This window comes from Enterovibrio qingdaonensis (assembly GCF_028683135.1).
GTDB lineage: Bacteria > Pseudomonadota > Gammaproteobacteria > Enterobacterales > Vibrionaceae > Enterovibrio > Enterovibrio qingdaonensis.
This window is the reverse complement of record NZ_JAJUBB010000006.1, coordinates 230,686-272,292: the sequence shown is the minus strand read 5'-3', so window position 1 is coordinate 272,292 and position 41,607 is coordinate 230,686. Positions and strand designations below refer to the sequence as shown.

40 protein-coding genes and 1 tRNA gene (1 of these 41 only partly in view) are annotated in these 41,607 nt (G+C 47.8%); 27 read left to right on the top strand and 14 right to left on the bottom strand.

Annotated features, from left to right (window positions below; genetic code table 11):
- Positions 1-1,092: 1,092 nt before the first annotated feature.
- From LRP49_RS11075 to LRP49_RS11010, 14 genes are all read left to right on the top strand, one after another.
- The gene (locus LRP49_RS11075; protein WP_274142212.1) at positions 1,093-1,296 is read left to right on the top strand and encodes a Flp family type IVb pilin; all 204 of its coding nucleotides are present in this window, start codon (positions 1,093-1,095) and stop codon (positions 1,294-1,296) included.
- Between the two features lie 25 nt (positions 1,297-1,321).
- Positions 1,322-1,753, top strand: coding sequence for an A24 family peptidase (locus LRP49_RS11070; protein ID WP_274142211.1), 432 nt, complete (start codon positions 1,322-1,324; stop codon positions 1,751-1,753).
- A gap of 38 nt (positions 1,754-1,791) precedes the next feature.
- Entirely contained in the window at positions 1,792-2,571 is a 780-nt protein-coding gene (gene cpaB, locus LRP49_RS11065; protein ID WP_274142210.1) for a Flp pilus assembly protein CpaB, read from the top strand.
- Positions 2,572-2,581: 10 nt separating this feature from the next.
- Positions 2,582-3,937 (top strand): type II and III secretion system protein family protein, encoded by a 1,356-nt coding sequence (locus tag LRP49_RS11060; RefSeq protein ID WP_274142208.1) that lies wholly within the window; start codon positions 2,582-2,584, stop codon positions 3,935-3,937.
- The gene (locus tag LRP49_RS11055) at positions 3,934-4,473 is read left to right on the top strand and encodes a hypothetical protein (protein ID WP_274142206.1); all 540 of its coding nucleotides are present in this window, start codon (positions 3,934-3,936) and stop codon (positions 4,471-4,473) included. Before LRP49_RS11060 ends, LRP49_RS11055 begins: the two co-directional genes overlap by 4 nt.
- A 10-nt stretch (positions 4,474-4,483) precedes the next feature.
- Positions 4,484-5,743 (top strand): CpaE/TadZ family protein, encoded by a 1,260-nt coding sequence (locus tag LRP49_RS11050; protein ID WP_274142204.1) that lies wholly within the window; start codon positions 4,484-4,486, stop codon positions 5,741-5,743.
- Between the two features lie 3 nt (positions 5,744-5,746).
- Positions 5,747-7,024: a TadA family conjugal transfer-associated ATPase gene (locus LRP49_RS11045; protein ID WP_274142203.1), complete on the top strand. Its 1,278-nt coding sequence runs from the start codon at positions 5,747-5,749 to the stop codon at positions 7,022-7,024.
- Entirely contained in the window at positions 7,021-7,947 is a 927-nt protein-coding gene (locus LRP49_RS11040; RefSeq protein WP_274142201.1) for a type II secretion system F family protein, read from the top strand. The genes LRP49_RS11045 and LRP49_RS11040 overlap by 4 nt, the downstream gene beginning before the upstream one ends.
- A gap of 20 nt (positions 7,948-7,967) precedes the next feature.
- Entirely contained in the window at positions 7,968-8,822 is an 855-nt protein-coding gene (locus LRP49_RS11035) for a type II secretion system F family protein (protein WP_274142199.1), read from the top strand.
- Positions 8,819-10,273, top strand: a complete 1,455-nt coding sequence (locus LRP49_RS11030; RefSeq protein ID WP_274142197.1) for an AMIN domain-containing protein — start codon at positions 8,819-8,821, stop codon at positions 10,271-10,273. The genes LRP49_RS11035 and LRP49_RS11030 overlap by 4 nt, the downstream gene beginning before the upstream one ends.
- 79 nt (positions 10,274-10,352) lie before the next feature.
- A complete protein-coding gene (locus LRP49_RS11025) occupies positions 10,353-10,787 on the top strand; it encodes a pilus assembly protein (RefSeq protein WP_274142195.1) in 435 nt (144 codons plus the stop codon).
- Positions 10,768-11,322, top strand: coding sequence for a tight adherence pilus pseudopilin TadF (tadF, locus tag LRP49_RS11020; protein WP_274142194.1), 555 nt, complete (start codon positions 10,768-10,770; stop codon positions 11,320-11,322). Before LRP49_RS11025 ends, tadF begins: the two co-directional genes overlap by 20 nt.
- Positions 11,323-11,340: 18 nt before the next feature.
- A complete protein-coding gene (locus tag LRP49_RS11015) occupies positions 11,341-12,699 on the top strand; it encodes a TadE/TadG family type IV pilus assembly protein (protein ID WP_274142229.1) in 1,359 nt (452 codons plus the stop codon).
- 18 nt (positions 12,700-12,717) lie between these two features.
- A complete protein-coding gene (locus tag LRP49_RS11010) occupies positions 12,718-13,392 on the top strand; it encodes an OmpA family protein (protein ID WP_274142192.1) in 675 nt (224 codons plus the stop codon).
- 116 nt (positions 13,393-13,508) lie between these two features.
- Here LRP49_RS11010 and LRP49_RS11005 read toward each other — a convergent pair.
- Positions 13,509-13,594: transfer RNA gene (locus tag LRP49_RS11005), tRNA-Leu, on the bottom strand.
- Between the two features lie 183 nt (positions 13,595-13,777).
- On the opposite strand from LRP49_RS11005, the gene LRP49_RS11000 reads away from it, so the two are divergent.
- Positions 13,778-14,254, top strand: coding sequence for an RDD family protein (locus LRP49_RS11000; protein ID WP_274142190.1), 477 nt, complete (start codon positions 13,778-13,780; stop codon positions 14,252-14,254).
- Positions 14,255-14,322: 68 nt separating this feature from the next.
- Here LRP49_RS11000 and lptG read toward each other — a convergent pair whose 3' ends face one another.
- Positions 14,323-15,396 (bottom strand): LPS export ABC transporter permease LptG, encoded by a 1,074-nt coding sequence (gene lptG, locus LRP49_RS10995; protein WP_274142189.1) that lies wholly within the window; start codon positions 15,394-15,396, stop codon positions 14,323-14,325.
- Positions 15,396-16,496, bottom strand: a complete 1,101-nt coding sequence (lptF, locus tag LRP49_RS10990) for an LPS export ABC transporter permease LptF (protein ID WP_274142187.1) — start codon at positions 16,494-16,496, stop codon at positions 15,396-15,398. Before lptF ends, lptG begins: the two co-directional genes overlap by 1 nt.
- A gap of 194 nt (positions 16,497-16,690) precedes the next feature.
- Here lptF and pepA point away from each other — a divergent pair, with 194 nt between their 5' ends.
- The 4 genes from pepA (at position 16,691) to LRP49_RS10970 (ending at position 22,231) form a co-directional block, all read left to right on the top strand.
- Positions 16,691-18,199 carry a leucyl aminopeptidase gene (gene pepA, locus LRP49_RS10985; protein ID WP_274142186.1) on the top strand — a complete coding sequence of 503 codons (1,509 nt, stop codon included), beginning with the start codon at positions 16,691-16,693 and terminating at the stop codon, positions 18,197-18,199.
- A 127-nt stretch (positions 18,200-18,326) separates the two neighbouring features.
- A complete protein-coding gene (locus tag LRP49_RS10980; protein ID WP_274142185.1) occupies positions 18,327-18,782 on the top strand; it encodes a DNA polymerase III subunit chi in 456 nt (151 codons plus the stop codon).
- Between the two features lie 15 nt (positions 18,783-18,797).
- Positions 18,798-21,656, top strand: a complete 2,859-nt coding sequence (locus LRP49_RS10975; RefSeq protein WP_274142184.1) for a valine--tRNA ligase — start codon at positions 18,798-18,800, stop codon at positions 21,654-21,656.
- Positions 21,657-21,826: 170 nt separating this feature from the next.
- Positions 21,827-22,231, top strand: coding sequence for a DUF2061 domain-containing protein (locus tag LRP49_RS10970; protein WP_274142183.1), 405 nt, complete (start codon positions 21,827-21,829; stop codon positions 22,229-22,231).
- Between the two features lie 52 nt (positions 22,232-22,283).
- Here the strand turns inward: LRP49_RS10970 and LRP49_RS10965 are convergent, their stop codons facing one another.
- Both LRP49_RS10965 and LRP49_RS10960 read right to left on the bottom strand, forming a co-directional pair.
- On the bottom strand, positions 22,284-23,288 hold the full coding sequence (locus LRP49_RS10965; RefSeq protein WP_274142181.1) for a M48 family metallopeptidase: 1,005 nt from the start codon (positions 23,286-23,288) through the stop codon (positions 22,284-22,286).
- The gene (locus LRP49_RS10960; RefSeq protein ID WP_274142180.1) at positions 23,288-24,466 is read right to left on the bottom strand and encodes a YjgN family protein; all 1,179 of its coding nucleotides are present in this window, start codon (positions 24,464-24,466) and stop codon (positions 23,288-23,290) included. The genes LRP49_RS10965 and LRP49_RS10960 overlap by 1 nt, the downstream gene beginning before the upstream one ends.
- A 176-nt stretch (positions 24,467-24,642) precedes the next feature.
- Between LRP49_RS10960 and LRP49_RS10955 the strand changes: the two genes are divergently transcribed.
- Complete coding sequence (locus LRP49_RS10955) at positions 24,643-25,551, top strand: bifunctional helix-turn-helix transcriptional regulator/GNAT family N-acetyltransferase (protein WP_274142179.1); 909 nt, start codon at positions 24,643-24,645, stop codon at positions 25,549-25,551.
- A gap of 43 nt (positions 25,552-25,594) precedes the next feature.
- Here the strand turns inward: LRP49_RS10955 and rraB are convergent, their stop codons facing one another.
- Positions 25,595-25,999 carry a ribonuclease E inhibitor RraB gene (gene rraB, locus LRP49_RS10950; protein ID WP_274142178.1) on the bottom strand — a complete coding sequence of 135 codons (405 nt, stop codon included), beginning with the start codon at positions 25,997-25,999 and terminating at the stop codon, positions 25,595-25,597.
- A gap of 557 nt (positions 26,000-26,556) precedes the next feature.
- Between rraB and arcA the strand changes: the two genes are divergently transcribed.
- The 6 genes from arcA (at position 26,557) to LRP49_RS10920 (ending at position 32,079) form a co-directional block, all read left to right on the top strand.
- Positions 26,557-27,777, top strand: coding sequence for an arginine deiminase (arcA, locus tag LRP49_RS10945; RefSeq protein ID WP_274142177.1), 1,221 nt, complete (start codon positions 26,557-26,559; stop codon positions 27,775-27,777).
- Between the two features lie 208 nt (positions 27,778-27,985).
- The gene (argF, locus tag LRP49_RS10940; protein WP_274142176.1) at positions 27,986-28,990 is read left to right on the top strand and encodes an ornithine carbamoyltransferase; all 1,005 of its coding nucleotides are present in this window, start codon (positions 27,986-27,988) and stop codon (positions 28,988-28,990) included.
- A gap of 302 nt (positions 28,991-29,292) precedes the next feature.
- Positions 29,293-30,222, top strand: a complete 930-nt coding sequence (gene pyrB / locus LRP49_RS10935; RefSeq protein ID WP_274142174.1) for an aspartate carbamoyltransferase — start codon at positions 29,293-29,295, stop codon at positions 30,220-30,222.
- Between the two features lie 17 nt (positions 30,223-30,239).
- Positions 30,240-30,707, top strand: a complete 468-nt coding sequence (pyrI, locus tag LRP49_RS10930) for an aspartate carbamoyltransferase regulatory subunit (protein ID WP_274142172.1) — start codon at positions 30,240-30,242, stop codon at positions 30,705-30,707.
- 206 nt (positions 30,708-30,913) lie between these two features.
- Positions 30,914-31,303, top strand: coding sequence for a Rid family detoxifying hydrolase (locus tag LRP49_RS10925; RefSeq protein WP_274142170.1), 390 nt, complete (start codon positions 30,914-30,916; stop codon positions 31,301-31,303).
- Between the two features lie 77 nt (positions 31,304-31,380).
- Positions 31,381-32,079 (top strand): Dph6-related ATP pyrophosphatase, encoded by a 699-nt coding sequence (locus LRP49_RS10920; protein WP_274142169.1) that lies wholly within the window; start codon positions 31,381-31,383, stop codon positions 32,077-32,079.
- Positions 32,080-32,153: 74 nt separating this feature from the next.
- Here LRP49_RS10920 and idi read toward each other — a convergent pair whose 3' ends face one another.
- From idi to nudF, 8 genes are all read right to left on the bottom strand, one after another.
- On the bottom strand, positions 32,154-32,690 hold the full coding sequence (idi, locus tag LRP49_RS10915) for an isopentenyl-diphosphate Delta-isomerase (RefSeq protein ID WP_274142168.1): 537 nt from the start codon (positions 32,688-32,690) through the stop codon (positions 32,154-32,156).
- 87 nt (positions 32,691-32,777) lie between these two features.
- Entirely contained in the window at positions 32,778-33,503 is a 726-nt protein-coding gene (locus LRP49_RS10910) for a 1-acylglycerol-3-phosphate O-acyltransferase (protein WP_274142167.1), read from the bottom strand.
- Positions 33,504-33,760: 257 nt separating this feature from the next.
- Complete coding sequence (gene parC, locus LRP49_RS10905; protein WP_274142166.1) at positions 33,761-36,034, bottom strand: DNA topoisomerase IV subunit A; 2,274 nt, start codon at positions 36,032-36,034, stop codon at positions 33,761-33,763.
- A gap of 28 nt (positions 36,035-36,062) precedes the next feature.
- Positions 36,063-37,955: a DNA topoisomerase IV subunit B gene (gene parE, locus LRP49_RS10900; protein ID WP_274142165.1), complete on the bottom strand. Its 1,893-nt coding sequence runs from the start codon at positions 37,953-37,955 to the stop codon at positions 36,063-36,065.
- 97 nt (positions 37,956-38,052) lie between these two features.
- Entirely contained in the window at positions 38,053-38,631 is a 579-nt protein-coding gene (yqiA, locus tag LRP49_RS10895) for an esterase YqiA (RefSeq protein WP_274142164.1), read from the bottom strand.
- Positions 38,632-38,633: 2 nt separating this feature from the next.
- On the bottom strand, positions 38,634-39,458 hold the full coding sequence (gene cpdA / locus LRP49_RS10890; RefSeq protein ID WP_274142163.1) for a 3',5'-cyclic-AMP phosphodiesterase: 825 nt from the start codon (positions 39,456-39,458) through the stop codon (positions 38,634-38,636).
- 50 nt (positions 39,459-39,508) lie between these two features.
- Positions 39,509-39,937, bottom strand: a complete 429-nt coding sequence (locus LRP49_RS10885) for a DUF1249 family protein (protein ID WP_274142162.1) — start codon at positions 39,935-39,937, stop codon at positions 39,509-39,511.
- 16 nt (positions 39,938-39,953) lie between these two features.
- Complete coding sequence (gene nudF / locus LRP49_RS10880) at positions 39,954-40,583, bottom strand: ADP-ribose diphosphatase (protein WP_274142161.1); 630 nt, start codon at positions 40,581-40,583, stop codon at positions 39,954-39,956.
- Between the two features lie 302 nt (positions 40,584-40,885).
- Between nudF and tolC the strand changes: the two genes are divergently transcribed.
- Positions 40,886-41,607 carry the 5' portion of an outer membrane channel protein TolC gene (tolC, locus tag LRP49_RS10875; RefSeq protein ID WP_274142160.1) on the top strand. 601 nt of this gene lie beyond the right edge of the window, so only the first 722 of its 1,323 coding nucleotides appear in the window; its start codon is at positions 40,886-40,888; its stop codon lies off the right edge, out of view.

Sequence of the window (41,607 nt, the reverse complement as noted above, 5' to 3'; positions counted from 1 at the left end):
TTGTCTATCAAGTACGAGTGCCCACACAGATTGCATAGGTCAAATTGTTAAAGAACGTTGACTCCGTTGCTGGCTTAACTCGCCGTGCCCCGTGTCGATGTGGCGCAGTATAGGGACTTCAGAAAATGTCGCAAGTGCTTTTTTGAAAAAAGTCACACTTTTACGCTCAAGCGATTAAATATCGAACGAAACGTCCATTTTGGTACATATTTTAATCTCAAACTTACGTATAAAGGCCCCTTTTCATACCTGAAGCACGCCCAACGCCCTCACTCAATGCCGAGAATAAGCTATAAGAGAAAAACAGCCTCTCTATATAAAGGTACTATAAAGGTACTTTTTGCTCGTTTGTGCTTAGTCAGTAAGATTTCCTCTATAGCTATAGAAGGAGCGATTGAAGCTGCACCTATCGTTACCAAGATATCTCTGCCTACCCACACACTACCTAGTCGCCTCAATCTAATCTCATCAACGTATCTCTTAACATTTAGCATTGCATTTCCACACTCTATATATAGATATAAATAAATCCGTAACCTCAAAACAAAACCTCGAACAGATAACCAGAGCAAATCGACGCCGTGCACCTCAAACATTAGAGCTTGCATTGAATTACTATAAGCACTTACGCGTGCCCATAAAGCAATACTCAAGATACAGATAAATAGACTAACCGTATTCATAAACAATGAATGCGAGGACAAAAAACAACCAGTGTAAAATAAATTTCAAGAAAAATATTTGTGACAAATTTCAAAATATCAGAAAGACTATTTAAATTCTCATGTAAATTATAATTTCGACGAGAAAACTAGGTTCATATACATATACGTGACACACATCAAATTATAACCCAATTCATATTCAACCAAGCAATTATAAACATCCACAAGTATAAACCAAAAATGACTCAAATTTAATTATCTGTCTCATGTCTAATAATCGAGTTTGTTGTGCAAGCAGTGGATTAATTGAATTATGAGTTATATCTTAATTAACAACTTTGGTTTTCAAGTGTATTTTTTATTTTAAATAAGCTTTAGAAAAATCCTGAGTTAAGCATTCACAAACAATATAAAACGGAGTTTCTCTATGATGCTTTCAAACTTTGTTAAGGCATTCGTCCGTGACGAACGTGGCGTGACAGCAATTGAATACGCAATCATCGGCGTCGCAATTTCTGCCATTTTAATGGCCGTGTTTGCAAATAACGGTACGTTAGGAGGCGCATTAGACGGTGCGATGACATTTATATCAACCCAGATCACCAGTGCTCAAACCGGTCCTGGTACCTAAGAGAACGTTTCCGCTACGTAAACACATGTTTGTCGTAGAGACACTACTCGCAACCAGTTCGGCCGCAGTATTAATATCTGATGTTTGCACGAGAAAGATAAGTAACAAGTTAAGTGCATTAGTACTGATTTCTTGCTTACTTCTAAGTTTTACAAATGAAAACATCTCTCTTCATTTTGCACAAAGTGCAATGGTATTTGCAGTCGGACTGGTGCTTTTTAGTGCAGGCATTATTGGTGCCGGGGATATCAAGGTTCTGTGTTGCTACTCGTTAATAATCGACAACCAATACTGGCTACTATCAATCGTCATTATTGGTTTTCTAGGTGGCATAACGGCTTTGGTCATATTAATTAAAATTAAGATCATTGATAGCTATAAAAATGAAGGAGTGCCATACGGTTTGCCCATCGTCATAACAAGCCTGTTTTTCATACATCTAAGCACAATTATTTAGATATGTTGTTTTAAGAAAAGAGTGCATTAAGCAAACAGATGAGCCAGAGACTATTTTTTTTCATTGCTGTATTAACAATCATTATTGGTCTACTCGGGTTAACCGGCGTATTCACATTCAATCAAACTACGGTTGAAGATACATCTACTCCTACCTTTCAGGTTGCTCAGCTACAATCCCCCATGAAAAAAGGCGAATTGCTCAAAAGAAATAATGTCCGGTATTTTAATGTCAGCGAACAAGAAGCCTTGGAAAAAGGCATCACTCACAATACCACACTAAAAATTGTATCCGGCACAATTGCGACTCAAGATCTCTCAAATACGGTGTTTTTGTCTCAGAGCGATTTTATCACCCCGAACGACAAGGGCTACATTGAAGCCGCGATAAAAACAGGCATGACACCCTATTCATTTCGCTTAAAAAGCCGAGACTTTCTTGGCTCTGGTGTTGCCGTTGGCGATTACATTGATGTGCTTGTTTTAACGTCAGACGAACAGAATATCGGCGAGACGGGTCGCGTAAGTGCTATCCAATCTTTTCGAACATTATCCGTTTCCCCATTACTTCACAGAGTAAAGATCCTTGCCATAGAAGAGGAAGATGACTCTCGTGATTTGAGCCTCCCCATCACCATAGAGCTCGCGCGCGAACAGATTGGCAAAATGGTCATAGCTCGGCGTATCGGCGTCATCGAAGTCATCAAATCTCTAAACCAATCTGAGACAGGTGCTGGTTTAAATGCTGATACCCATGATGTTCTCCCTAACTTCAAATCTGTGACTGAAATTCGTGGTCAGAACAAGGCTTATAACTAGGGAGTAAGGAATGCAGACTATTCGGATTTATCCCATCATTTTCATCATATTGCTAATTACTAGTTCATTGCCCGTTCTAGCCGCCAGCATTTTGAACCTAGGAACTGGTGATGCACGCTCTCTGCACTTCGACACCACCATTGGCACGATTTTCATTGCCGACCCTGAAATCGCCGACTATCAAGTCATTGATAACAATCGCTTGGTGGTTTTTGGGCGCAATATAGGCACCACCACACTGATTGTGTTTAGTGAAAACAGCCAAACTCTCATTGAGAAAAAAATAGTGGTAAACAAAAGCCTGATCAGCGTTGAACAATTGATTTCTTCCCAATATCCCGATGCTGACGTGTCCGTGCTCAATCTTGGCGATCGTGTCGTGCTGGCAGGAACGGTCCCGACACAAAAAGAAAAAGACGAAATCTACGCCATTGCCGGGGAATTACTGAGTAAAGAGCAGAATGAAAAAGCCACCACTCTGGTATCTCTTAATACCAACACGCCAGATAAAACCATCGGCTTTCTCGCGCATAAAACGTTTGAGGGCCTGGTTAATAACTTAGAAGTGGCAATCACAAAGCAAGTAAATGTAAAACTCACCATTGCCGAAGTGAACAGCTCTCTTGTCAATGAGCTTGGTATCCAATGGGGAACCGTTTTTGAAAATAGCTTCAACAATGGGCAATTCTTCCGCGCAATAACAGGGTTAAACGGAAGTGCAACTAACGTCGCAACCTACCTGTCAGCCATCAACGACGATCGTATCGGTCAGGTACTTTCTGAGCCTAACCTTTCGGTCATTTCTGGCGAGACCGCGAGTTTTCTCGTTGGTGGTGAAGTCCCCATTTCTTACTTAACTGACGATGGCTATGTCATTGAGTACAAAACATTCGGGATTGGCTTGGAGCTCGCAGCTAAAGTACAGCGAGATGACAAAATCATGTTGACCCTGTTTCCATCCGTTAGCTCTGTCGATGAACAGTTTGGAGATACAGCCCTTGATGTCCCCGCATTTCGCGTACGTCGAGCGCAAACGACCATTGAACTCGGTGATGGCGATAGCTTTGTCTTAGCCGGACTTCTTAGTACCGAAGATCAAGAATCGCTGTCCAAAATCCCCTTTATTGCTGACGTCCCTATCTTGGGAGCCCTATTTCGTCACTCTTCCACCATACGCAGAAAAACCGAATTGGTCATTGTCGCTACGGTATCGTTGGTTGCCCCAATTACATCAGCAAATATCACCTTGCCCAGCATACGGCGCACATCCACGTTATCGCGTTTCTTCGGTGTCGACTTAGATGCTTCCCCTGATATGGCGCAGTGGCAAACGGAAATTTTGTCGACAGGAGGGTTTAAGAAATGAAGCGAATAAAAGGAACTCAAGGAGTGTTACTCCTTTCCCTCATGTTGTTGTTTGGGTGCGAAAGTGCAAACCATGCAACGGCGGTGCAGGGAGGAGATCTTACTGTAACACCTGTTTCTTATACCTTCTCCGTCACAATGAAGAACAAAACATACAGCATCGCGAAGAAAGAGCTATTCGCCTACTTGGAAGCAAACAAAGACACGCTTCTTGTTTATGGAGCTGAGATTGCTTGGTCAGGCAAAAAGGGACAGGTTTTAGCCCAAAATGCCTCGAAATGGCTAATAAGTGCGGGTTCCCCGCGTGGACTAGTGACGAAGGACGTCAATCCATCGCTAATCGGCAATGCAGTTTCAATTACGACGACCGTTTATCAAGTCCAAACTCGCCCTTGTAACCTGCGAGTTCTTGGTAACTATCACTCTGGCGATGATGGGTGTTATTCCGACAACATCCGTTGGCAAGCCATGCTACACCCGAACAGAAAGCTATCAGGGCAAGTGAAAACCACTCTTTTGACTCCGCAAGAGCAATAAAGGCTGCACCATGATTTTTGATGAATTACTGAAAAAAGAATCGACACATGAAAGCAGTAACCTCGGTAATCAGACCGGTATCAAGGTGATTCAGTTCTATCAAACAGACCAACATAAATCATTGGTTGAAGAAACGTTTCGATTTATTGGCGAGAGTGCCCCCTCTGCGGAGAAATACACATTCAGCGACGTAGCAAAGCAAGTGGAGGCACTTCGCGCGCAAGTGGCCATCATTGAACTGACCCATTGTGAGGACACGCTAGAAGAGTGTCGTCGGTTATCAGAAAGACTCCCCAACACCTTATCAGTACTTATTCTGGGCAGTACAGATTCGATCTCTTTGGTACGCGAACTGAAAGCCTTTGGTTTCTATTACCTGTTATGGCCGATAACAAAAGTGGAACTCGGAGAGTTCATTGAAGGGGTTTTCGAACAACATGAAGCCGCTAACTTCAAACACCGTCGCCGCGCAAAACGGATAGGCGTAATCGGATCGCGCGGTGGTATAGGTGTCTCCATGATCACCGCCGAATTGGGTTGGCAATTAGCCAATGATAAGCAAGCGAGTTGTGTCGTTGTCGACAATAACTACTTATCCGGAAACCTCGATATATTCTTGGGTGTCAAAAACCGCGAAAAACGCAAACTAAATGCCGCAGAGTCTGGTGGGCAAATAGACGAGTCTGCCGCCAAAGCTTTGGTGACGAGAATCAATCACAGACTAGAGTATCTTGCTCTGGGGCTAACCACTGAAACCTCAACCGACTTTTATGACATCAATAATGCCGTTGTAAATAACCTCTGTCGTGACGCGAACTTCATTGTTGATGATCTCTCGGCATCAATTAGCTTTGATCTCAGACCCAGCGTATTAATGAAGCAACTGGATGTTGCTGTTGTGGTGATGGACCCCACCATTTCTTGCTTGCGCGAAACAGCGGCATTGCTAAATAGCATCAAAAAGCACATTGAAGAAAATGAGCTGCGTAAAACTGTGCGAGTGGTATTGGTACTGAACAAACACAGAATGTCCCGATTTCAAAGCGTCACCGAAGCTGAAATAACCAAGTACCTTAACGCCCCTATTGATGTCGTTTTACCTTATGAAATCACGGCAGAAGAAGCACTGGTCAGCGGTAACATGCTCAGCAGTGGAAAAACCAAACTTGGTGGTCAGTTACGTAGCCTTTGCTCACTGATTGTCGGTGAAGTCGTAACCCCGAACCGCGTGAAGAGCTTTCTTCCTTTTTTGCGTAAGAAGGACGTGTAACTCATGCATCCATCTCGCGAGCTATATCTTTCATTCAGAACCCGCATTTTTGACGCAATTGATGCAGAGGCGGTCTCTTCGCTCAACAAAGAAGAGCTCAAAAGCCAGCTGTCTCAAGCCATCGCTTTGTTGATAGAGCAAGACAAAGCTGCGGTTTCCGTCTCTCTTCGCAATGAGTTCGTCAACATGCTGTATGACGAACTACGTGGGCTCGGCCCCATTCAGAGCTTAATGGAAGATGATGCCATCTCCGACATCATGGTCAATGGACCAAATAACGTTTTTATTGAACGACAAGGGCTAGTTGAAAAATCTCACATCACCTTCATGGATGAATTGCAGTTAATCAATGTCGCCAAGCGCATCGCGTCACGCGTTGGTCGACGGGTTGATGATTCGATTCCTTTGTGTGATGCCCGATTGGAAGACGGCAGTCGCGTAAACATTGTTTTACCCCCCATCGCCATAGACGGCGCATCGATCTCTATTCGTAAATTTAAAAAACAAAGCATCAATTTTGGCGATCTGATTGAGTTTGGGGCTGTCAGTCCAGAGGTCGCCAAACTCATGATCATCGCGTCACGATGCCGCCTAAATGTGGTGATCTCTGGCGGTACCGGGTCGGGTAAAACCACCATGATGAATGCGCTCTCGCAATACATCTCTGAGAATGAACGCATAGTGACAATTGAAGATGCGGCAGAACTTAGGCTTCAACAGCCCCACGTCGTCAGACTTGAAACGCGGACCGCGGGTATTGAAGGCACCGGTGAGGTAAACCAACGGCAATTGGTTATCAACGCACTGCGTATGCGTCCAGACCGCATCATTATCGGCGAGTGTCGTGGGGCAGAAACGTTTGAAATGCTTCAAGCAATGAACACTGGGCACGATGGTTCAATGACCACCCTCCACGCGAATAGCCCTCGAGATGCCATCTCACGTATCGAAAGCATGGTCATGATGGCCACATCCTCACTGCCGCTGGAGGCCATTCGTCGCACGGTTGTCAGTGCTGTCGACATCATCATCCAAATCAGCCGACTACACGATGGTAGCCGTAAGGTGATGAGCATTTGCGAAATAGTCGGCATGGAAGGTGAAGGGGTTGTCATGGAAGAGATTTTCCGCTTTGAGCACCAAGGGTTTTCCAGTAAAGGACGCATCCTTGGCCAGTTCATTACCTCAGGCTTAATGGATCGCTCCGCGTTGTTTGAAAAAGCACGCTACTTTGGCTTAGAAAACGAATTGAAGAGTATCTTTAGCGGGATTAGATCATGATTGAGAAGCTGTTTTTTATCGCCCTCATCGTTGTCGGCTTGTACATCATGAGAAGACAAGCCGTACTGGCTGAGCGGCGTGAAAGTATGCTCAGGGAAAACAACCCGCTGCCTGAAACCAAACTCATCGAAAACCGAGCGGTTGACATGGAAGCCCTGTCAAAAACCACGCTCTCACAACGTTTGTCTCGATTACTTCGCAATATTTACTATGATCTTGGCGAATACGCGATTATCAAAGTGCTTGCGTTCTATACCGTGTCTACCTTCATTGGCGAATTTGTTTTCGTCACGGTTTTAGGCTTTAGCTCTCAAGTTTCGCTTCTACTGACATTCCCAATATTTACCTTCATGGGTATCCGCTACCTCGACTATCGCACACAAAAAACGTTTGAAGATAACTTCCCGGACGCGCTTAACATGATCGCAAGTTCGGTTTCCGCGGGTGAAAGTCTACTTCACGCCATTCAATATGTGGGGAAGTCACTGAATAACATCGTTGGACGCGAATTTAAATCCATGGGCGAGCGACTCAATCTTGGAGAAACAACCGAGTCAGTGTTCGCTCGCGCCTGCCAACGTTTTCCAACCCCCACATTCCAGTTCTTCGTTATCGCCATGCGTGTCAACGTGAACCGTGGAGGCCAATTACGCCGAGTCATCACCAATCTGAACCGAGTGCTGTTTGATGCGCGCAGTATTGAAATGAAGAAAAAGGCACTGACCGCTGAAGCGCGTCTTTCTTCTTACATCATCTGTGCCATTCCCTTTTTCTTCCTTTTTGTCGTGCTCCGTTTTATCGCGCCGGACAATTACGACTTCGTCATGCACGACCCCCGTGGTCGGTACCTGCTTTATTACACGCTGGCCAGTGAGGCCATTGGTATCGGTATCGTCACTGGCTTGATGAAGAGTGTGAAATAATGGTGGGCGTGTATACCTTCATGTTTATTATTTTAATCGCGTTAGGGGCGGCATCCTTACTGACGATCATTTTTGGAAACCTGAAGCGTAAAAACAGCATTGAACAAGCACTGAGCATTACACAGGAAGAACGCCCTTCCCCTTTTGCAGAGTTGTCTCGGGTGATCGCCTCTATTTTTGCCGCCAGCAGCAATGACATTGAAGAGAAGTTTATAGGCGCGGGCTTTTACAACACCTCAATGGCTCCGTACTTTTTCCTTATTAAGTACACCTGCTTTTTTGTTGGTGCAGCCATTATCTTGCTGACCGGTGATTTGCCCTTTACCGAAGCCATATTGAGTAAAATTGTCTGGCTCGCAGGCTTAGCACTGGTGGTTGTTATTGGTCCCGACCTCTACCTTGAAATGCGCCGACGCGCATTAGCCATCAAAATAACGCGTAAGCTTCCCTATCTTCTGGATTTGATGGCCACTTGTGTTCAAACAGGTATGACTATCGAATCTACCCTGTTTTATCTCACCTCTGAAATGGCCTCATTCGATCATCATCTCGCTTATATGCTTAGGCGGCTCAGCCATCGTGCAAAAACCGTCGGCCTCGATCAGGCGCTGCAAGACCTATACGAACGTGTGCCTGCACCTGAAATGCACAGCTTTGTCATGACGCTAAGCCAGAGCATGCAACACGGCACGTCGGTTTACGACATTTTAACCACACTCTCGAACGACATTCGAAAAATCCAGCTCCTCGCACTGGAAGAAAAAGCGGGAAAGCTTTCATCAAAGATGTCGGTACCCATGATTGTTTTCATCATGCTGCCCGTTGTCGTGCTTATCGTCGCCCCCGGAGTAATGAGGATGCTTGATAACTTATGAAATCGTTATTTACCGCCACACTTATGCTGGCACTCAGCGCATGCTCCTCCTCCGGCGTAATCGAAGAATACGCGGGCGAAAAGGGCGATCAACTTCTTATCCAGACTGGCAACTATGCCGCATTGGTTAAACGCTACAAGGAACAGGTAAATAAAGACCCGTCACCTGAACGGCGATTTAAGCTCGCCAACGCGATTTATCTGTCAGGCGATCCGGAGTCAGCGCAATTCCAGTTAGCCCTCATTCCTATAAATGCACTTAAAAACGCGGATTTAGAGATGCTGCGGGCAAATGTGCTTTTCGATCTTGATAAGCTCAATTCTGCAGAGCAACACGTCAACGCAACGCTTCGCTTGAATGATGAATATGCTGAAGCATACAACTTAAAAGGTATGCTACTCGCGCAGCGTGGTGAGCTAAAACAAGCCAAGGCCGCGTTCCAACAGGCAAGGTTGAATGGCTTTGACGACGATGTGGTAAAAAATAATTTGGCGATGATTGCCATGCTGCAAGGTGATTTTGACTTGGCCGCTGACATACTGCTTCCTCTCGTCCAAAACGGACGGGCTGACAGCACGGTGGAAGCCAACCTTCTTCTCGCACTGGCAAAATCCGGGCGCTCGCGAGCATTCAGTCAACTTCTTGGAGGGCAAAGCCAAGACACTTTAAGAAGCAAATACATCAGCCTGAATAACGTTGAGGCCAATAGCCACTTTTCTCAGACTGTGCCTAATGTGTCGAACAATACGCAAAGCCAGCAAAAAGCCATCGCCAAAATTGACGCCATTCTTTCTCGTGTGCCTGCGAAAAGTGAAACCAAGCCTACCCCAACCAGCAAGCCTGAAGTATTGGCAAGTACTACAGACCAACAACCGTTAATAGAAGAAAAAGCACCAGAAATAGCCGTCGTCAAAGAGGCAAAAGAAACCCAAGAACTAACCAACGCAAAACCGCCGTTGAGCACTGACAACAACACAGAAAAAACACCCATTGTCACAGACCCCATTACACTTGCTCGCCAACGCGTGCAAGCCGCGAAAGAGGCCAAAGCCAAGCAACAGCTCGCGTTAAAAGACGCGAAAGAAGCAAAGCAAAAAGCGAAACAAGCGGCCAAGCCTGCGAAGAAAAAACGCTCCCGTTACCTGATCACAGACATGCGCTATCAACCTACCGATGGTGCGAATGAGTACGTTGCAACCTCTGATTTCAAGCTCGGTCACGTGCGCACAGAGTATTTGGAAAAAAGAAAAAAGTGGGTATTTGATATCAAAGGCGCGAAAGACTTTACCACCAAGCGTAAGCGTTATTTGCAAACGGGGCCGGCGAAGGCCATCGAACTCGGAGAGCATAAAAACTTTGTCAGAATCGTCTTAGAAATGCGGGAAAACACGACGCAAAAACCGGACATACAGGTTGATGGCAACACATTAACGATTCGATGGGGGGCATAGCATCGCCATGTTTCGCTTACGCCCTTTTCAAAGAAGAAATAACACGCCATCAAGACAGGCTCCACATCGCGAAAGTGGCATGGTCACACTCGAGTTTGCGTTCGGCTTTATCGTGATGTTCTATTCCCTTATGTTTTGGGTAGAGCTTTGCATCATCGGCTTTCTATCCTCTGTCGTGGACTATGCCATCTCTGAATCTTCCCGCGCTGCTCGGTCGTCGTCAAACGCCAACTATTCCACGATTTTCTATACCGCGATAAATAACAGCAGTGACTTTTGGACCAAAGTTATCGACCCAAGCAGGTTCTCAGTTTCCGTTGAGTACTACAGCTCCTTCGCTGATGCAGGCTCGCCCCCTGGTTCTGCCGTTGGCGTCGATAAACCGATTGCGCTTTACCAAGTTAGCTACCAGTACGACCCTATGTTCACACTGTTTTTCGATCGCGATACGTTAGATTTATCTCGCGAAGTCTTTGCCATTCAGGAATTTGAACGTGACCAATTTAGCCAATAAACAGCGTGGGGTTTTTAGTATTGAGCTCGCCATGATTTTGGTTGGCTTTAGTCTCATTATCGTCTTCACCATGGACGTTGTGACTAAACAATCGGTCAAAGGAAAACTCGATCGTCTCTCCTATTCGGTCGTCAGCCTATTGAAGGAACGCACGCAGCTTTTCGACGGGGAAGAGAGGATGACAAATGGTGAAGCTGCCGCCGCCTTGGCCTTGGTATCAAACTCGCTTACCGCCACCATGAATAGCTTTGAAGCAAGCCGTGTTGGAATTCTTATCGAACAGCAACGATTTAACAGCGAGCAACAAGCTATTCCTTCTGTGAACGGGGTAAACATCTATAAAGTCGGTGAATACGATTGTGAGCCGGTGGCGCGCTTAAGCACCAAAGCCGAGCTTTCACCCGTCACCAATTTTGGCAATAGGCTCTCCCTCTACCAAGTCACCTTGTGCTATCAAACTGACAACCTGTTTGGCTCATTGATTGGCAAATCTTGGGAGCTTGCACGCTCCACATCCATTTCAATTGGCCGATAGGAGCAAATCACCGTGGCAATGAATTACTCCAAACAACGCGGCGTCGCTAGCATCATATTTGTACTGGTTTTCCCTCTCCTGTTCAGTGTGTTTGCCATCGCAATTGAATCAACGCGATACCTTCAAACACATGCCCGCATCGGAGATGGTGTAGAAATGGCGTCACTCGCTGTCGCCGCAAATGCCTCAACCTCAACCTATGAAAACCAACTGCTGGCAAAGCGCTTTGTCGATAACTATGCCCCCGACGGTGACATCGACCCCTCTGATATTCAGATTGAGCGAAAAAGCTGTGATGAAATCTACGAAGAGCAATGTGGTGAAGCTGGCGTCTATGACCGGGATGGCTTGATCTTCACCCAGTACAAAGTCACGCTAAGCTCAGATTTTACGAGCTGGTTCCCTGAAGATGGCTACCATCTTGGGTACGACGAAACCATGACGCTCGGTGGCGATGCCACTGCACGTAAATATCAAGGGTTCACTGTGGATGTCGCCTTTGTCGCCGACTTCTCCGGGTCAATGGCTGCCCGATGGATTGAGAATGATAACAACGACGATAACGATGAATTTGCCAACGTAAACGCCAAATATGAAGGCGTGATTGAGGTCATTAAACGCGTCACAGAAAGGCTTGAAGACTACAACAATTCAACCGAGCAAGAAGTGGGGGGCGAAGCACTCGCTAACCGTGCGGCATTTATCGGTTACAACATGTACCCGCATGATGACAATTCCTTTTACAGTAACGTGGCCTATTACAACAACGCCGCTTCTAGAACGTGGGAGTGGTACTACAATATCCCCAACATCAATTTTGCCTCAACGGCCAGCAATCCGCTCACGACACCGGTCACCCAAATTACAGGCAGGTACTATTACCGTGGTTACAGTGACGACTCTTACTTTCGTACCTTGCCATTGACCGACAACTTCGCGACATTTCGATCCACGATTGACAATTTTGTTCCAGACTACGGTACTGCGTCTTATGAGGGGATCATTGAAGCGGCCAAAATCGTGTCGCAAGGACAGAATGTCCGTAAGCTCATCATTGTATTGTCAGACGGTGTCGACTCTCGAAATCGCAATAACCCAAGCGATAACCGCTATCCAGGCTATGCCGCAGAGCAGCTCTATAACCGCGGCCTCTGCGAAAACATCATTACTGCATTAGAAAATCAGACGGTTAATGGTCGAAATGTTGAAGCGCGACTCTTTGTCATCGGCTTTGACTACAACATCGACGACAACCCTGGGCTTAAAACCTGTGCAGGTGCAGAAAACATTCAATCAGCCAGTTCGTACTCAGATATCTACGAAACCGTTCTTGAGCTTATCAGTGAAGAAGTCGGGCGACTGTACTTTGGCAGCTAACGATTTATTGGAGACCTTATGAAACCGACACGTTCACTTTGTGCATTGTTCATACCGCTATGTTTAGCAAGTGCACCAACCATCGCAGGCACCATTTCAACGGTTGCCTTTGAAGATATCTGTGCCGACAAGAACACGGAAGTGGTTTTCCGTGTAGACGTTGGGCAATCTACAGAGGTATTTTTCCACAAATCACAATACATCCAACTTGAACGCCCTTTGGATACGCACCCCACGACTCCCCTATTTATAGATGCTCTCGTCAATGCAGGTCTAAGTAAAAACTGCGCCGAATTACTGGTGCGAGAAACACCTTCCGTCGATATGAGAAAAGACCGGCTTTTGGCCAGCGTACATTTTGGTTTTGATAAATCCTCATTAACCCCAACGGGCAAGAAAATCCTATCCGGTATCATTGATGCGATAAAACGCGGTTCAGCACCACTCTCTCTTTCTGGTCATACCGACAGCGTCGGAAGCCACACCTATAACCTGACACTCGGTCTTCAACGCGCAGAAGCGGTTAAGGCCTATTTGGTGGAAGCGGGCTCAGGAGACACAAAGATAAACACGGTATCGCGGGGAGAAACCAACCCTGTAGCAACCAATAAAACAGCGGCAGGTCGTGCAGAAAATCGAAGAGTTGAAGTGGCCAATAAACCCACAGCCGCGAAACTTAAGATAACGCCGTGATATTGGGTAAGGTCTATTTGCTGTTATTGCAACTAGATATGCAGATAGTGATGGATTTTACTGACACGCAGATACAACAAAGCCCCAATCTTTCGATTGAGGCTTTGTCATGAAATTGGTGCCCGGGGCCGGACTTGAACCGGCACAGTTATTCACCGGCGGATTTTGAATCCGCTGCGTCTACCAATTTCGCCACCCGGGCAAGTGAGGCTGATTATACGCAAGCCGAACTACAGCGCAAGCCTATAATTCACAAAAAGTGTTTAACCGTTTCTTTTTTCACCAACTCGATGCGATAACACGCAATTTGCAGCACTTTTCCCCATACATAAAGCCAGACAACACTGGTAGACTAGACACATTACTCATTATTAGGACAAAAATAATGTCTCAAACTTCAGCCCAATTCAGTGTCCCAAAGGGAGCAGGATTCCTCCGCCGCATGGGTGCTTGGCTTTATGACTTTATGGTGCTGGTCGCCGTCGAGATGCTTGCTATCGGTTTGGTCGTGGGTGGCTTTGCCATCGCCATTCAATTTGGCTTTTCTATCGAAGGCTATGCGGATGTCAGCCAATACCTCACCAGTAACCCAACAGTAAGCCCTATCTTTACGGTTTATGTGTTTGCTATCGCTGCAGGCTTTTATGCTTACTTCTGGACACGTGCGGGCCAAACCGTCGGTATGAAGGCATGGAAACTCAAGTTGGTCAGCGAATTTGGTGGTAACGTGACCTATACGCAATCACTGATCCGCATGGCGACATCTTGTTTAGGTCTTGGCAACCTTCTGGCGTTGTTTGATAGAAACAACCGCGCCTTTCAAGATCACTTCTCAAACAGCCAAGTCGTTAAAATAGACTGAACCGAATAACAAAGAAGGGAGCCGATAGGCTCCCTTCTTTTTATTAATACTTGCCATTTTAGACGCTATTACAACTTCCGGTTTAGCAGGTAAAGCGTGATCCCGATAAAGGCCAAACTCGGTGCGATGGCCCCAAAGAACGGGGGCAGTTGGTATACCAAGGTGATCGGCCCGAACACTTCGTTCGAAATGTAAAAGCCAAAACCAAATATCACACCAGACAACACGCGCGCACCCATGGTTACTGAGCGCAGCGGCCCGAACACGAAGCTCAAAGCCAACAGCATCATGACACCTATAGAAAGCGGTTGAAGTACTTTACGCCACAACGCCAACTCGTAACGCGACGCGTCTTGCTCCGAGGCTTTCAAGTACTCGACGTAACTGTATACCCCCGTTAACGAGAGTTCTTCAGGTTTCACCGTGACGATGGAAAGCTTCTCTGGCGTTAACGTGGATTGCCAAGCAAGCTCAGGCTCCTTGGTTTCAGTAATTTTCACTGGCCCGTCAAAGTGTGTGACAGTAACGTCTTTCAGCATCCAGCTATCTTTATTTAGATACTCGCCTTTCTCTGCGAATACCATGGCTTCAAGCTCTTGCTTATCATCAAACTTCCAGATGTTTACGCCTGTCAGAGACTCTTGCTGATCGGTGCGCGCAATATAGATGAAATCGTTGCCGTCTTTCGCCCAAACGCCCCGGCGCACAGACATGACGCTACCGCCAGATTTCGCATAAGCACGAAGCTCTCTTGCTTCACGCTGAGCATCGGGCGCGCCCCATTGTCCCAACGCCAACACAATCAGCATCAGCGGCATCGCTGTTTTCAGAACCGACAATCCGATATCTAACTTGGAAAAGCCTGCCGCCTGCATAACCACAAGTTCAGAACTTGACGCAAGCGTTCCCAGACCAATCAACGCACCTAGCAACACCGCCATTGGGAAGAACATTTCGATATCACGCGGCATGCTCAGCAATACATATTGCAGTGCAGTGACCATGGTGAATGTGCCCTCGCCCACAGAGCGAAGCTGTTCAACAAACTTGATGATGGCAGACAAGCCCACCAGAGTTGCTAAACACAGGGTCGTCGTGGCGATGATGGTCCGCCCAATGTATAAATCGAGAATTTTAAACATTAGGCCGTTCCCCGCAGTCGGTATCGGAATTTACGTACAGGCATGCTATCCCAACTCAGAAGGCCAACCGCCAACAGCAACGCTGCAACGTTCACACTCCAAAGGCCAATTTCTGGCGGCAGTGTGCCCTCCTCGACGGCAGACTTAGCGGCACTAATAGCCAAGAAGTACGCCAGATAGATGAGTACTGCCGGAAACAACTTAGCAAATCGCCCTTGGCGAGGATTAACCGAAGACAGAGGGACGACAATCATGGTCATCAACGGAATACACAATACCAATGCAATACGCCATTGAAGCTCAGCCTGCGCTTGTGGTGCTGTTTGACCAATCAAGTCTGGCGTAGGCATTGCGTCCCAGTCACGGGTCTTCTGACGGACCTCGCGCTGTCCAATCAGCACCTGATAATTTTCATACTCTGTAATGGTGTAATCTAACCGCGTCGGTATACCCTCGTAACGCGTGCCTTCATTCAAATCCAACACTTGTCGGCCATCTGGCAGTTCGGACACATAGCCTTTTTCTGCAACCACCACATTCGGACGCATGGTGCCACGAGGAACAGGTTGCGCGATAAAGACTTTATGCAAGTCTTTCCCATCACCCGTAATATTGTTGATGTACACCACCGCCTGACCATCCGGTGTGGTTTGGATTTGGCCTTGCATCAACAGTTCAAGCCCGGTATCGGCCTCCAACTGCTCCATGACTTTAATTTCTTTATTATTTGCCCACGGCGTCAACCACAGCGAGTTGAATGCAGCAACAGCACCAGTGATCAATGCAAGATAGAGTGCAGCCCTTATCAGGAACTTGTTCCCGATACCTGTTGCATTCATGACGGTGATTTCACTTTCGGCATACAAACGGCCAAAAGTGATCAATATGCCAATGTACAAACTCAATGGCAGCATCAGCATTGCCATCGATGGCATATACAAACCAACCAGTGTTAACACATCACTGCCCGGAATTGAGCCATCTGTTGCACTGGTTAGCACGCGAATGAATTTTTGGCTAAAAAAGACCAGAAATAGAACAAACAGCACCGCAAGTTGCGTTTTGACTGTTTCTCGGATCAAATACCGAACAATAATCACGGCGTTTTACCTTTAGAAAACTTGTTTTTTTACTCGAATCGCTATAGTTTTTCGGTAAATCAGTTGTTTTTTTATCTTTCGGCCAAGTGTTGACCTGCTTCTATTCGATTTACGTCGAACACGGTTTCGAGTTCCAATAAAGCGGGCATTATCTAACATTTAGCCTCACTTGTCTTTAGGATGTAGGAGTACGCATGGAGTTCAGTGTAAAAAGCGGGAGTCCCGAGAAGCAACGCAGTGCATGTATCGTCGTTGGCGTGTTTGAACCACGCCGCCTGTCTCCGGTAGCGGAACAGCTCGATAAAATCAGTGACGGCTACATCAGTAGCTTACTGCGTCGTGGTGACCTCGAAGGCAAACCTGGCCAGATGCTGCTATTGCATCACGTACCTAATGTACTGTCTGAGCGCGTACTGCTTGTCGGCTGCGGCAAGGAACGTGAACTTGGCGAACGCCAGTATAAAGAAATCATCAAAAATACCATCAATACCCTGAACGAAACCGGTTCAATGGAAGCTGTTTGCTTCCTGACAGAGCTTCACGTTAAAGGCCGCGATACCTACTGGAAGGTTCGTCAGGCTGTTGAAAGCACCAAAGATACCCTCTATACCTTCAACCAGTTCAAGAGCGTAAAACCAGAAACGCGCCGTCCACTGCGCAAATTGGTATTTAACGTACCGACACGCCGTGAGCTGAACTTGGGTGAGCGTGCGATCGCACACGGTCTGGCAGTGGCATCAGGCGTTCGTGCCTGTAAAGACCTTGGCAATATGCCGCCAAACGTGGCAAACCCAGCCTACCTAGCTTCTCAAGCACGCCGTCTGGCGGATGACTTTGAGCGAGTCAGCACCAAGATCATTGGTGAACAAGAGATGAAAGAGCTGGGCATGACCTCGTATCTTGCGGTCGGTCAGGGTTCGAAAAACGAATCCTTTATGTCCATCATGGAATACAAAGGTCACCCAGATCCGAACGCGAAGCCTATCGTACTGGTTGGTAAAGGTCTGACGTTTGATGCTGGCGGTATCTCACTGAAACCTGCAGCTAACATGGACGAAATGAAGTACGACATGTGTGGTGCAGCGTCAGTATTTGGTGCAATGAAAGCACTGGCGAAGCTGGACTTACCAATCAATGTTGTCGGCGTACTGGCTGGCTGTGAAAACATGCCTGATGGCAACGCATACCGTCCAGGTGACATCGTGACCACCATGTCAGGCCAAACTGTTGAAGTACTGAATACTGATGCAGAAGGCCGTCTGGTTCTGTGTGATGCACTGACTTACGTTGAACGTTACGAACCTGAGTGCGTTATCGACGTAGCTACCCTGACTGGCGCATGTATTGTGGCACTGAGCCACCACATCAGCGGCCTGCTGTCTAACCACAACCCACTGGCACACGAGATCGTGAATGCGTCAGAGCAAGCCGGTGACCGTGCTTGGCGTCTGCCAATGACTGAAGAGTACCAAGAGCAGCTTAAGAGCCCGTTTGCTGATATGGCAAACATCGGTGGCCCTGGCGGCGGTACCATTACTGCAGGTTGTTTCCTGTCTCGCTTTGCTAAGAAGTACAACTGGGCACACCTTGATGTGGCAGGTACCTCTTTCCAAGGCGGTGCAAACAAAGGGGCAACCGGTCGTCCCGTCCCATTGCTGGTCCAGTTCTTATTGAACCGTTCTGGCCTTGAGGTTGCAGAGTAAAACCTGCATAAGAAGAAAGGAGGCCAAGGCCTCCTTTTTTTATCTCTGGCTTATAAAAAGCAGTAGCTTTTAGCAACAACACAACGCACACTGAGCCGGTTAAATTATCATCTTTTCGGAAACTACCATGGCACTGGCCACCTTCTACATTCTGGATGAAAAGCACGCCGAACCTCAGCAGCAAATGCTGGAAAAGGTTTGCTCGCTTGCAGACCAGTATTGTCAGCAAGGCATGAAAGTGTTTATTACCGCTGACAGCAAATCACAGGCAGAAGCCATTGATGAGCAACTTTGGCAACGTTCACCCGACCATTTTGTTCCGCACAATCTTATTGGTGAAGGGCCGCGTGGTGGTACCCAAGTGGAAATTGGTTGGCCAGGTGTTCGTCCTGCTGGACACCGAAATGTACTAATTAACTTGGCTGAGGAAGCAGCAATTTTTGCGCCTTCCTTTGCACAAGTGGTAGACTTCGTGCCTTGCGAAGAAACTCTCAAGCAACAGGCTCGAGAACGCTACAAAATTTACCGCATGGCGGGGCGCCAAATGCGCACCCTTGCCGTTGAAGAATCATCCGTTATTTGATCCATCAAGAGCGCTATGGAAAAGACATACAACCCAACATCAATTGAAAAGGCGCTGTACCAGCGCTGGGAAGAGGCTGGTTACTTCAAGCCTCACGGTGACACATCTAAAGATGCGTACAGCATCATGATTCCACCACCCAACGTCACCGGTAGCCTGCACATGGGCCATGCGTTCCAAGACACCATCATGGATACCCTGATCCGTTGCGAACGCATGAAAGGCAAAAACACCTTGTGGCAGGTTGGTACTGACCACGCAGGTATCGCAACGCAAATGGTTGTTGAGCGCAAGATCGCGGCTGAAGAAGGCAAAACCAAGCACGATTACGGCCGTGAAGCATTCATCGACAAAATCTGGGAATGGAAAGGCGAATCAGGTGGCACCATCACCAAACAGCTTCGCCGCCTAGGTGCATCTGTTGACTGGGATCGTGAGCGCTTCACCATGGACGACGGCTTCTACGCTGCAGTTCAAGAAGTGTTTGTTCGCCTTTATGAAGACGACCTGATCTATCGCGGTAAGCGTCTGGTTAACTGGGATCCGAAACTGCACACTGCAATTTCTGATCTGGAAGTTGAAAACAAAGACACCAAAGGCCACATGTGGCATTTCCGCTACCCATTAGCGGATGGCATGAAAACCGCTGACGGTAAAGATTACATTGTTGTTGCAACCACGCGTCCTGAAACCATGCTGGGCGATACCGGTGTTGCAGTAAACCCAGAAGATCCACGCTATAAAGATCTGATCGGTAAAGACATCATCCTGCCAATCGTTGACCGTCGCATTCCAATCGTAGGCGACGAACACGCAGACATGGAGAAAGGCACAGGTTGTGTGAAGATCACCCCTGCGCACGACTTCAACGACTACGAAGTTGGTAAGCGTCACCAGCTACCTATGATCAACATCCTGACCTTCAATGCTGACATCCGTGATGCGGCAGAAGTGTTCACCACTAACGGTGAAGCAAGCGATGTATACAGCAGCGACCTGCCAGAAAAATACCATGGCATGGAGCGTTTTGCTGCGCGTAAAGCGATCGTAGCTGAGTTCGAAGAACTGGGTCTGCTGGACGAAATCAAAGACCACGACCTGACCGTTCCTTACGGCGACCGTGGCGGTGTGGTTATCGAGCCAATGCTGACTGACCAATGGTATGTTCGCACTGCAACACTGGCACAGCCTGCGGTTGAAGCAGTAGAAAACGGCGACATCCAATTCGTACCTAAGCAATACGAAAACATGTACTTCTCTTGGATGCGTGACATTCAAGACTGGTGTATCTCTCGTCAGCTGTGGTGGGGTCACCGCATCCCTGCATGGTACGACAACGACGGCAACGTATACGTTGGTCGTAACGAAGACGAAGTACGTGAGAAGAACGGTCTGGCTCCTGTTGTTGTTCTTCGTCAGGACGACGACGTACTGGATACTTGGTTCTCTTCAGCACTGTGGACCTTCGGTACACTGGGATGGCCACAAGAAACACCAGAACTGAAAACCTTCCACCCGACTGATGTGTTGGTGACAGGTTTCGACATCATCTTCTTCTGGGTTGCTCGCATGATCATGATGACCATGCACTTCTGTAAAGATGAAAACGGTAAGGCACAAGTACCGTTCAAGACTGTTTACGTTACTGGCCTTATCCGCGACGAAAACGGCGACAAGATGTCGAAGTCTAAAGGTAACGTCCTTGACCCAATCGACATGATCGACGGTATCGATCTAGAGTCACTCGTTGAGAAGCGTTGTGGCAACATGATGCAGCCTCAATTGGCCGCGAAGATCGAGAAAAATACGCGCAAGACCTTCGAAAACGGCATTGATGCATACGGCACAGACGCACTGCGTTTCACTCTGGCTGCGATGGCATCCACTGGTCGTGACATCAACTGGGACATGAAGCGTCTTGAGGGTTACCGTAACTTCTGTAACAAGCTATGGAACGCAAGCCGTTACGTGCTGATGAACGCAGAAGATCAAGATTGTGGTATGAACGGCGGCGAGATGGAATTCTCTCTGGCTGATAAGTGGATCGAATCTCAGTTCCAACTGGCAGCAAAAGAGTTCAACGCGCACATCGACAACTACCGTCTGGATATGGCTTCGAACACCCTGTACGAGTTCATCTGGAACCAATTCTGTGACTGGTACCTAGAGCTGACAAAACCTGTTCTGTGGAAAGGCACTGAAGCACAACAGCGCGCGACACGTCACACACTGATCACTGTGCTTGAGAAGACACTGCGTCTTGCTCACCCAGTACTGCCATACATCACCGAATCTATCTGGCAGAGCGTGAAGCCGCTAGTAGCAGGTGTAGAAGGCGATACCATCATGCTGCAAGCATTGCCACAGTACGACGAAGCACAGTTCGATGAAGGTGCGTTAGCGGATATCGAGTGGGTGAAATCATTCATCACTTCTATCCGTAACTTGCGTGCAGAATACGACATCGCGCCAAGCAAGCCGATGGACGTGATGCTGAAAGCAGCTGACAAGAATGACGCTGCACGTGTTGAAGCGAGCAAGCAAGTGCTGATGTCTCTGGCGAAACTGGAAGGCATTCGCATTCTGAAATCAGGCGAAGAAACCCCAGCGTGCGCAACCGCACTAGTGGGCAAATCTACGCTGATGATCCCGATGGCAGGTCTAATCGACAAAGATGCTGAACTGGCACGTCTGGACAAAGAAATCGCTAAAAACCAAGGCGAAATCAAGCGTATCGAAGGCAAACTGAACAACCAAGGCTTTGTTGCGAAAGCACCTGAAGCGGTTGTTGCTGCAGAGCGCGCGAAGCTAGACGGCTACGCAGAAGCACTGACCAAGCTGGAAGAACAAAAAGCGACAATCGCTGCACTGTAATTCCTGCTAAGTAACATCAAAGAAAAGGCTGACGAGAAATCGTCGGCCTTTTTCTTTTGCCTGCCCCAAACCCACTCAATTAGTTTTACCTATCAAATTAATAACAACAATCGAATTCAGCAATTGATAATCATTCGCAATAATATGCTTATCCAATAGAGGGACATATTATGAAAAAGACCATGAGTTTTGCTGTGATTCACTTTACCGTTGCATTTACTGTCGCATACGCACTTACTGGCGACATTCTGCTGGGTAGCCTGATCGCCATGGTAGAACCCATGGTTAATACGGTCGCGTTTTACTTCCATGAGAAAGCATGGGACAGCAAGTTGCTGAAGCGCACCACTAGCATGAACCCGGCACGTAAAACTGCAAGTTTCGCCGTCGTTCACTTCAGCGTTGCATTTGGTGTCGCGTATCTGCTGACGGGTGATATCTTGATTGGTAGCGTAATGGCAATGATTGAGCCTTGTATCAACACCATGGCTTACTACTTCCATGAGCGTGTATGGCAGAAAAAAGAAGACTTCAGCATCATGGCATGCAACCACAACCACGCTGTAGCCGCATAACGTTGAAAAGAAAAAGGGCAGCCTAGGCTACCCTTTTTAATGGTCTAAAAACCTACTCTGGTTGATACTGCGCTGCTGCCTCTATACGACGATCGGTATCTGGGTGTGAGCTTAACCACTCCACGATCCCAACACGGGCACTTTCTGACTGCATTAAGCGAAACATTTCCGCTTGTGATTCTGTCGTGCCATATTGCTCATACAGGTATTTAGCTGCAAACGCATCAGACTCTTCTTCCGCTTCTCTCGAATACCCCGAAGACACTAAGAGCACGCCAAAGCCCGTCAGCAAATCTATCACTCCAGTGCTCTCTCCGGTAACCAACGCCACGGTCACTGACAGCATGGTAGAACGGACAAGTGCCGTCATGACATGTTGGTGATACACATGTCCAAGCTCATGAAGAATAATACTTTCCAATTGCTCATCGGTTTCTGCCAACTCGACCAATGGGTCAAGCAGCACCACAGTGCCATCACTGAATGCAAATGCATTGGGTCCTTTGGGCCAATTTCGGAACTTTAGCTTGGGCGCAATCGGCATTGGCGGCATACGCGCAACCACGCGCTCAAACTGGTTCGTGATACTTGCCTTTCGATCTTCTGGCAACTCTGATGCCGTAAACATGCCATTGTCCAGCTGTTCCAGCACATGTTCTCCTACCATCTCAGGCACCTGCTGGGGTAGCGAGGTCGCGATCCCTTGGCTGATAGCTGGAATACCCACCCAGATAAACAAGGCAACAATAAGTACAGAAGCGGCTACACTGCTCAGTATCACGCTAAGATTGGTTTCGAGCTTAGTTAGCCAACTCTTCGACGGCACATAGAAACAATAGGGAAGCTCTGTTTCTTTGTGAGGAATGAATAACTCTCCAGTTGGAAAGCGCAGTTGTAACGGCAACCGTCCAATCCTGTCGGATAAAGAAACGTCGTCAATACTGGCCTCAATCGATTGATCCCCCACATGCAGCACTGCCTTGCTCTCACCCACGATGGAAAGGGTTGCTGCATGTTTTGCGGAATCTCCAGCCAGATACGCAATACCCTCTGTCATCAGCCTAACCCAATATCCAGATCGAAGGCTTGAGACACTTCATCACCGATCGCTGATTTCATGCTGTCATCATCATCAAATGCACGTAATGCATCAAGATCGCCATAAACCGTTGTCACTGAGAGTAAATATTTCGCTGTTCTCACTTTCACCCAAGGTCTGGCAAACCCAAGCGTAAAGACCTGCATCAGAAAGTTCGTCACTATCAGCATGGTGTAAGAGGCCGTATTCATGGTCGACCCTAAACGGTAATCACCAGACTCCCCCACCATCATTAGCCCAAAAACATAATTCCGCACTCGACACGCAATAAAGGAGCTGACGATTAAGATCGCAACAAAGAACATGCCATAGATGAAGAGAAAAAAGGTCACCATTCCAAAGAGGCTTGCCAGATGCTCAAAGCTTATCGTGTCGAGGGATAAAGAATTTAAAAGCTCGAGTTTTGTAGGGTCCATAAATGACTCGGCGAGCCCAATCATCAGAAACATTATTGCCACAAAACCTACCATGCAGAGCACATATATCAGGATTGCCCAAAGATAGGTGCGAACAAAGTAGCCGATTCTCAGCGCAGCACTGAACGTCAATTTTCCGTAGCCATGCCCATTGGCAAAGTAGCTCGAGATCCCCATCATCATCCAGCAAAAAAGCAGAAAGACCACTATCGCGCCACCAAGGCCAATCACAAACCCTGCACCACCAATACCAGGTGCCGACGAGAGCATCACGCTGGTGACGATGGCAAGAAATACCAGAAGTCCCCTGCCTAGCATGACACCATAAGCACCCAGTAGCGTCCCTGTGAAGTTCAACCGAACATTGCGATAGCTGCTCATTTTCGCGTTAAATCGCGCATTGTTCCGAACCACCCAAGGCATTAGCAGTAAACCAATCACAAAAAGAACAGAAGAGAAAAGTGGATAGAAGTGACCGACTGCAAACCAGATGACAAACGCCGTTACTGCGATGATACGGCCGATTAGAATTTGTTTTGGGGTGGCATGGTATTCAAAGCGGTCACCCGCAAGCTCCGTATTGCCATAAAAATACTTTTTAGTCCGCACTTTTGCCCACGCGGAATAAATGCCAAGTGTTAGTATGCTCAGCACGACATTGACAATCCAAATACCAAAATACTCACGGCCTGAGCCATGAAAAATCATTTTGTTTTCCATTACCTTCCCTCTGCCAACCTTGTTTCGGCTTCCTTTCGCCCATATTATCTTTTTTAGTGCTCTCACACAGTTCAGCAATACACAACTGCGAAGTGCCCCTCCATTCACAACGTATCTCTTTCAGGTAGGTTGTAGTGACACATTCTCAATACACTGGATGTAAAAAGGACTAAACAATGGCAGCAGGCCCAGTCGAAATTCGCCAACTCGTTAGACAGCTACTCCGTCATAGAGGGCTACTCGACAACATCTATGGCACGACAAACCTAACCACCGTCCAATGCCATGTGCTGATTGAATTGGAGCACGCTCCCCTGTCAGCATCCGAGCTTGCTACTCGTCTTAATATTGACGTTGCCAACGCCAACCGGACGCTCGCTATTTTGATTAATAACGACAACGTGCAGTCACACGCCTCACCAGAAAGTGCCCAACCCACCTACGCGCTTTCCGATACTGGCCGAACACGTTTACGTGAACACCACCAAGGCATTAACCAGCAAATCGCTCGTTATTTGGAGCAACTCGATAGCGATGAGATAGAAACCCTGTCTCGTTCATTGCACCGCTACAACCGCGCTATGTCTCAAAGTGAGCTGCAAAACGGATACACCGTGAGACCTCTTGAACCCGCAGACAACGCCGCTATTGCAACGGTCATCCGTAAGGTATCTGCTGAGTATGGTTTGACGGCAGATAAAGGCTACAGCGTGTCCGACCCAACGCTCGATGTATTAAGTGAAAGCTACAAAGCCGACAATGCCGCCTATTGGGTGATTGAGAAAGACGGAAAAATCTGGGGAGGCGGAGGTATCGCACCTCTCGCAGGAGAGGACAACGTATGCGAATTGCAAAAGATGTATATCCGACCTGAACTGCGTGGCAAAGGGTTTGCACGAAGACTCGCAGCAACAGCAATGAAATTCGCCCGAGAGAAAGGGTACACAGCCTGCTATTTAGAAACCACAGCCTGCTTGAAAGAAGCCATCTCCTTGTATGAATCGATCGGTTTTCAGCACCTCGACGCCCCGCTGGGCGATACCGGTCACTGTGATTGCGAAGTCACCATGTTAAAACGCTTTTAACACAGGCACAAAAAAGCCGGCAACTGCCGGCTTTTTCACGAAATTAGTCTTCGCCTTCTTCGTCGAAGTCACCTTCTTCTTCGTCGTCATCTTCATCTGACTCGAAGTACGTGCCCCAACCGTCGTAATCGATTTTGTGTTTTTCAGCCAGTGCTACCAGCTTCTCCACTTGCTCATCGATACGCTCAGCTTCCAATGCTGACTCCATGACTGCGTCAAAACAAATAACGGTGCTGCCATCTTCCAGCTCCAGCTCTTCTGCTTCCAGCACTTCGAAGCCTAGCTTAAACGCTTCAACAGCTGCGCCTTCCAGTTCCTCAAAGCTGTCTGCAGACAGGTGATGCTCAATGGTGTAAAGCGCATCAGGATCACTACCATCATCCAGCAATGCAGCAATGATTTCGCGGGTATCCGCTTTTTGTTCTTCAATAATGTCAGCGTAAGACATTGGAAAACTCCAGACCGAATTAAGACGGGGGCACTATCGCACGGATCTGCGTGTATTACCACGCCGAATTCACGCAAAAAACACCCATTCTCAGCATTCTGGCATCAGCAAGAAGACACACAGAATCCATGTTAAACAAAAGTAAAATTGACCTTCCCTTACAAGGTTGTCATTATTTGAGAACAGGGCGATAACAATACAAGATTCTGGAAAATGCGCATTTTCACCAAATCTTGCGCCATTAAAGTCCTGGTTTTTGGAATAGTGTGAAAGCTCACTGCATAGCTACGCACTCAATACGCAAAAAACCTTTTTCCGCCATTCGTCGCAGCCAAACGCCGCGACGCACTTAATGTAAAAAGGTTTATTGAGGTAAATGGATTTACGACACGTATTCAGGCGTTTTCGCTGAGTAACGCCCTTCTTACAGAATTCTGTCGCTCTATATTCCTTTTCCCATCGTGTTTGGCAATCCGTTTGCACACCTTTAGTTTTCATGTGCATACGCCTTATACCAAACGCTTGGAGATTAATAATTATTCAAGAGAGAAATAGTCATGAGTCAGTTATATGTCGGTTCTGAAGTTGGTCAACTTAAGCGAGTCATGCTGCACCGTCCTGAGCGTGCATTGAACCACCTTACGCCTTCAAACTATAAAGACCTATTATTTGATGACGTGCTTGCCGTTGAACGTGCAGGTGAAGAACACGACCAATTCGCGCAAACACTGCGTGATCAAAACGTCGAGGTGCTCCTTCTTCATGATCTCCTCGCTCAGACCCTCGCTAATCCTGAAGCGAAAGCCTGGTTGCTCGACGTACAGGTTGGCGACTACCGCCTCGGTCACCAATTTTCTGAAGATGTACGCACCTATTTAGGCACGCTTAGCGACGACGAGTTGTCCCATATTCTGCTGGGAGGTCTGAGCTATATCGACTTTCCTCGCCAGTCGTCTTCGATGATGCAAGCCATGCACGAGCGAACAGACTTCATTATCGATCCGCTACCCAATCATTTGTTTACCCGAGATACGTCTTGTTGGGTGTATGGCGGCGTCTCCCTTAACCCGATGGCGATGCCTGCACGTCAGCGCGAAACCAATCATTTACGTGCAATTTATCGATGGCACCCCTTGTTTGCAGGCCAAGATTTCATTACCTACCTTGGTGCAGAGCAACGCGACTATGACAACGCCATGGTTGAAGGTGGTGACGTACTGGTAATTGGCAACGGCACGGTCTTAGTCGGCATGTCAGAGCGCACCACGCCGCAAGGTGTTGAAGCGTTAGCTCGCAGTCTGTTCCAACATGGTCAGGCAAAAGAGGTTATTGCCATTAATCTCCCAAAACACCGCTCTTGTATGCACCTTGATACCGTGATGACACACATGGACATTGATACCTTCTCTGTCTACCCACAAGTGATGCGTAAAGATCTGCAATGTTGGCGTTTGGTGGATAAAGGCAACGGCGATGTGGACGCGAAGGAAGTCGACTACTTCCTGCATGCCATCGAAAAAGCACTTAACATTCCACACCTCAATATCATCACGACGGGCGGTGACAGCTTCGAGGCCGAGCGAGAGCAATGGAATGATGCCAACAACGTACTTACTGTGCGTCCTGGCGTTGTTATTGGCTACGAAGGCAATGTCTACACCAATGAGAAATATGACAAAGCGGGCATCACCGTTTTACCGATTCCCGGCGACCAATTAGGACGTGGACGAGGCGGCGCAAGATGCATGAGCTGCCCCATTGAGCGCGAAGGTCTCTAGCGCAACTTAACCGCTAAATGATAAAGGCTTCAGTTCGCTGAAGCCTTTTTCTTTCATCGATAAAAATCGAATATCAACGCAATAAAAATAATTAATTATTCATCGGGGTTGCGTTTTGATGCGTAAATCAGTAAGAATTGTGATTATTATCATAGATAACACTGTCTTCATCATTCGGACGCTCAAGGATTTTTGAAAGGGAACTCATATGGCATTTAATTTGCGCAACCGGAATTTTCTCAAATTGCTCGATTTTACACCGCGCGAGATTGAGCATCTGTTGTCATTGTCTGCCGAGCTGAAAAAAGCCAAATATGCAGGATGCGAACAGCCACGCCTCAAAGGCAAAAATATTGCACTGATTTTTGAAAAGGCTTCAACGCGAACCCGATGTGCATTTGAGATTGCGGCCTTCGATCAAGGCGCGCAGGTCTCTTACATTGGCCCGTCAGGCTCTCAGATTGGCCATAAAGAGTCGATGAAAGACACGGCACGTGTGCTTGGTCGCATGTATGACGGCATTCAATACCGTGGCTTTGGCCAAGCGATTGTTGAAGAGCTAGGCCAATATGCAGGTGTCCCTGTTTGGAATGGCTTGACCGATGAATTCCACCCGACCCAAATTCTGGCTGATCTTTTGACGATGCAAGAACACGGTCGCGGCAAGCAATTACATGAAATGGCATTTGCGTATCTAGGTGATGCACGAAATAACATGGGCAACTCACTCATGGTCGGTGCGGCGAAAATGGGCATGGATATCCGGCTCGTTGCACCAAAACAATTCTGGCCTGACGAAGCATTAGTGGCCGAATGCAAAGCCATTGCTGACACTACAGGTGCGCAAATCACGCTCACCGAAGACGTAGCAGAAGGCGTTAAAGGCTGTGATTTCCTCTACACCGACGTATGGGTGTCGATGGGCGAATCTAAAGAAGCGTGGGATGAACGCGTCGCCTTAATGACACCGTATCAAGTGAACATGGGCGTCATCAAAGCGACGGGAAATCCGCACGTGAAGTTTATGCACTGCCTCCCTGCTTTCCACAATGATGAAACCACCATCGGAGCAGAAGTGGCGGCGAAATACGGCATGAACGGATTAGAAGTCACAGAAGATGTGTTCGAATCTGACTATTCGATCGTATTTGATGAGGCTGAAAATCGTATGCACACCATTAAAGCAGTCATGGTGGCCACACTCGGCAGTTAACTCACTGATATATTCTAGAAGCCGTCTCTAGTGGGCGGTTTTTTTATGCTTTTCCAAAACATACATTGATTAACCGCTCAACGACTCCTTCTTGCAAGGCGGGCAAATGGGCGTATAATCCTTCGCAATTTGTCAAAAAAACGAACCGGAATGCCACATTTAGTCTCTCATTCAGTCGCTAAAGCCTGCCGAATCTCGGCAATGGCCGCCGTTTTCGTTTTTAATGTATTTATAAATTAAGCCTCCAGATCTGGAGGCTTTTTTTTGTCCAAAATCTACCATCCATTGAGGGAAGAGAAGACATGGCGACCTCGCTGTACAACAAGCACATTATCTCCATCCCGGAGTTGTCCCGCGAAGAATTGGAACTTATCGTCGAAACTGCCGGTAAGATAAAGGCTGAGCCGAAACCTACGCTGCTAAAAAACAAAGTCGTTGCGAGCTGCTTCTTTGAAGCCTCGACACGTACTCGTCTGTCATTTGAAACCGCGGTTCAGCGCCTTGGCGGAACCGTCATTGGTTTCCCTGACGGTGGCAATACATCATCAGGCAAAAAAGGCGAGACCCTGTCTGATACCGTACAGGTTATCTCTTCCTACGTGGATGCGTTCGTGATGCGTCACCCGAAAGAAGGGGCTGCGCGCCTGGCGTCTGAGTTTTCAAAAGGTGTCCCCGTGATCAACGGTGGTGATGGCGCGAACCAGCACCCGTCACAGACCCTGCTTGATCTGTTCAGTATCTATGAAACTCAAGGCCGTCTGGATAACCTCAGCATCGCTATGGTTGGTGATCTGAAATACGGCCGCACTGTTCACTCTCTCACTCAAGCCCTGTCGAAGTTTAATAACAACCGCTTCTACTTTATCGCGCCGGATGCGCTGGCCATGCCAGACTACATTTTGGAAGATTTGGATGAAGCAGGTATTCCTTACAGCCTGCACAGCACAATCGAAGAAGTGGTGCCAGAGCTTGATATTCTCTACATGACCCGTGTACAGAAAGAGCGCTTTGACGAATCTGAATATGCGCACATCAAATCCGCGTTCATCTTGGACACACCACAGCTAGAAAAAGCACGCGATAACCTGAAAGTGCTTCACCCGCTGCCACGCGTTGATGAAATCACCGTTGCAGTCGACAAGACGCCACATGCGTATTACTTCCAGCAAGCAGAAAATGGCGTCTACGCGCGCCAGGCACTGCTGGCACTGGTTATTAACGGCAACATCTAAGGCGGGAGTAAAACAAGATGGTAAAAGAACATAAACTACAGGTTGAAGCGATCAAGAACGGTACCGTTATCGACCATATCCCTGCCAATGTCGGCTTTAAAGTGATGAAGCTGTTCAAACTTCATAAAACCAATCAACGTGTCACGGTTGGCCTGAACTTGCCATCATCGGCACTGGGCGCGAAAGATCTCATTAAGATCGAGAACATTTTCGTGTCTAAAGAACAGGCACAGCAACTGGCACTGTACGCACCGAATGCGACGGTCAATCAGATTGAAAACTACGAAGTCGTTGCCAAGCTTCCTTTGACTTTGCCTGACAGTATTCTGGGGGTATACCGCTGTCCAAACACGAATTGCATCACTCACGACGAAAAAGCCGTCGAGAGCAGCTTCAACGTGATTGAAAAAGCTGACGATGTGCAGCTTAAGTGTAAATACTGCGAGAAGGTATTCTCGCGCGAAATCATGACCGAAAGTCACTGATCGTCGAAATACCTAAAAAACCGGTGTGAACACCGGTTTTTTTATTACTGTTAAGGCACTCACAACCCCAGAAACCGCGTTAAAATGTGATGTTCTGGGTTTACGTAAGTGCTGGCAAGATGCAGACTAAGTGCTTATACCCAAGTTACCTGAAGAAGCTTGGTATACCCTGTTTCCGTGAAATATTAAAAAGTAAGGATAGGTAAATGACTAAAGTGCTTCACACTGAACACGCACCAGCCGCGATTGGCCCATACATTCAAGGCGTTGACCTAGGCAGCATGGTTCTGACCTCTGGCCAAATCCCTGTAAACCCTGTGACTGGTGAAATTTCTCCAGATATCGCAGCACAAGCGCGTCAGTCTCTGGAAAACGTGAAAGCGGTGGTTGAGTCATCTGGCCTGAAAGTTGGCGATATCGTCAAAATGACTGTTTTCGTGAAAGATCTAAACGATTTTGGCACAGTTAACGACGTTTACGGCAAATTCTTCGACGAACACGGCGTTGAGCATTACCCAGCACGTTCTTGCGTAGAAGTTGCCCGCCTTCCTAAAGACGTTGGTATCGAAATCGAAGCTATTGCTGTACGTAAGTAATCGTATTCGATAAAAAAGGCGCTGCCCACTCGGTAGCGTTTTTTTTCGTCTCTATCCTCACCGAAGTGAATCATTCCATGACCATCCTGAACGCCTATTTTAACTGGAGCAGTGGTAAAGACAGCACCATGGCCCTTTACTATGCGCTGCGTGACCCTAGCATTAATGTCAAAACCCTGCTGACCTCAGCCAATGAAGCGCATCAACGTGTGTCTATGCATGGCGTCCATGTTTCACTGCTTGAGAAACAAGCAGAGTCTCTCGGCTTACCGTTAAAAACAGTATGGCTGCCTGAGACCGTCACCATGGAGCAGTATGAAAATATCATGTCGAATGCAGTCGCAGAGCTCAAAGCCTTAGACTGCACCCATGCGATATTTGGTGACATCTATTTAGAGGATCTACGTGCCAGCCGTGAAGCGCAATTGGCAACAGTTAACGTAAAAGCCCTGTTTCCACTATGGAAAAAAGACACGAGAGCCTTGATGCAAACCTTGTTTGAACTGGGCATTAAAGCCGTTGTGGTCGCGGTTGACGGAAGCAAATTAAGCCAGGATTTTGTGGGAAGAGAGCTAGATCAGGACTTCCTCGACAGCTTGCCAGACGACGTTGACCCATGCGGTGAAAATGGCGAGTTCCATACCTTTGTTTACGATGGTCCTGACTTCAAACACCCCGTCGCCTTCACCAAAGGCGACGTCGTCACCAAAAAATATGCAGGAAACAATAACCCAGACCATCCCGGTTATTACTTTCAAGAGCTTATTCCTGCCTAAGTTCTGCTTAAAACAAAGACAAAAAAGCACCGCTCTCGGTGCTTTTTGTTTTTATGCGTCGACGTATTCACCCATTAATGTTGTAGCTGGGTTTCGACCTTCTCAACCACTTGCGTAAACCAGGCGGTAAAGCATTCTGGTGACACCTGCATGGCAGAGGCGAGCTCTTGCTGTGGCCACCAACGCCAGCCCATCACTTCGTCTGGGTTTGGATTTAACGGCACATCGTCAACTTTACACAGAATGATTTGGTCCAATTCATGTTCGGTCAGGTTATTATCGAGTTCCGCGCGATAACAAAACATTTCGCCCATTGCGAACTCAAGCGGTACCTCAATACCTAACTCTTCAAACAAACGACGCTTCGCGGCTACCTCAAACGCCTCACCTTGCATTGGGTGAGAGCAGCAAGTATTCGTCCACAGTCCGCCACTGTGATATTTGCTGAGCGCACGCTGTTGCAATAAGTATTCTCGGCCTTCGGTCGTATCTCGGTAAATCATCACCGAAAACGCCAGGTGCAATAATCCTTCTTGATGAGCCGCCATTTTTTCTGCTAACCCAACTGGCTCGCCTTTCTCGGTTACTAGAACTACCTGATTTTTCAGCATATCTGTCTTACTTCTTTTACAGTGCCTGAAAATACAAAAGGATACGCATGAGCGTATCCTTTCTGTTCGTTTTGTAGATGAAGTGTATTACTTCTTATTCAACTCAGCCACTTCCGCGTCCAATTCTGCAAGTTTCGCCACCATCAAGTCATGGCAATGCTTCGAGAGCTCCCTAACCTGATCTTTGGTGTAGCCTTCTGTTGAAATAGGATCCATCACTTCCACAATGATATGACCGTTATTGCGGCGAGATACTTCCAAGTGACCAGTCGAGCTACACACGATTGGTACGATTGGTACGCCTGCACCAATCGCTGCATGGAAAGCACCTGTTTTGAATGGCAGCATACCGCGACCACGTGAACGAGTACCTTCAGGGAACAGCCAAACAGACACGTTATTGTCTTTGATTTGGTCCACCACCTGTCCGATGGTGCCCATGGCTTTGCTACGGTTATTACGGTCAATCAGGATGTTACCGGTTAGCCAGTACAAGGTGCCAAAGATAGGAATGTAAGCCAGGCTTTTCTTGCCCACGGTTACTGCACCAGGACGCACTGCGTTAGATACAGTGACCAAATCCCAGTTACTTTGGTGGTTAGCGATATACACGCAGGTACCGACTTGCTTAGAGGCTTCTGATTGGCGAAGCTCCAACTTGATACCAAAAAGGGAAGAAAGCTTGCCGAACATACGGCCAAAAGTATAAACGTGCTTTGGATTTCTCGGGCTGAACAGGCAATAACCACAACCGAATACAAGCATGAAAATCGCAAACAACGCGACAGCCAACAGTCGCAGTATAAAGTACATTCTTTTCTCCTAGGGTCTGTTGACCTTTACGCCAGTTAACCGCTGGAAAGGTTTGGGAATTGCTACCTGAGAATCGCTTTACGTTTTAAGCGTACAGGTGTGCGCTAAAAATTTCTGGCCCTAGTATACGTGTCCGAAAATAAAATTCATCACTCTTTGTCGAAACATTTTTGACGGACATATCCAATTATCCAGAACACGTTCTATTTCAGGCCGAATTGGGATAAAAAAACCCTCCAGAGCGGAGGGTTTTAGGATTATGCTTCCGGCGTATCTACCGTGTCTTGCGGCGTTGAAATTTCAATCGCAGTAACACGCTGAAGACCTCGAGGCAGCATCGAACCACGTCGGCCTCGCTCACCACGGAAGTTATCAACGTCCGTCGGTTTCAATGACAACTTGCGCTTACCAGCATGCAACGTCACTGTTGCACCCTGTGGGACCACGAACAACTGAGAAAGGAGTTCTTCACGCGCTTTGGCACGGGCGGCAGGAATATTGATGATCTTATTCCCCTTCCCTTTGCCCAATTGCGGCAGCTCTTTCACTGGGAAGACCAGCATGCGCCCTTCGTTGGTGATCGCGATGATGTCATCACTGTCGATATCACCCACTTTTTGCGGTGGCATCACTTCAGACGCCTGAGGCAAGCTCAGCAGAGCCTTACCGCTGCGGTTTTTCGACAACAAATCGTCGTGTTTACAAACGAAACCATAGCCCGCATCTGACGCCATCAGCATCAAGTTGGCGTTGTCACCCATCAGAACGTGACGAATAGACGTGCCAGCCGTGATATTCAAGCGACCTGTAATTGGTTCACCCTGACTGCGTGCCGACGGCAGACTGTGCGACTCAAGCGCATAGCTGCGCCCATCGGTACCGATAAATACCGCAGGCTGGTTACTCTTACCGCGCGCTGCGGCCATGTAGCCATCACCGGATTTGTAGCTCAAGGTTGAAGGGTCAACATCGTGCCCTTTCGCATGGCGGATCCAACCTTTTTCTGACAGCACAACGGTGATCGGTTCACTCGGCACCAAATCACGCTCTGTCAGTGCTTTCGCTTCTGCACGCTCAACCAATGGCGAGCGACGCTCATCACCGTATTTCTCTGCATCAGCAATAATTTCTTTTTTCAGCAAGGTGTTCATACGACGCTCTGAGCCCAGCAGTTTCTCCAACTGTTCGCGCTCTTTGTTGAGTTCGTCTTGCTCACCACGGATCTTGATCTCTTCCAACTTCGCCAATTGACGAAGTTTGATCTCAAGGATCGCTTCTGCTTGTTTTTCACTGAGGCCAAAACGGCTCATCAGTTCTTTTTTCGGCTCGTCTTCGGTGCGGATGATCTCAATCACTTCATCAATGTTGAGATACGCCGCCAACAGGCCTTCAAGAATATGCAAACGCGCCAGCACTTTGTCTAAGCGGTATTGCAAGCGACGACGCACGGTCTCGCGACGGAACTCCAACCATTCGGTCAGAATACGCAGCAAGCCTTTCACCTGAGGACGACCGTCAAGGCCAATCATGTTCAGGTTTACGCGGTAGCTTCTTTCTAAATCGGTCGAGGCAAACAGGTGATTCATCAGCTGATCACAATCGATACGGTTAGAGCGCGGCACAATCACGATACGCGTTGGGTTTTCGTGATCAGACTCGTCACGAAGATCGTCAACCATCGGCAGCTTTTTCGCGCGCATTTGATTAGCAATCTGCTCGAGCAACTTCGCGCCAGACACTTGATGCGGCAGTGCGGTGATAACGATATCGCCGTTTTCTTTATGCCAACAGGCACGCATTCTGACCGAACCACGGCCTTCACGGTACAGCTTTTTCAGCTCAACACGCGGCGTGATGATTTCAGCTTCTGTCGGGTAGTCAGGACCTTTTACGTGCTCAAGAACACCGTCCAAATCCATCTTAGGTTCGTCAATCAATGCCACCAGCGCATTCGCCATTTCGCGCGCGTTATGCGGTGGAATATCGGTCGCCATACCTACGGCAATACCGGTAACGCCGTTCAGAAGAATATGCGGCAAGCGTGCAGGCAATGTCTTCGGCTCTTTCATCGTGCCGTCGAAGTTTGGCTGCCAATCTACTGTGCCCTGCCCCAATTCGCTCAGTAACACCTCTGAGAAGCGAGACAGGCGCGATTCGGTATAACGCATTGCTGCGAAGGATTTCGGGTCATCCGGTGCACCCCAGTTACCCTGACCGTCTACCAATGGGTAGCGATAAGAGAACGGCTGTGCCATCAATACCATGGCTTCGTAACAGGCAGAGTCACCGTGCGGGTGATATTTACCCAACACGTCACCCACGGTACGCGCAGATTTTTTGTATTTCGCCGTTGCCGACAAACCCAGCTCAGACATCGCATAGATAATACGACGCTGTACAGGCTTCAGACCGTCGCCGATAAACGGCAATGCGCGGTCCATGATGACGTACATCGAATAGTTGAGGTATGCATCCTCGGTAAACTTCCTTAGCGGAAGCTGTTCGACACCGTCATAAGTGATATCAGTCATTGAAAACGTCCGATTCTAAAATGCTTTCTTAAATTTCTGTCAGCTCAGCCATGTCGCCTTTGTCTTGCAACCAGTGGCGACGATCTTCTGCGCGCTTCTTACCGAGAAGCATGTCCATCATGCGATCCGTTTCTTCTTGGTCGTCAATGGTAAGTTGCACCAAACGACGGGTATTCGGATCCATGGTGGTTTCACGCAGCTGAAGTGGGTTCATCTCACCCAGACCTTTAAAGCGTTGTACGTCGATCTTCGCGCGCTTCTTGCTCAGACGCTCAAGCACACCGGCTTTTTCTTCGTCATCGAGCGCGTAATACACTTCTTTGCCACAGTCGATACGGTACAGGGGTGGCATCGCCACGTAGACATGTCCCGCTTTAACCAGTGCATGGAAATGCTTCACAAACAACGCGCACAACAAGGTCGCAATGTGCAGACCATCCGAGTCCGCATCGGCGAGGATGCAAACCTTACCGTAGCGCAAACCTGACAAGTCTTCGCTATCTGGGTCAATACCTAACGCGACAGAAATATCATGAACTTCTTGAGATGCCAGAACCTGATCGGCTGACACTTCCCACGTGTTCAGAATTTTACCACGCAGCGGCATGATGGCTTGGAATTCACGGTCACGTGCCTGTTTGGCTGAGCCACCTGCCGAGTCACCTTCCACAAGGAAGAGTTCAGTACGAGCCAGATCTTGCATTGAACAGTCTGTCAGCTTGCCAGGCAGTGCTGGGCCAGACGCCACTTTCTTACGCACAACCTTTTTCGCTGCACGCATTCGGCGGTGCGCGTTCGCAATACAGACTTCAGCTAGCTGTTCTGCCAGTTGCGGGCGCTCATTCAGCCACAAGCTGAACGAGTCTTTCACCACGCCTGAAACAAATGCGGCACATTGACGAGAAGACAAACGTTCTTTGGTCTGTCCGGCAAACTGAGGGTCCTGCATTTTCACAGACAAGACATACGCACAGCGTTCCCAGATATCGTCAGCGGTTAGTTTCACGCCACGAGGCAGGAGGTTACGGAATTCACAGAACTCACGCATTGCATCCAGTAAGCCCTGACGCAAACCGTTAACGTGCGTACCACCTTGTGCCGTCGGGATAAGGTTCACGTAACTTTCCGTGACCAGTTCGCCACCTTCAGGCAACCAAATCACCGCCCAATCTGCCGCTTCGTGCGGTGCGTTGAAGTCACCCACAAACGGTTCAGCTGGTAGCAGCTCGTAACCCTTAACACCTTCAGCCAAGTAATCTTTCAGGCCGCTTTCATAGCACCAGGTGATGGTTTCATTGGTGTTCTTATCGGTGAAGACAATTTCAAGGCCAGGGCACAGTACCGCTTTGGCTTTCAAATTGTTTTTCAGGCGAGAAACAGAGAATTTAGGGGAGTCAAAGTAGCTCGCATCCGGCCAGAAATGCACGCGTGTGCCTTTTGCACGGCGTCCACAAGTTCCAACGACTGTCAGCTCCTGCACTTTTTCACCGTGTTCAAACGCGATTTCGTAAACTTGACCGTCACGCTTAACCGAGACTTCAACCCGATTAGACAGGGCGTTTACAACCGAAATACCTACCCCGTGCAAACCGCCACTGAACTGGTAGTTCTTGTTCGAGAACTTACCACCAGCGTGAAGCTTACAAAGGATCAGTTCGACACCTGACACCCCTTCTTCAGGGTGGATGTCGACAGGCATACCACGGCCGTCATCAATAACTTCCAGTGACTGATCTGCGTGGAGAATGACTTCCACTTTACGTGCATGTCCAGCCAACGCCTCATCGACACTGTTATCAATGACTTCTTGACCGAGGTGATTTGGACGGGTCGTGTCTGTATACATCCCGGGACGACGACGCACCGGTTCCAGGCCATTGAGAACTTCAATGGAGCCCGCGTTATAAACTTGCTCTGTCATAGATGAATGGTTTTCTAAAGTTTGTCACATGGTCAGTGATGCCCCGCCAACTTGTCAAATAAAGACACTTCTGGCGAGGTTATTCTGTGAGTTACCCTCACAGACCAAGGAATTGGATGATTTTAGCGGGGTATCTGTCGAAGCCAACAAAAGCGTGATCGCCTCCCGCTTCTATTGTTTGCTTGCATCCTTGATACATCTCGACTGCCTGACGATAGTCCAGCACTTCGTCGCCTTCTTGTTGCAGCAACCAAATCGTATCAGGATGCGAAATCGACTTGGTATCTAATGCGTGAAGTTCATCCATATGATGAATGTCGAGGACGTATTGCTCCCCCGTATACGGGTTCTGCTGGGGACCTAAATAATCAACAAGAAGTTCGTAAGGTCTCACCGCTGGGTTGACCAGCACAGCAGGAAAGCCAAATTGTGCATTGAGCCACGTCGACAGATAACCGCCTAAAGAACTACCGACCAAACCGATACGATAGTCACCCTGATATGTGCTCACCAGTGCTTTTAGCTGATCAGCGGCCTCGGCAGGGTAACAGGCGAGGCGGGGAACTTCCAGCTTTATGTCTGGGCGGTGTGTTTCGCACCAATCCCGCATCTGCTGGGCTTTTGCTGACAAAGGAGAGCTATTAAACCCATGAATATAAATCAATAACGGTGGCATTTTTAGTACCCAGAAGAGTTCATATCGGGCTGGAATTCATTGCCAGCCAAACGACCCACCGTGGTCGAAATCGTCCCATCAGCGTGAAGAGAAATTTCACGCCAGCCTGGATTGGTCAAATCTAACGCAAAATCATCTGAATCTGGTTTGAATTGAATACAGGTCGAAGGTGCTGCCATCACGCGGCAATCTAAGTGCTGTGTATCCAAAGCCTGATGGATATGCCCACACACCACGCCTTTTACCGTGTCATATTTTGCAACAACCGCCCAAAACTCGTCTTGATTGTGCAGTTTGTGTTGATCAAGCCAAGCACTGCCCGCCGGCAAAGGGTGATGGTGCAACAGCACGAGAGTATTGCGTTCTGGGTTGTCACGTAATGTGGATTCTAACAACGCCAATTGCGCGTCAGAAAGTCGACCGTGCGGCACGCCTGCGACCTGGCTGTCTAGCATGACCAATTGCCAATGCTCGCCAACATACACGTGATCACAACGCTCTAGAGTAGATTGCTCCAGTACTGTATTCATTTCTTGCTGGTAATCGTGATTTCCTGGCAGCCAGTAGCATGGCTGATCCCAATGCGCGATACCATCGACAAAACGCTGATAAGACTCGGCGGTATGATCTTGTGAAAGATCGCCCGTAGCAATAATCGCGTCAAACTCTACGCCTTTGCGGGAAATTTCACTCACAACAGCATTAAAGCTCGCAGACGTATTCACGCCGAGTAAACTACCCGCATGATCTGCAAAGAGGTGTGTATCTGTAATCTGCAACAACCTAACGGTTTGGCTGTGTTGCTTGGGTAGATGGCAAATCCGCAACGTCTTGAAAACCCTGATCTAAAATATGCGTTATATCTTTAACGCTTATACTAATAAATTATGTTGTGTTTTGTTATACCGTTTTTCAGGCACAGTGCCAGCCAATCCGAAAGAAATGCATTTATCTGACGCTTTTCGTCACGTTGATGCATACGCGGATTTGGGTAATCATAGCGCGGCTGAATTCGGGAAATCTGCTGACTGGTACACACTTCAGCGACTCGTGCATCATGATACAGTCGAACTGTCAGTCTCGGTCGCAAATAACTTGGCACTTCACCTCGCTGCCAAATATCAATCAGTGTTGTGTATCGCGTGGATTCAACAATGTCCAGTTGAAACTCTTGGCCTTGGATTTCGTAAACACAGTATTCACCCACGTCATCTTGACGTGGCATCAGCCTTACCAGCTTGGCGTAATTTGTTTCATACATTCGCATCAAGGCACTTAAATCGACCTGATACTCTCGTCTCAACATATAACGTCCCGTGAACCTACTTTCCTGACGTTACACCGAGATGATCTCGATTCAGCGTCAGCCATTGTAATGCGATAATTGAGGCAGCGTTTTCAATTTTACCATTCGCTACCCATTCCATTGCAGTTGATCTATCAACCACATGTACCAAAATGTCTTCACCTTCATCAGGAAGTCCGTGAACCCCTTTCGCAGTCGACGCGTCGACCATACCCAAATACAAATGGATACGCTCTGAGCACCCGCCTGAACTCGACAAATAACTTGTCATGGGATGTAACGACTGAACCTGCAGTCCCGCTTCTTCTTCCGCCTCACGAATCGCAACGGCATCCGGCGTTTCGTCTTTGTCGATAATCCCAGCAACGATTTCCAATTGCCAGGGTGAATCACTCGCGACCATAGCACCAATTCGTATCTGCTCGACCAATACAACTTCGTCAGTGACAGGGTCATAAGGCAGCATGGCAACCGCATGTCCTCGTTCAAAAAGTTCTCTGTCGAGCACATCACTCCAGCCGCCAGCAAACAATCGGTGACGAAAGCGATATTTCACCATCTTAAAGTAACCATTATAGACAACGTCGGTATTTTCAATTTCAACGTCATCCTTTCCAAACTGGTCAGGCTGTGTGTTCAGTGGCACGGAAGTACCCCTTTCTTTGAAGGATGGAGGCAAATAATAGTGTCGTTGCGCAAGAGGCTGCAATCTAAAACCTTTACTTTTTTGGTATGGATTGCAGAATTATTTGAATATATTTATTGCAGTGACGGTTTTACAATCACTTTTTCTCAAGAAACCATCACATTGTCAGTTTCAAGTAAGCAAGCTTGGTTTACACTAGGGTCGGATACCTCTATACCCAAGCAACCTGAAGATGCAGAGCTCAGGTCATTTGGGTATATCAGCAATTTATTAGAATATGACAAGTTCAGGGACTACCTACTATGAAGAAATTGCTTCCCATTTTTATCGGGGTTGCGCTAGGCACCGCAACTCCGCTTGCGAGTGCAGATGATCTATTGCAAGTCTATGAGCAAGCAAAACAAAGTGATCCAACACTTCTGCAGTATGCCGCTACCCGCGATGCTGCATTTGCCCAAGTTGGCGTAAACCGCGGTACCACCTTGCCACAAATTAATCTGTCGGCAGGTTACAACCTTGTGCGTAATAGCGAAGAAAGCTACACAGGTCCTTTTTTTGACACGAATACCCTGTCCGCAGGCGTTGATGTCAGCCAGCAACTGTTTAACCAAAACAGCTGGATCAACCTGGATATTGCTGAAATCACTGCGCGTCAGGCCGATGCCGTATACGCAGCACAGCAACAAGCTCTTATTCTCCGCGTATCACAAGCGTATTTTAACGTATTGAAAGCAGCAGATGATTTGGTCTTTGTTCGCGCAGAAAAAGCCGCGGTAGGCCGTCAGCTAGAGCAAACTAAGCAACGTTTTGAAGTGGGACTATCAGCCATCACTGATGTGTATGATGCCCAAGCGCAGTATGACTCTGTTCTGGCTCAAGAAATTCTGTCTGAAAACGAAGTGGCGAACAGCTACGAAGAGCTACGTGAAATCACAGGCCAAAGCCACGCGGATCTTTACGCGCTTAACACCAAGGCCTTCTCTGCAAGCCGTCCTGAGCAAGTTGTCGATGAGCTAGTGAAGAA

Bases quoted from the DNA above. Each gene is read 5' to 3' on its own strand.
- LRP49_RS10885 (WP_274142162.1), bottom strand. From the start codon at position 39,937: ATGTTGAGACGAGAGTATCAGGTCGATTTAAGTGCCTTGATGCGAATG.
- LRP49_RS11010 (WP_274142192.1), top strand. From the start codon at position 12,718: ATGAAACCGACACGTTCACTTTGTGCATTGTTCATACCGCTATGTTTA.
- LRP49_RS11000 (WP_274142190.1), top strand. From the start codon at position 13,778: ATGTCTCAAACTTCAGCCCAATTCAGTGTCCCAAAGGGAGCAGGATTC.
- cpaB (WP_274142210.1), top strand. From the start codon at position 1,792: ATGAGCCAGAGACTATTTTTTTTCATTGCTGTATTAACAATCATTATT.
- LRP49_RS11050 (WP_274142204.1), top strand. From the start codon at position 4,484: ATGATTTTTGATGAATTACTGAAAAAAGAATCGACACATGAAAGCAGT.
- LRP49_RS10970 (WP_274142183.1), top strand. From the start codon at position 21,827: ATGAAAAAGACCATGAGTTTTGCTGTGATTCACTTTACCGTTGCATTT.
- idi (WP_274142168.1), bottom strand. From the start codon at position 32,690: ATGCTGAAAAATCAGGTAGTTCTAGTAACCGAGAAAGGCGAGCCAGTT.
- LRP49_RS11015 (WP_274142229.1), top strand. From the start codon at position 11,341: ATGAATTACTCCAAACAACGCGGCGTCGCTAGCATCATATTTGTACTG.
- argF (WP_274142176.1), top strand. From the start codon at position 27,986: ATGGCATTTAATTTGCGCAACCGGAATTTTCTCAAATTGCTCGATTTT.
- LRP49_RS11045 (WP_274142203.1), top strand. From the start codon at position 5,747: ATGCATCCATCTCGCGAGCTATATCTTTCATTCAGAACCCGCATTTTT.
- LRP49_RS10955 (WP_274142179.1), top strand. From the start codon at position 24,643: ATGGCAGCAGGCCCAGTCGAAATTCGCCAACTCGTTAGACAGCTACTC.
- parC (WP_274142166.1), bottom strand. From the start codon at position 36,034: ATGACTGATATCACTTATGACGGTGTCGAACAGCTTCCGCTAAGGAAG.
- LRP49_RS10925 (WP_274142170.1), top strand. From the start codon at position 30,914: ATGACTAAAGTGCTTCACACTGAACACGCACCAGCCGCGATTGGCCCA.
- LRP49_RS10960 (WP_274142180.1), bottom strand. From the start codon at position 24,466: ATGGAAAACAAAATGATTTTTCATGGCTCAGGCCGTGAGTATTTTGGT.
- LRP49_RS11035 (WP_274142199.1), top strand. From the start codon at position 7,968: ATGTTTATTATTTTAATCGCGTTAGGGGCGGCATCCTTACTGACGATC.
- rraB (WP_274142178.1), bottom strand. From the start codon at position 25,999: ATGTCTTACGCTGACATTATTGAAGAACAAAAAGCGGATACCCGCGAA.
- LRP49_RS11060 (WP_274142208.1), top strand. From the start codon at position 2,582: ATGCAGACTATTCGGATTTATCCCATCATTTTCATCATATTGCTAATT.
- LRP49_RS10910 (WP_274142167.1), bottom strand. From the start codon at position 33,503: ATGTACTTTATACTGCGACTGTTGGCTGTCGCGTTGTTTGCGATTTTC.
- pepA (WP_274142186.1), top strand. From the start codon at position 16,691: ATGGAGTTCAGTGTAAAAAGCGGGAGTCCCGAGAAGCAACGCAGTGCA.
- LRP49_RS11075 (WP_274142212.1), top strand. From the start codon at position 1,093: ATGATGCTTTCAAACTTTGTTAAGGCATTCGTCCGTGACGAACGTGGC.
- parE (WP_274142165.1), bottom strand. From the start codon at position 37,955: ATGACAGAGCAAGTTTATAACGCGGGCTCCATTGAAGTTCTCAATGGC.
- LRP49_RS10975 (WP_274142184.1), top strand. From the start codon at position 18,798: ATGGAAAAGACATACAACCCAACATCAATTGAAAAGGCGCTGTACCAG.
- arcA (WP_274142177.1), top strand. From the start codon at position 26,557: ATGAGTCAGTTATATGTCGGTTCTGAAGTTGGTCAACTTAAGCGAGTC.
- LRP49_RS11040 (WP_274142201.1), top strand. From the start codon at position 7,021: ATGATTGAGAAGCTGTTTTTTATCGCCCTCATCGTTGTCGGCTTGTAC.
- LRP49_RS11025 (WP_274142195.1), top strand. From the start codon at position 10,353: ATGGTCACACTCGAGTTTGCGTTCGGCTTTATCGTGATGTTCTATTCC.
- LRP49_RS10920 (WP_274142169.1), top strand. From the start codon at position 31,381: ATGACCATCCTGAACGCCTATTTTAACTGGAGCAGTGGTAAAGACAGC.
- yqiA (WP_274142164.1), bottom strand. From the start codon at position 38,631: ATGCCACCGTTATTGATTTATATTCATGGGTTTAATAGCTCTCCTTTG.
- pyrI (WP_274142172.1), top strand. From the start codon at position 30,240: ATGGTAAAAGAACATAAACTACAGGTTGAAGCGATCAAGAACGGTACC.
- LRP49_RS10965 (WP_274142181.1), bottom strand. From the start codon at position 23,288: ATGACAGAGGGTATTGCGTATCTGGCTGGAGATTCCGCAAAACATGCA.
- LRP49_RS11070 (WP_274142211.1), top strand. From the start codon at position 1,322: ATGTTTGTCGTAGAGACACTACTCGCAACCAGTTCGGCCGCAGTATTA.
- LRP49_RS11030 (WP_274142197.1), top strand. From the start codon at position 8,819: ATGAAATCGTTATTTACCGCCACACTTATGCTGGCACTCAGCGCATGC.
- LRP49_RS10980 (WP_274142185.1), top strand. From the start codon at position 18,327: ATGGCACTGGCCACCTTCTACATTCTGGATGAAAAGCACGCCGAACCT.
- pyrB (WP_274142174.1), top strand. From the start codon at position 29,293: ATGGCGACCTCGCTGTACAACAAGCACATTATCTCCATCCCGGAGTTG.
- LRP49_RS11055 (WP_274142206.1), top strand. From the start codon at position 3,934: ATGAAGCGAATAAAAGGAACTCAAGGAGTGTTACTCCTTTCCCTCATG.
- lptG (WP_274142189.1), bottom strand. From the start codon at position 15,396: ATGTTTAAAATTCTCGATTTATACATTGGGCGGACCATCATCGCCACG.